This is a genomic window from Phenylobacterium haematophilum (assembly GCF_014196295.1).
In the GTDB taxonomy this organism is placed as follows: Bacteria; Pseudomonadota; Alphaproteobacteria; order Caulobacterales; family Caulobacteraceae; genus Phenylobacterium; species Phenylobacterium haematophilum.
Genome location: NZ_JACIDK010000002.1, coordinates 928928 through 983907, shown reverse-complemented (window position 1 = coordinate 983907; position 54980 = coordinate 928928). Strand labels below are relative to the sequence as shown.

General features: G+C 66.5%; 58 protein-coding genes, 1 tRNA gene and 4 pseudogenes (2 of these 63 running past the window's edge). 30 read left to right on the top strand and 33 right to left on the bottom strand.

The window, feature by feature from the left end; translation table 11 throughout:
- From GGQ61_RS10885 to GGQ61_RS10840, 10 genes are all read right to left on the bottom strand, one after another.
- Window positions 1-117, bottom strand: the 5' portion of a protein-coding gene (locus GGQ61_RS10885) for a TolC family protein (protein ID WP_183772344.1). 1140 nt of this gene lie to the left of the window's left edge; the window shows 117 of its 1257 coding nt (coding positions 1-117); the start codon lies at window positions 115-117; its stop codon lies off the left edge, out of view.
- A 51-nt stretch (window positions 118-168) separates the two neighbouring features.
- Window positions 169-522 (bottom strand): hypothetical protein, encoded by a 354-nt coding sequence (locus GGQ61_RS10880; protein WP_183772342.1) that lies wholly within the window; start codon window positions 520-522, stop codon window positions 169-171.
- 296 nt (window positions 523-818) lie between these two features.
- Complete coding sequence (locus tag GGQ61_RS10875; protein ID WP_343056118.1) at window positions 819-1517, bottom strand: M23 family metallopeptidase; 699 nt, start codon at window positions 1515-1517, stop codon at window positions 819-821.
- A gap of 138 nt (window positions 1518-1655) precedes the next feature.
- On the bottom strand, window positions 1656-2006 hold the full coding sequence (locus tag GGQ61_RS10870) for a DUF190 domain-containing protein (RefSeq protein ID WP_183772340.1): 351 nt from the start codon (window positions 2004-2006) through the stop codon (window positions 1656-1658).
- 12 nt (window positions 2007-2018) lie between these two features.
- Window positions 2019-2477, bottom strand: a complete 459-nt coding sequence (locus GGQ61_RS10865) for a DUF411 domain-containing protein (protein WP_183772337.1) — start codon at window positions 2475-2477, stop codon at window positions 2019-2021.
- Window positions 2474-2812 carry a hypothetical protein gene (locus GGQ61_RS10860; RefSeq protein WP_183772335.1) on the bottom strand — a complete coding sequence of 113 codons (339 nt, stop codon included), beginning with the start codon at window positions 2810-2812 and terminating at the stop codon, window positions 2474-2476. The genes GGQ61_RS10865 and GGQ61_RS10860 overlap by 4 nt, the downstream gene beginning before the upstream one ends.
- Window positions 2813-2906: 94 nt before the next feature.
- On the bottom strand, window positions 2907-4205 hold the full coding sequence (locus GGQ61_RS10855; protein ID WP_343056117.1) for a sodium:proton exchanger: 1299 nt from the start codon (window positions 4203-4205) through the stop codon (window positions 2907-2909).
- Window positions 4206-4273: 68 nt separating this feature from the next.
- Window positions 4274-7516: an efflux RND transporter permease subunit gene (locus tag GGQ61_RS10850; RefSeq protein WP_183772333.1), complete on the bottom strand. Its 3243-nt coding sequence runs from the start codon at window positions 7514-7516 to the stop codon at window positions 4274-4276.
- A 30-nt stretch (window positions 7517-7546) separates the two neighbouring features.
- Window positions 7547-8719, bottom strand: a complete 1173-nt coding sequence (locus GGQ61_RS10845) for an efflux RND transporter periplasmic adaptor subunit (protein ID WP_183772331.1) — start codon at window positions 8717-8719, stop codon at window positions 7547-7549.
- Window positions 8719-9975, bottom strand: coding sequence for a TolC family protein (locus GGQ61_RS10840; protein WP_183772329.1), 1257 nt, complete (start codon window positions 9973-9975; stop codon window positions 8719-8721). The genes GGQ61_RS10845 and GGQ61_RS10840 overlap by 1 nt, the downstream gene beginning before the upstream one ends.
- Window positions 9976-12361: 2386 nt before the next feature.
- Here GGQ61_RS10840 and GGQ61_RS10835 point away from each other — a divergent pair.
- The gene (locus tag GGQ61_RS10835) at window positions 12362-12808 is read left to right on the top strand and encodes a MerR family transcriptional regulator (RefSeq protein ID WP_183772327.1); all 447 of its coding nucleotides are present in this window, start codon (window positions 12362-12364) and stop codon (window positions 12806-12808) included.
- Window positions 12805-13272 (top strand): transcriptional repressor, encoded by a 468-nt coding sequence (locus tag GGQ61_RS10830; RefSeq protein WP_183772325.1) that lies wholly within the window; start codon window positions 12805-12807, stop codon window positions 13270-13272. Before GGQ61_RS10835 ends, GGQ61_RS10830 begins: the two co-directional genes overlap by 4 nt.
- A gap of 10 nt (window positions 13273-13282) precedes the next feature.
- Here the strand turns inward: GGQ61_RS10830 and GGQ61_RS10825 are convergent, their stop codons facing one another.
- From GGQ61_RS10825 to GGQ61_RS10815, 3 genes are all read right to left on the bottom strand, one after another.
- Entirely contained in the window at window positions 13283-15400 is a 2118-nt protein-coding gene (locus GGQ61_RS10825) for a heavy metal translocating P-type ATPase (protein WP_183772324.1), read from the bottom strand.
- A gap of 10 nt (window positions 15401-15410) precedes the next feature.
- Entirely contained in the window at window positions 15411-15632 is a 222-nt protein-coding gene (locus GGQ61_RS10820) for a heavy-metal-associated domain-containing protein (RefSeq protein ID WP_183772322.1), read from the bottom strand.
- 84 nt (window positions 15633-15716) lie between these two features.
- Complete coding sequence (locus tag GGQ61_RS10815; RefSeq protein ID WP_183772320.1) at window positions 15717-16058, bottom strand: DUF3703 domain-containing protein; 342 nt, start codon at window positions 16056-16058, stop codon at window positions 15717-15719.
- A 420-nt stretch (window positions 16059-16478) separates the two neighbouring features.
- On the opposite strand from GGQ61_RS10815, the gene GGQ61_RS10810 reads away from it, so the two are divergent.
- From GGQ61_RS10810 to GGQ61_RS10800, 3 genes are read left to right on the top strand one after another with little or no spacing between them, the layout of a single operon-like run.
- On the top strand, window positions 16479-17396 hold the full coding sequence (locus GGQ61_RS10810; RefSeq protein WP_183772318.1) for a HEPN domain-containing protein: 918 nt from the start codon (window positions 16479-16481) through the stop codon (window positions 17394-17396).
- Between the two features lie 3 nt (window positions 17397-17399).
- On the top strand, window positions 17400-17813 hold the full coding sequence (locus GGQ61_RS10805) for a hypothetical protein (protein ID WP_183772316.1): 414 nt from the start codon (window positions 17400-17402) through the stop codon (window positions 17811-17813).
- Window positions 17814-17820: 7 nt separating this feature from the next.
- Window positions 17821-18813 (top strand): DUF2971 domain-containing protein, encoded by a 993-nt coding sequence (locus GGQ61_RS10800; protein WP_183772314.1) that lies wholly within the window; start codon window positions 17821-17823, stop codon window positions 18811-18813.
- Between the two features lie 75 nt (window positions 18814-18888).
- On the opposite strand, the gene GGQ61_RS10795 is transcribed toward GGQ61_RS10800, so the two are convergent.
- The 6 genes and pseudogenes from GGQ61_RS10795 to GGQ61_RS22180 all read right to left on the bottom strand — a co-directional run.
- The gene (locus GGQ61_RS10795; protein WP_183772312.1) at window positions 18889-19500 is read right to left on the bottom strand and encodes a hypothetical protein; all 612 of its coding nucleotides are present in this window, start codon (window positions 19498-19500) and stop codon (window positions 18889-18891) included.
- Window positions 19501-19517: 17 nt separating this feature from the next.
- A complete protein-coding gene (locus tag GGQ61_RS10790) occupies window positions 19518-20585 on the bottom strand; it encodes an IS3 family transposase (protein WP_246370764.1) in 1068 nt (355 codons plus the stop codon).
- Window positions 20552-20704: pseudogene (locus GGQ61_RS22190) on the bottom strand (transposase); the annotation flags it as partial. The gene GGQ61_RS10790 and the pseudogene GGQ61_RS22190, both read right to left, overlap by 34 nt.
- 161 nt (window positions 20705-20865) lie before the next feature.
- Window positions 20866-21807, bottom strand: a complete 942-nt coding sequence (locus GGQ61_RS10785; RefSeq protein WP_183772308.1) for a hypothetical protein — start codon at window positions 21805-21807, stop codon at window positions 20866-20868.
- 252 nt (window positions 21808-22059) lie between these two features.
- Window positions 22060-22290 carry a cold-shock protein gene (locus GGQ61_RS22620; protein ID WP_409418342.1) on the bottom strand — a complete coding sequence of 77 codons (231 nt, stop codon included), beginning with the start codon at window positions 22288-22290 and terminating at the stop codon, window positions 22060-22062.
- 96 nt (window positions 22291-22386) lie between these two features.
- Window positions 22387-22572, bottom strand: a pseudogene (locus GGQ61_RS22180) (cold-shock protein); the annotation flags it as partial.
- Window positions 22573-23046: 474 nt separating this feature from the next.
- Between GGQ61_RS22180 and GGQ61_RS10775 the strand changes: the two are divergent.
- The 6 genes from GGQ61_RS10775 (at window position 23047) to GGQ61_RS10750 (ending at window position 28815) form a co-directional block, all read left to right on the top strand.
- The gene (locus GGQ61_RS10775) at window positions 23047-23259 is read left to right on the top strand and encodes a hypothetical protein (RefSeq protein WP_183772304.1); all 213 of its coding nucleotides are present in this window, start codon (window positions 23047-23049) and stop codon (window positions 23257-23259) included.
- Window positions 23259-23564: a hypothetical protein gene (locus GGQ61_RS10770; protein ID WP_183772302.1), complete on the top strand. Its 306-nt coding sequence runs from the start codon at window positions 23259-23261 to the stop codon at window positions 23562-23564. Before GGQ61_RS10775 ends, GGQ61_RS10770 begins: the two co-directional genes overlap by 1 nt.
- Window positions 23565-23877: 313 nt before the next feature.
- Complete coding sequence (locus GGQ61_RS10765) at window positions 23878-24408, top strand: RNA polymerase sigma factor (protein ID WP_183772300.1); 531 nt, start codon at window positions 23878-23880, stop codon at window positions 24406-24408.
- Between the two features lie 5 nt (window positions 24409-24413).
- Complete coding sequence (locus GGQ61_RS10760; protein WP_183772298.1) at window positions 24414-25373, top strand: FecR family protein; 960 nt, start codon at window positions 24414-24416, stop codon at window positions 25371-25373.
- 126 nt (window positions 25374-25499) lie between these two features.
- Window positions 25500-28157 carry a type IV secretory system conjugative DNA transfer family protein gene (locus GGQ61_RS10755; protein ID WP_183772296.1) on the top strand — a complete coding sequence of 886 codons (2658 nt, stop codon included), beginning with the start codon at window positions 25500-25502 and terminating at the stop codon, window positions 28155-28157.
- The gene (locus GGQ61_RS10750) at window positions 28150-28815 is read left to right on the top strand and encodes an LPD7 domain-containing protein (protein WP_183772294.1); all 666 of its coding nucleotides are present in this window, start codon (window positions 28150-28152) and stop codon (window positions 28813-28815) included. The genes GGQ61_RS10755 and GGQ61_RS10750 overlap by 8 nt, the downstream gene beginning before the upstream one ends.
- A 278-nt stretch (window positions 28816-29093) precedes the next feature.
- On the opposite strand, the gene GGQ61_RS10745 is transcribed toward GGQ61_RS10750, so the two are convergent.
- Both GGQ61_RS10745 and GGQ61_RS22615 read right to left on the bottom strand, forming a co-directional pair.
- Entirely contained in the window at window positions 29094-29882 is a 789-nt protein-coding gene (locus GGQ61_RS10745) for a relaxase/mobilization nuclease domain-containing protein (protein ID WP_246370607.1), read from the bottom strand.
- A gap of 218 nt (window positions 29883-30100) precedes the next feature.
- The gene (locus GGQ61_RS22615; protein ID WP_183772292.1) at window positions 30101-30619 is read right to left on the bottom strand and encodes a plasmid mobilization protein; all 519 of its coding nucleotides are present in this window, start codon (window positions 30617-30619) and stop codon (window positions 30101-30103) included.
- Between the two features lie 252 nt (window positions 30620-30871).
- Between GGQ61_RS22615 and GGQ61_RS10735 the strand changes: the two genes are divergently transcribed.
- Entirely contained in the window at window positions 30872-31513 is a 642-nt protein-coding gene (locus GGQ61_RS10735; RefSeq protein WP_183772290.1) for a hypothetical protein, read from the top strand.
- A 43-nt stretch (window positions 31514-31556) separates the two neighbouring features.
- On the opposite strand, the gene GGQ61_RS10730 is transcribed toward GGQ61_RS10735, so the two are convergent.
- The 3 genes from GGQ61_RS10730 to GGQ61_RS10720 all read right to left on the bottom strand — a co-directional run bounded on the left by GGQ61_RS10730 (window position 31557) and on the right by GGQ61_RS10720 (window position 35275).
- Window positions 31557-32459 carry an ArdC family protein gene (locus GGQ61_RS10730; protein WP_183772288.1) on the bottom strand — a complete coding sequence of 301 codons (903 nt, stop codon included), beginning with the start codon at window positions 32457-32459 and terminating at the stop codon, window positions 31557-31559.
- Between the two features lie 64 nt (window positions 32460-32523).
- Window positions 32524-32835, bottom strand: coding sequence for a DUF736 domain-containing protein (locus GGQ61_RS10725; RefSeq protein WP_183772286.1), 312 nt, complete (start codon window positions 32833-32835; stop codon window positions 32524-32526).
- A gap of 493 nt (window positions 32836-33328) precedes the next feature.
- Window positions 33329-35275 carry a ParB/RepB/Spo0J family partition protein gene (locus GGQ61_RS10720; RefSeq protein ID WP_183772284.1) on the bottom strand — a complete coding sequence of 649 codons (1947 nt, stop codon included), beginning with the start codon at window positions 35273-35275 and terminating at the stop codon, window positions 33329-33331.
- Window positions 35276-35597: 322 nt separating this feature from the next.
- On the opposite strand from GGQ61_RS10720, the pseudogene GGQ61_RS10715 reads away from it, so the two are divergent.
- Window positions 35598-36484: pseudogene (locus GGQ61_RS10715) on the top strand (transposase).
- Between the two features lie 265 nt (window positions 36485-36749).
- On the opposite strand, the gene GGQ61_RS10710 reads toward GGQ61_RS10715, so the two are convergent.
- Complete coding sequence (locus GGQ61_RS10710; RefSeq protein ID WP_183772282.1) at window positions 36750-36974, bottom strand: GDCCVxC domain-containing (seleno)protein; 225 nt, start codon at window positions 36972-36974, stop codon at window positions 36750-36752.
- Entirely contained in the window at window positions 36974-37384 is a 411-nt protein-coding gene (locus tag GGQ61_RS10705; protein WP_183772280.1) for an MFS transporter permease, read from the bottom strand. The genes GGQ61_RS10710 and GGQ61_RS10705 overlap by 1 nt, the downstream gene beginning before the upstream one ends.
- An 82-nt stretch (window positions 37385-37466) precedes the next feature.
- Between GGQ61_RS10705 and GGQ61_RS10700 the strand changes: the two genes are divergently transcribed.
- Window positions 37467-37910: a MerR family transcriptional regulator gene (locus GGQ61_RS10700; protein ID WP_183772278.1), complete on the top strand. Its 444-nt coding sequence runs from the start codon at window positions 37467-37469 to the stop codon at window positions 37908-37910.
- Window positions 37911-38171: 261 nt separating this feature from the next.
- On the opposite strand, the gene GGQ61_RS10695 is transcribed toward GGQ61_RS10700, so the two are convergent.
- Window positions 38172-38256, bottom strand: a tRNA-Leu gene (locus GGQ61_RS10695).
- Window positions 38257-38814: 558 nt separating this feature from the next.
- On the opposite strand from GGQ61_RS10695, the gene GGQ61_RS10690 reads away from it, so the two are divergent.
- Window positions 38815-39093, top strand: a complete 279-nt coding sequence (locus GGQ61_RS10690) for an EF-Tu C-terminal domain-related protein (protein ID WP_183772504.1) — start codon at window positions 38815-38817, stop codon at window positions 39091-39093.
- A 104-nt stretch (window positions 39094-39197) separates the two neighbouring features.
- On the opposite strand, the gene GGQ61_RS10685 is transcribed toward GGQ61_RS10690, so the two are convergent.
- Window positions 39198-39776 carry a hypothetical protein gene (locus GGQ61_RS10685; RefSeq protein ID WP_183772276.1) on the bottom strand — a complete coding sequence of 193 codons (579 nt, stop codon included), beginning with the start codon at window positions 39774-39776 and terminating at the stop codon, window positions 39198-39200.
- 36 nt (window positions 39777-39812) lie between these two features.
- On the opposite strand from GGQ61_RS10685, the gene GGQ61_RS10680 reads away from it, so the two are divergent.
- The 6 genes from GGQ61_RS10680 to GGQ61_RS10655 all read left to right on the top strand — a co-directional run bounded on the left by GGQ61_RS10680 (window position 39813) and on the right by GGQ61_RS10655 (window position 44555).
- Entirely contained in the window at window positions 39813-40073 is a 261-nt protein-coding gene (locus GGQ61_RS10680; protein ID WP_246370606.1) for a hypothetical protein, read from the top strand.
- A 28-nt stretch (window positions 40074-40101) separates the two neighbouring features.
- Complete coding sequence (locus GGQ61_RS10675) at window positions 40102-41211, top strand: DNA cytosine methyltransferase (RefSeq protein WP_246370605.1); 1110 nt, start codon at window positions 40102-40104, stop codon at window positions 41209-41211.
- The gene (locus GGQ61_RS10670) at window positions 41208-42068 is read left to right on the top strand and encodes a hypothetical protein (protein ID WP_183772272.1); all 861 of its coding nucleotides are present in this window, start codon (window positions 41208-41210) and stop codon (window positions 42066-42068) included. The genes GGQ61_RS10675 and GGQ61_RS10670 overlap by 4 nt, the downstream gene beginning before the upstream one ends.
- A gap of 124 nt (window positions 42069-42192) precedes the next feature.
- The gene (locus GGQ61_RS10665) at window positions 42193-42798 is read left to right on the top strand and encodes a GIY-YIG nuclease family protein (protein WP_246370604.1); all 606 of its coding nucleotides are present in this window, start codon (window positions 42193-42195) and stop codon (window positions 42796-42798) included.
- Complete coding sequence (locus tag GGQ61_RS10660) at window positions 42798-43283, top strand: hypothetical protein (RefSeq protein ID WP_183772268.1); 486 nt, start codon at window positions 42798-42800, stop codon at window positions 43281-43283. Before GGQ61_RS10665 ends, GGQ61_RS10660 begins: the two co-directional genes overlap by 1 nt.
- A gap of 198 nt (window positions 43284-43481) precedes the next feature.
- Entirely contained in the window at window positions 43482-44555 is a 1074-nt protein-coding gene (locus GGQ61_RS10655) for a topoisomerase II (protein ID WP_246370603.1), read from the top strand.
- Between the two features lie 90 nt (window positions 44556-44645).
- Here GGQ61_RS10655 and GGQ61_RS10650 read toward each other — a convergent pair whose 3' ends face one another.
- Window positions 44646-45977, bottom strand: a complete 1332-nt coding sequence (locus tag GGQ61_RS10650) for a tyrosine-type recombinase/integrase (protein WP_221220936.1) — start codon at window positions 45975-45977, stop codon at window positions 44646-44648.
- A gap of 525 nt (window positions 45978-46502) precedes the next feature.
- Between GGQ61_RS10650 and GGQ61_RS10645 the strand changes: the two genes are divergently transcribed.
- The 3 genes from GGQ61_RS10645 (at window position 46503) to GGQ61_RS10635 (ending at window position 49098) form a co-directional block, all read left to right on the top strand.
- The gene (locus GGQ61_RS10645; RefSeq protein WP_183772266.1) at window positions 46503-46829 is read left to right on the top strand and encodes a FeoA family protein; all 327 of its coding nucleotides are present in this window, start codon (window positions 46503-46505) and stop codon (window positions 46827-46829) included.
- Window positions 46826-48697: a ferrous iron transporter B gene (gene feoB / locus GGQ61_RS10640; protein WP_183772264.1), complete on the top strand. Its 1872-nt coding sequence runs from the start codon at window positions 46826-46828 to the stop codon at window positions 48695-48697. Before GGQ61_RS10645 ends, feoB begins: the two co-directional genes overlap by 4 nt.
- 92 nt (window positions 48698-48789) lie before the next feature.
- A complete protein-coding gene (locus GGQ61_RS10635) occupies window positions 48790-49098 on the top strand; it encodes a hypothetical protein (protein WP_183772262.1) in 309 nt (102 codons plus the stop codon).
- A 1-nt stretch (window position 49099) separates the two neighbouring features.
- Here the strand turns inward: GGQ61_RS10635 and GGQ61_RS10630 are convergent, their stop codons facing one another.
- Genes GGQ61_RS10630 through GGQ61_RS10615 form a run of 4 tightly spaced genes read right to left on the bottom strand, consistent with a single transcriptional unit; the run spans window position 49100 to window position 51957 of the window.
- Complete coding sequence (locus GGQ61_RS10630; protein WP_183772260.1) at window positions 49100-49621, bottom strand: MarR family winged helix-turn-helix transcriptional regulator; 522 nt, start codon at window positions 49619-49621, stop codon at window positions 49100-49102.
- Complete coding sequence (locus tag GGQ61_RS10625; RefSeq protein ID WP_183772258.1) at window positions 49618-50625, bottom strand: fumarylacetoacetate hydrolase family protein; 1008 nt, start codon at window positions 50623-50625, stop codon at window positions 49618-49620. The genes GGQ61_RS10630 and GGQ61_RS10625 overlap by 4 nt, the downstream gene beginning before the upstream one ends.
- Window positions 50626-50901, bottom strand: coding sequence for a hypothetical protein (locus GGQ61_RS10620; RefSeq protein WP_183772256.1), 276 nt, complete (start codon window positions 50899-50901; stop codon window positions 50626-50628). It lies immediately after the preceding gene.
- Window positions 50902-50910: 9 nt separating this feature from the next.
- A complete protein-coding gene (locus tag GGQ61_RS10615) occupies window positions 50911-51957 on the bottom strand; it encodes an isoaspartyl peptidase/L-asparaginase family protein (RefSeq protein WP_183772254.1) in 1047 nt (348 codons plus the stop codon).
- Window positions 51958-52092: 135 nt separating this feature from the next.
- On the opposite strand from GGQ61_RS10615, the gene GGQ61_RS10610 reads away from it, so the two are divergent.
- The 6 genes and pseudogenes from GGQ61_RS10610 to GGQ61_RS10585 form a co-directional block, all read left to right on the top strand.
- The gene (locus tag GGQ61_RS10610; protein ID WP_183772252.1) at window positions 52093-52671 is read left to right on the top strand and encodes a YqaA family protein; all 579 of its coding nucleotides are present in this window, start codon (window positions 52093-52095) and stop codon (window positions 52669-52671) included.
- 40 nt (window positions 52672-52711) lie between these two features.
- Window positions 52712-53230, top strand: coding sequence for a disulfide bond formation protein B (locus GGQ61_RS10605; RefSeq protein WP_183772250.1), 519 nt, complete (start codon window positions 52712-52714; stop codon window positions 53228-53230).
- Complete coding sequence (locus tag GGQ61_RS10600) at window positions 53227-53790, top strand: demethoxyubiquinone hydroxylase family protein (RefSeq protein ID WP_183772248.1); 564 nt, start codon at window positions 53227-53229, stop codon at window positions 53788-53790. The genes GGQ61_RS10605 and GGQ61_RS10600 overlap by 4 nt, the downstream gene beginning before the upstream one ends.
- Entirely contained in the window at window positions 53787-54431 is a 645-nt protein-coding gene (locus GGQ61_RS10595; RefSeq protein WP_183772246.1) for a GNAT family N-acetyltransferase, read from the top strand. Before GGQ61_RS10600 ends, GGQ61_RS10595 begins: the two co-directional genes overlap by 4 nt.
- Window positions 54428-54706, top strand: a complete 279-nt coding sequence (locus GGQ61_RS10590) for a DUF1294 domain-containing protein (RefSeq protein ID WP_343056115.1) — start codon at window positions 54428-54430, stop codon at window positions 54704-54706. The genes GGQ61_RS10595 and GGQ61_RS10590 overlap by 4 nt, the downstream gene beginning before the upstream one ends.
- Before the next feature lie 117 nt (window positions 54707-54823).
- Window positions 54824-54980, top strand: a pseudogene (locus GGQ61_RS10585) (TonB-dependent receptor) (its annotated part continues 2399 nt past the right edge of the window); the annotation flags it as partial.

Here is a 54980-nt window from a genome sequence, read left to right as displayed (position 1 = left end):
TTGCGCCACGAGTTCGGCGAACGGCGGAACAGGCTCAGCGGCGGGCGCGCCGACAAAGAGCCCCAGGGCCGCCAGCCCTGACGCGGCCGCAAGCAGCGGCCCTCGATGATAAGACACGATAATCCTTCTCGATTGTGATGACGGAAGGCGCGGGGAGGCGCCGGGTCATCACGCGCGAGGCGGACGTTCTAGGCTGGAAGGGTCGAAGTCGGGATGCAGGCGTGCGAGCGCCCAGCTGTGCGGCTCCGAAGAGCGGCGCGCACTGACGTCCTGGCCCTGGGCGAAGCCCAGCCCTAGGTGGTGGCAATGGCCGTGGGCGCAGGTTTCGACTGCGCTGTGGATCGGATCGGGTTCGGAGTCGTCAGCGACGAGGACATAGTGCAGATCGCCAGCTACGCCGACCGGGCTGCCTTCGTCCTGGCAGGCGACGGCGTCGATCGCCGACCCCGCCACAAACGCCATGGCGAAGGCGACGACCATCAGGCCGCCGAGTGTCCGCCACCATGTGCGTAGAAGCGCCATTGGTCGCCCTATAGACGCGGGCCTGCGCCGTGGGAATGCGTTATAAGATCACGTTGAGGCACAGTTTGAATGTGCTCCCGCTCGGTACGTGGCAGGGGTGTGGACGATGATCTGCCAAGCTAGGCGAAGATGCGGGACGGTGACCAAGCCGCCCTCGTGCGGCCTTCGCGAGCCGACTGCTCCCGACTAGTTGAAGGCCAGCCAGGCCATGCTCGCGGTGAATGTCATCGATACGATGAACAGAAGCACCGCCCACAACGACGGGCGTCTGTCACGGCCATCCCTCCTTTCACTCGTCACAACACTACGCCCCTTGCCGTAGCGCTGCTTCGTTCACCCGTCATGCTCGGCAGGATCACCAGAGGATTCAGCCGTCCGCCGCTGCGTCCAGTGAGTTCCAAGTGGACATGATTGGTCATGCCTGCGCCGTAGCGCACGGCAAGATCTTGCGCCCGGCCGATCAGGTCGCCCGCGGCGACCGTTGTCCCCGGTGTGACTTGGGAGCCGACATAGAGGACACGCGCTACGTAGCGTGTCGCAGGGTTGGCGATCTCAACATATGTCAGTGCGGCGCTGTCGCTGTAGGCCGCGCCAACGCGGGTCACCCGGCCGGAAATGGGTGCGCGGACCGGCGTCCCGGGAGCGGCCACCAAATCCACGCCACGATGCTGACGGCGGCCGCCATCGCGGGCCGCGCCGAACGCCCCAGAGCCAAACGCATCGGTTCCGCGTAGATTGCTGTCCACGGGAGCCGCCACGTCCAAGCGGCCATCGGCGTCGAGGTCGAGCCCACCCGTCGCGGACATAGGTGGAAGAGCCGCAACGACAGGAAATGTCGACCGCGATGGCGTCGTCACTGCGCCTGCGTTCCGTCCAATGGCCAGGCCAAGCGCGAGTCCGACGACGATGATTGCCCAAGGCGTCGCACGACGGAGCCGCTCCAAGCGGCGCTCCAACCGCCGCAAGGCTTCCGCATGATCGAACGTGGTGGTCACGCTGAATTCTCCTTCGTCCAAGGCAAGTTGGGTAAAAACGACGCCCCCTCGGCGTCACGATCGAGGCCGCATCCCAGGCCATGCCTGCAAGCAGCGCCGGGGAACGAGCCCTAGCGCTTCAGGGATGGCGTCCCTCCTTCAGGTCCGCGGCTCAGCGCGGTGGCCGCCATAGCGCAGCACCTCGACCTTCTCGAAGGTCACGAGCCCGATGTCAGTGAGGTCAGCGAGGGTGGCGAGGAACGACCGCAGTCGGAACTCCTCATCGACGATCTCGACCACCACAGGCAGGTTGTCGCTGAGGTCAAAGGGGCGGACCTCGTGGAGCCGCGCGGATTCGCCAAAGCCCATCCGGCCACGGAGCACCGTGGCGCCCGCAAGGCGAGCCGCCCGCGCACGTTTGACGATGACGCTGATGAGCGATTCCGCGCCGCTGAGCGCGTTCTCGTCAGTGTAGATGCGGAGCAGGACCGCTTGACCAGGAATCTGCATTAGGGGTCTCCTCTAGTGTTGGGCGAAGGTGCGGGTCCGGCCAGCAGGCAGGATCACGAGCGTGGCGTACGCCTCGCGGTCGTCGTTGGGCGTTTCCATTCCAGGAGAGCCGAGGGGCATCACTGGCACGGCCAACCCGACGGCTCTGGTCGGTCGCCTCGCGAGCAGGCTGTTGACGTCGCTCGGCGGCACGTGGCCTTCAATGGCGAAGCCGGAGAATATGGCCGTCTGACAAGCGTCCAGCGCATCTGGCGCCCCGAGGCTTCGGCGGACGGCAACGAGGTCATCGGAAACGACGCTTTCCAGGCGATACCCGGCCCGAGCCATGTGGTCGATCCAAGCCCCGCAGCAGGTGCAGGAGGGGGAACGAAACACCTGTCCGCTTGCCGCTGCGGCTGGGAACGCCAACCCAGCGCCGGTAACGCCGAGCGCCAAGACGGCCAGCGCGCTGCGTCTGGAGAAGCCGGTCATCGCCGAGAGACTCCAAGAGGCGGCTGAGCGTCCGCGGGATGCACATTCAGCTGGAAGTCGTGTCGATGGTCGGCCTCCACGATGCTCAAGCGATCGCCGTCGGCGGGCGCCCCTGCGATATCGCGCGAGCGCCAGTTCAGTCCGATGGGCTCGAAGTGAGCGCGAACGCCGTCCGTAGCCGACAGAGTGATCGCATTGGCGGGCGGTGGAGCGACGGGTTCGCCCCCCGCGCCCAGGAAGGCAATCGTCAGGCGGCCGTCTGTCTCCTGGCGGATCTCGATGGCGAGGCCGCGTGCGTCCGCGCGCCATGTTCGGCCGGCGACCTGTTCGAGCACGAGGGTCGTAGGCGGCGCCGCGACGCTTGGGCAGCCGGCCAGCCAAAAACCGAGGACCAGGACTAGCGCGGCGGTCCAGCGCCCCTGAAGGCGGTCAGTGCGTCGCATCGGACGACCTCCTGGCTGGGGGGGCGGTGATCGCCGGGTCGTCGGCCGTGTTCAGCGACGCAGCCGTCCGAACGAGTTTCAGGATTGAGCGACCGTTGAGCGCCATGGCTCCGGCGGCCAGAGCCAGGTAGCCCCACGCGACCAGGGTGAGCGCAGCGATGTCGCGGGATGCGTCGCCCCGCAGAGTGAAGGCGACTGCCAGTTGCGCCACGAACAGGACAAGCAGCGCGACAGCGCCCGGCAGGGAGAGCCGCCCCCGGAGCAGCAAGGCGAGCCCGAAGAGGGATTGCGCGGCCGTGAGGAAGAACTCCTCGTGCTGGCGCGCGTCCAGCGGCATCGCCATCAGCCTGCCGGCGCCAAGGCTCATGGCCAGTGGCAGCATGCCCACCAGCAGGGTCCACTGATTGATCTTGTCGCTGATCATCGCGACCAGGCCTGCGGCCGCGCGGCCTGCGAGGACGAACAGCACTGCGATTACGACAGCGGGAGCCTCGCTGGTGATCGGAGCAAGCCATTGGATGAGTAGGAACTGATCGATCCCGAGCGCGCGCCCGCCATCAATCATCGACTCTGCGAATGGTTCGGCGACGGCGAGGATGACTCCTGCAGCAATGGCGGTCATGCCGATCATCACTGGCCAGCGCAGAGCCGGCCGCATCTGAGCGATCACGGCGCCAGGGCCCGGCTCGTCCTCCTCGTCCTCATCCGCCGCCTTGGGGACGCGGCTGACACGCCAGAGGTAGGCTCCGAACACGCCGATCAGCACGAGCGAGTCCCACGCGCTGATCGTGTTCTTCCAAACAATCAGGAAGGCATAGGCGCTGGAGACCGCCAGCGCGATGATCTCCACGGCGTTGGCACGCGCCAGCTGAATGCTCTGCTGGCGACTCCGCCACCAGTGCAGGAGCACCATGGCCGGCCATGCGAGGCCGATCAGCAATCGGTTGGCGCCGGTCATATTGGCCGCGGCGAAGGCGACATATCCCTCGTCCGGCGCCCGCCCCGCCTGAAAGGCGTAGTAGATGTCGACTGCGTACTCCGGCAAGACCGTGACAAGGGCGACCGCGGCCAGGATCAGGCCCTGTGAGATGTATTTCTCGGCCGCCTCCGCGCCCCAAGACAGCAGGAAGCCCGCCGCTAGGATCGCCGCGCCAAACACCGCCATGTCGAGCACAGCGTTTGGTCGCCAGCCCTCAATGCGGAGCGCCACGGCCGGGAGCATTGCGGCCACGGCGATGGCTACTGGAATCCACAATTGGCGAGGCTGAACTTTGGAACGGGTCACGCGAACTCCTTCCGATGATCGGGCCTGGTTGGCGCCGGCGCGGAGGTGGGCCACGCCGGCGCCCCCAGTCACGGCGCTATGGGGGTGAGCGCCGCCGGGCTCTCCGCGGGGTCGGCTCGGCGTCGGCCCAGGCGGAGGATCAGTTGAGAGATGGCGGGAAGCACCACCAGGGTGACCGCGGTGGCGGTGATCAGGCCGCCGATGACCACCATGGCCAGGGGCTTCTGCACCTCAGCGCCGGTCCCGGTAGCGAGCGCCATCGGGATGAAGCCGATGGCCGGCACCAAGCCGGTCATTAGGACAGGCCGAAAGCGCTCAGCGGCGCCCTCATAAATCGCCTCGGAGACCGGCATGCCCTCGTCGAGCCGCTGCCGGATCGACGACATCACCACCAGGCCGTTCAGCACCGCGACCCCAGCTAGGACGATGAAGCCCACAGCCGCCGAAATCGAAAAGGTGATCCCGGTGAGCGCCAGGGCGAACACCCCGCCCGACAATCCGAGCGGAATAGCCGCAAAGACCGACGCGGCTGGCGCCAGGCCGCCCAGGGCCATGTAGAGGATCACGAAGATCATGATGAAGCAGATCGGGACGACAAGCCCGAGACGAGCCGTCGCGGCCTTGAGGTTCTCGAATTGGCCGCCCCACGTGATCCAAGAGCCGGGAGGCAGGGCCACGGCCTCGACCTTGGTTCGAGCTTCGTTGACAAAGGAACCGATATCGCGGTCGCGGACGTTGACTTGGATCACGACACGCCGCTTGCCGTCTTCGCGGCTGACTTGGTTCAGACCGTCGGCGAACCGGAACTGCACCAACTCACGCAGCGGCACCGAACGCTGCATGCCGCCATTGGCGGACGGCAGCATCACAGGCAGCGCACCAATCGCTTCCAGGTCGTTGCGGTTCGCCATTGGCACACGGACAGTGATGTCGAAGCGCTTGTCGCCTTCGAAGACGTCCCCCGCCTGGCGACCGCCTAGGGCGGCGGCCACGGTCTCGGCGACCTCTTCGACAGTCAGGCCAAACCTGGCGATCGCGGGCCGGTCGAACCGAACATCCAGGGTGGGCGCGCCGGCGGTTTGCTCGATGCGAACTCCGTCGGCCCCCTGGATGCTCTCCAGCGCGGCGCCAATCTTCGCCGCCGCGAGGCCCATCTTGTCGAGGTCGTCTCCATAGAGCTTGATGGCGACGTCGCCCCGAACCCCCGCGATGAGCTCGTTGAAGCGCATCTGGATCGGCTGACTGACCTCGTAGCTGTTGCCCAGCAGAGGCGCGACCTTGGCCTCGATCCGCTCGACAACTTGCGCCTTCGTCTTGACGCCTTCAGGCCACTCCTTCTGCGGCTTGAGGATGATGAAACCGTCCGACTGGTTTGGCGGCATCGGGTCGGTAGCGACCTCGGCGGTGCCAGTCTTGGAGAACATCATCTCCACCTCCGGCAAGGAGGTGACGGCGCGTTCCACCAGCTGTTGCATGCTCTTGGATTGCTCAAGGGATGTGGACGGGATCTTCAACGACCCCATCGCGAGGTTCTTCTCGTCGAGCTGCGGAATGAACTCCTGGCCGAGCGTGGTGTAGACGCCGCCCGCGACCAGGAAGAGGGCCACGCCGGCGCCGATGAAGGGCCATGGCCGAGCGATCGCGCGCTTGAGCACCGGATCGTAGTGGCGCTTGGAGTAGGCGATGATCCTCACCTCCTTCTCCGAGACCTTGCCTCGCATAAGGATGGCGACCATCGCCGGGACGAAGGTCAGGGACAGAATGAACGCCGCGCCGAGGGCCAGCATGATCGTGATGGCCATGGGGGAGAACGTCTTGCCCTCGACTCCCGTGAAGGTGAGCAGCGGCGCGAACACCAGGAAGATGATCGCCTGGCCGTAGACCGTCGGCCGGATCATCTCCTGGGAGGCGTGCAAAACCGTCTCGAGGCGTTCGGGGAGTAGTAGCAGCCGGCCTTCCCGATGCTGGCGCTCGGCCAGCCTCAAAAGGCAGTTCTCAATGATGATCACGGTGCCATCTACGATGAGGCCGAAGTCGAGCGCGCCAAGGCTCATCAGGTTGCCCGGCACGTTCAGCTTGTTCATGCCGATCGCCATCATCAGGAATGACAGCGGGATGATCAGCACTGCGATGAGCGCCGCTCGCACGTTGCCGAGCAGGAGGAAAAGGGTCGCCGCAACGAGGATCGCCCCCTCGGTCAGGTTACGCTCCACGGTGGCGATGGTCGCGTTGACCAGCACCGAGCGATCGAGAGTCGTGTTGACCACGACGCCAGGCGGCAGCGACTTGCGGACATCGTCGAGCTTCTCGCCAACGGCCTTGGCCACCGAACGACTGTTCTCGCCAATCAACATCAAGGCCGTGCCGACGACGACTTCCTCACCCTTCTTGGTGGCCGCTCCGGTGCGCAGATCACCGCCCACGCGGACCGTGGCGACGTCCTTGACGGCGACCGGGACCGTGCCGCGGGTCGCGATCACCGCGTTCTGGATTTCGTCGAGGGTGCGGACCCGGGCGTCGGCGCGCACGAGGTAAGCCTCACCGGCTCGCTGGATGAAATTGGCGCCCACCGAGAGGTTAGAGGCCTCCAGCGCCTTGGCGAGCTCGGTGTAGGAGACGCCATAGGCTGCGAGTTTCGATGGGTCGGGCTCGACCACGTACTGCTTCTCGAACCCACCGATGGAGTCGATACCGGCGACGCCCTTGACGCTGCGCAGCTGCGGTCTGATCACCCAGTCCTGCACGGTCCGAAGATAGGCGGCTCGCGCGACGCTGTCGGTCAGCCGCTCGCCTTCGGCGGTCAGGTAGGAGCCGTCGCTTTGCCAGCCTGGGCTGCCGTCGCGAACCTTGGCGCCCTTCCCGTCAGGATTGGCGAACTCCACGGAATACATGAAGACCTCGCCGAGCCCGGTCGTGACCGGCCCGATCTGCGGCTGCACGGACGCCGGCAGGGTGTCGCGAGCCTGGGTCAAACGCTCGGCGACTTGCTGGCGGGCGAAATAGAGGTCCGTGCTCTCCGAGAAGATCGCCGTGACTTGGCTGAAGCCGTTGCGGGAGATGGAGCGAGTGGTCTCCAGACCCGGGATGCCCGCGAGCGCCGTTTCAACGGGGAAGGTGACGCGCTTTTCGATTTCTACCGGCGAGAGCGCACCGGCGACCGTATTGATTTGAACCTGCTTGTTCGTGATGTCGGGCACGGCGTCGATGGGCAGCTTGGTGAGCTGCCAACCGCCGTAGATGGCGATGATGAGAGTCAGGAAGAGCACGTACCAACGCCCCCTCACCGACATGGATAGAATTCGACCGATCATTTCGGCGTGTCTCCAGATGCGGCTTTGGGGTCAGTCTTCTTCCGCGCTCTTTCCGAGCTCGGCCTTGAGGAGGAAGGCGTTCTTGACGGCGAGCGTCTCCCCGCCTTTCAGCCCCTGAAGGATGACCGCGCGCCCGCCGCTGCGCTGGCTGACGCTTACTGGCTGCACACGGAAACCGGTCGTGGTCCGCACGAACACCGCATCGCGGCCCTCGATGACCTGGACAGCGTCTTCAGGCACCACGATCCCCGCCGAGGTCGACTGCCGCGACGTAATCCGCGCCCGCACCAGCTGACCCAGCTGCAAGGCGCCCGGGCCATCTGTGAGGGTCAGGACAACAGTCGCCGACCGCGTCTCCTCGCTTACCCCAGGCGTCACCGCCCGAACGACAGCGGCCCGGGTTTCACCGCCGCTGGTTTCGACGATGGCCCGATCGCCAGGCGCGATCCGGCGCGCGTCGTTGGCCGTCACCGCCGCATCCACCTGGATGCGGGCCGGGTCGGAGACCCGGAAGAGTTCGGTCTCAGGTTGGACATAGGCGCCGAGGCTGGCCGCCATCGCGGTGACGCGGCCGTTGATCGGACTGGTTACCGCCACGTAGCGCCCATCGTTCGACACGGCCGCGGCGCCGGCGGCGGTAGACGCCCGGCGCGCCTCGGCCTCGGCGGTCGCCAGCTCCGCCATCGCCGCTTCGTAGTCCTGTCGCGGACTGACCTTCTGTTCGTAGAGCCGCTTCTCCCGGGCCATCATGCGGCGAGCAAGATCGACCTTCGCGCTAGCGACACTGCGGTCGGCCGAAATCTGCGCGGCCTCGCGGCTCGACACCAGGGCCAGGGTTTCCCCCGCCCGTACGGGATCCCCAAGGCGCTTGGTGATCTGAGCGACCGCACCTGCAGCGCGCGCGGTCAGGACCGCCTGGCCGGTCGGCTCGGCTTCCACCGTGGCCTGGGCGACCACTTCCGACGCCAAGCCGCCCGCCACCACGGTCTCCAAACCGACGCCAGAGGCCTGGATGCGCTCAGGCCCCATCGTCAGTGTATCGGCGTCGTGAGCCGCCGCCGGCGCCTCGGCGGCGGCCTCGGTCGGCGTGGGCTTGGGCGTGGTCAGCTTAGCTATGCCGAAGCCAACGCCTGTTGCGACGACGAGGGCAGCGCCGCCGAGCAGCCATTGCCGCTGGGAATTGGAGGAAGAGGTGCGGGGCATCAGAGGTCTCCGAGGGGTCGGCCTTGCAGGCGCGCCAGGCCAGCTTCGGCGCGCAGACGCGCCAGCTGGGCTTCGATGGTCTGGGTGCGCGCTTCGGCCAGGGACCTGCGCGCATTGATGAGCTCAAGGAGGGGCGCCTTTCCGGCCTCGTAGGCGACCCGTGTGAGCTGGTAGGCCTCTTGGGCGGTCTGTTCGGTCTCAACCGCGGCGCTGACCCGAGTCTGGGCCGCATCGACCTGAAACAGCGCCGTGCGCAATTCGGCCTGGGCGTCCAGGCGCGCACGGGCAAGCCTAGCCTCGGCGGAGAGCAGTTCGCCTTGCGCCGCGGTGATGTTGCCGCGGTTCTGGTCGAACACAGGGATGGGCACGGATATCCCGGCGACGACGGCTGTCGAGTCATCCGCGCTGAACCGGCGGACACCGGCCGACAAGGTCACGTCGGGCACCGCCCGCGTGCGTTCGACCCGCACGCGGCGAGCGGCGGCCTCCCGTTCAGCTTCCGCGGCGATCACTGCGGGCGTGGTCAGAAGATCGACATTGCGCGCCGCAGCCGCAGCCTTGGTGAGCAAGCTCTCACCCAGGCTCGTGAAGGGCGCCGGAGATCCGGCAAGGGCGGTAAGCCGGGCGAAGGCGCCGGCCCGCGCCGCCTGAGCCGCCTCCAGGGCCGCGCGGGCGCCGGTGACGGCGCTGCGCGCCTGCAGGCTGCGGAGCTCCGCCTCCCGGCCGGCGTCCACCAGCGCTTGGGAAATCCGAAGCACCTCCTCGGTGAGGGAAAGGCCCTCTTGGGCGAGAGTGACTTGCCGCTCGGCCGCCTCGGCCTCGGCATAGGCTTCCGCAAGAGCGAAGGCGTAGTCGGCTCGCGCCAGACTGAATTGCGCGCGCGCCGCCTCGAGGCCCGCGCGACCGGCGGCCACCCTGGCGCTACGCTTGCCGCCGAGTTCCAGCGCCTGTCCGAACGAGAGCGTGCTCTCGGCCTCGGAGCTGCCCTTATAGGGGCCGCTGCCGCTGAAGTTCTCCACATCCAACCCAAGGGTCGGATTGGGGCGGGCGCGGGCTTGCTGGGCAAGACCTTCGGCCTGACGAACCTCGCCTGCCGCCTCTGCCAGTTGGGGTGCCGCAGTTTGGGCCTGAGTCAGTAGCTCGCGAAAAGAAGGCGCGGGATCGGCGGCCGCGCTGGACCCGGAGGCCAAGGCGGTAAGGATCGCCACGGTGCTGGCGGCCGCAAAACGCAGCCCGCCACGCATGGAGAGTGACATGGAATTGGGTATCCCTGAGTTTCTATGCAGTCCTGCGCGCCGATCGCCGGCGCCGCTGACGCATCAAACTCGGGGTGGTCGCTCCAGCAGGGCGGGTCGCGTGACCTGAGCGACCAAGTCGTTGGTCGCCCACCAACTCGCGCGCAGGAAATAGAGGACGAACACCGCCGGCGAACTCGCCGGCAAGGTCAGGATATGGGCCGTGCAGTGGCCCGTGCAGAGCCCGAGAACCCGACTCTTGACCGGGGCATCAGGTGTGTCCGGCGACTTCGCCGCAACTTCAGTTGCACACTGAAGAGCAGGCGCGTCGTTGTCGAAACTGAGGTGCGCAGCGGATGTCGAAAACATCGCGCCGAGCAGAACGGCCAACGCCACCATCAAACTGACGACCAGGTGCGCCCCGCTAGAGACACCCACGCGTGCGCGTATCGCCTTGTTCGCGACGCGCTTCTTTGCGTGCTGAGGGAATGTCCCCATCCCAGTCATGAGCGACCTATACGTGCCCCCGGAAGCCTTGGGAACACGTTACAAAATCACGATTCCGGCTCGCCGCCGCGGCACGCGCGACCGCCTGGACGCCGAGGCGGCCTTGCAGTTGCTTTGCTCCGAAGAGCGAATTGCGGAGGCGGATCATGTAGCGAGGCTACATGCTCCAGCCAGTGGAGGAGCAAGATGTTTTTTGCACTTCTCACACACCGTCTGCCCCTTACCCGCTCTCCGCTCGATGGGCTCGCACCATCGCTGTAACGCCGGGATGATCGCCTGATCGATTGCGACGCCCCCCCGAGAGCGTCACTCTGTCGAGGCAGAGATTGAACAGTCGCGCGCGCGCCCGGGGCGGCAGCGCTATCAGGTAAGGCAAAAGGTCGTCGGAGGCGGCTGGCAGTCGCCGTCGCCAGATCGCATGCCGCCGATCGACTTCGCTCGAGGGGCGAGCCGCCTCGGGCCGATCCCCGTCGAAGAACACCGTGACCACGAAGGCGTGGAGCGTGGCGACTAAGGCAGTCTCCGGATCCTGCGCGAACACCGCCTGAAGCATGGCCGAGGGCGATGCGGCGAGCCCGGCCGCGACCGACGGCTCCTGAGCGCGGACCTCCAAGCTCGCTAGGACACCAGGCTCGCCAACGCGGCCCGTGTCGTCGGGCGTCTCCAACTGACAATGGACGGGATGGGACGTTTTGATCCGCCCATGGAACGCTAGGCGTCGAAGGGCAAGGCGGATCTCCTCCCCCTCCTCAACCCACCAAAACCCCGTACCGTGGCCTTCCGCGTCGCGCTCCGGCGAAACCCCTAGCCGCGGATAGCACCGTGTTCCGACAATCTCCGAGCTCAGACGAGCGAGTGTACGCTCATCCACCTTAGGCGTGCTCAACGCCCGAGGCGCCGGCTTCAGACGGTTCAGCGGGACTGTCAGACACTGCTGCTGAAGATTGGTCGGCGGACGTCCCTGCCTCATGGCGCCCACCGCCATGCGCCGCGGTCGGCGTCCTGAGCGTTCGTCGTGGGCGCGTCGGGCCCGACCGCCCGCTTGGCGACGACGCCAGGGACGGGTGATCTTGGGCCAGCGATCAGGAACAGCAAGATCAGGCCTAGCACCAGCGCAAGAGCCAGATGCACCAAGCGCCACATCGTGGCGCGGCGAGAACGGCGCCGTCGGTGGCGCCTTTGGAAAGTCCGCATGCAGCGGTTCCTCGAATTCGAGCAGAACTAGAGAGGCCACGCCAAGGCGCTGACGCGTCTGGTCGACACGCCGATAAGCCGAACGTGGGATGACGAGCGCGCCTGATCGAGCGACGCGCTACCGGGTCCGCCTTCAGGCCGTGTCGCGCAGCGAACGCCCTACACTCGGGCGTTTGGGCGCTATTGGCGGGCGGCTAACCGTCAGGCCCGGGGAGGGCGTTCCAGGCCGAACTGGCGGTTTGTGGAAGCCACGCGGCTTCGATCCAAGGCGCGTCTATCCCCCGCCGGGATCAGTGCGACGGAGACCGAGGCTAAGGCTAGGTTGGAAACTCCGCCGTGGTCGCAATGCGCATGGACAGCGGCGCCAGGGTCGATGTCCCCGGTCGGCGTCTGATCAGTGGACGTATCGCTAAACTGATGGGCGGCGCTGGCCGAAGCGGCGCCATCCGAGCAGACTAGGTTCTGGAGACCCGGACCAAGGGTGAAGAGCAACAGGAAGCCGGAAAGCAACGCAATCCCGAGTCCGCGCCAGCCTGGCCATGCCCTAAACATCCCGACCGCTATAGCCGCCGTCCTCAGGTTGGGGAACGCGTTACAAAATACACTCTCGCCATCCGATGGTCCCCGCCCCGAACACGCGGCGTGAGCTCTAGGCTCTAGAGGATCGCCACACTATGTTCGTCAGATACTCGGGAGCGAACTTCCAATGTCGCATCTGTCCATCGGCGCGCTGGCCAAGGCCACGGACGTCAAGGTCACAACCATTCGGTTCTACGAGCAGATTGGCCTGCTGCCCGAGCCTGTTCGCGCGCCAAACGATCGGCGCGTGTACGATGACCAGACGCTGCAGAGGCTCGCTTTTATCAAGCACGCTCGCCAGCTGGGGTTCTCCGTCGACGCCATCCGCACGCTGTTGAAGCTCGCCGACGACCCCGAACAGCCTTGCGACCAAGCCAACGCCTTGGCCGCAGAGCAGCTTGCGGCCGTGGAGAGCAAGCTCGCCCGGCTGGAAGCGCTGCGTGGGGAGTTGCAGCGGGTCGTCGCCGCCGCCTGCCATGGGCATGTTTCCGACTGCCGGGTCATCGAAGTGCTCAGCAACCACGAGCTTTGCGAAAGCGATCACTCCGAACCTGAGGCCGCCACCGTCGCGTGAGCCCGCCCTGCCCTCACAGCCACCGCGCTCCTACCGACCCGGCGCTCCTGGAACAGGCGCTGGTCGAAGCCCGCGCGAGATGTGAAGCTGCTGGCGAGAGTTGGACCGAGCCGCGCCGCCGGACATACGAACTACTGGTGGGCGCGGGACAGCCCGTGAAGGCCTACGACCTGATCCAGCGATTTGGTGAAGGCGGGTGCCCGACCAAGCCGCCGACAGTGTATCGGAGCCTCGACCTACTCATGGCTATTGGCCTGGTTCAGAAGGTCATCACCCTCGGCGCCTATATGGCGTGTCCCGACAGTTCCGGGACGAGTGCAGCGGGCTTGCTGGTCTGCACCTGCTGCGGCGCCGTCGAACGCTTGCCCGATCCAAGCCTAGCTGCGACCTGCGCTGCGCCGGCCGGCTTTCTCGTCGAGCGGGTCATGCTCGAAGCCAGCGGCCTGTGCCCTCGCTGCCATTGAGAGCGCCTGTCTAGGCAGGGCGCCAACGGAGCAGCCGGATCGCATTCAACGTGACGAGCACGGTGGCGCCGGTATCGGCAAGGATGGCGGGCCATAGACCGGTCACGCCGATCACAGTCGTCACCAGGAACACCACCTTCAGACCCAGCGCGACGGTGATGTTCTGATAGATGTTGCGCATGGTCGCCTTCGAGAGCGCGATCATGTCGGCGACGTCCGAAACACGTGCATGCAGCGCGGCTGCATCCGCCGTCTCGAGCGCCACATCCGTACCGCCGCCCATGGCGATGCCGATATCCGCAGCCGCAAGGGCCGGGGCGTCATTGATCCCGTCGCCGACCTTCGCCACCGTCAGACCTTCAGCCTGGAGCGCTCGGACGATGGCGAGCTTGTCCTGGGGCATCAACTCAGCGCGCGCTTCCACTCCCAGTTCGCCGCCAACTGCTGCGGCGGTCCGAGCATTGTCTCCGGTCAGCATCACCGTCCGGATGCCTCGCTCGGCGAGGGTCGCGAGAGCTCTGCGCGCGTCAGCACGCGGCTCGTCACGTAGGGCGATCAGTCCGATGGCCTGGCCATTCACCACCAGGACCGACACGGTCTTGCCTTCGGCGTTTAGAGCCTCAATACGCGCGGCATGGAGACGATCGATGGGCGCCCGTTCGACCGCTGCCTTCGGCGAGCCGAAAAACGCCGGTTCCCCGGCGACATTGCCGGATATGCCCTCGCCGGCAATCGCCTGCGCCATAAACGCTGGGGGGATCGAAACGCCCTGCGCCTTCGCCCGGTCGAGAATGGCCATGGCAAGCGGATGGCTCGAACCGCGCTCTAGGGCCGCCGTCATCGCCAACACGGTCTCTTCGCCACGCTCGAAGGCCACGACATCCGTCACCACGGGCCTGCCTTGTGTCAGGGTTCCGGTCTTGTCGAAGGCGACAGCCGTCACATGACGTAGCCCTTCGAGCACCGCGCCCCCCTTCAGCAGCAGGCCGCGCCTCGCGCCGGCCGACAGGCTGGCGGCGATCGCTGCGGGGGTCGAGATCACCAGAGCGCAGGGGCAGCCAATCAGCAGAACGGCAAGACCACGATAGATCCACATCTGCCAATCCGCGCCGCCCACGAGCGGCGGGACGATAGCGACGAGTATCGCGATCAGGACGACGAACGGCGTGTAGGCTTTCGAGAACCGATCGATGAACCGCTCAGTCGGCGCCTTACTCTCTTGTGCTTCCTCCACAAGACGCACGACACGGGCGATGGTGTTGTCGGCCGCCGCCGCTGTCACGCGAACCCGCAGTACGCCGGTCGTGTTGATCGTCCCAGCGAATACCCCATCGCCGGCGGCCTTCAGCTTCGGAACGCTTTCACCGGTGACCGGCGCTTCATCAATGTCGCCCGAACCTTCGACAATTTCACCGTCGGCGGCGATCCGTTCTCCGGGCCTGACGAGAAGGATCTCGCCGACTTCTAAGAGCTCAGCCTGGACGACCCGCGTGTCTCCGGCCTCCTCGACCAAAGCGGTCTTGGGAACGAGGTCGGCCAGATCGGAAATGCTCCGACGCGCGCGGCTGGCCGCCAGCCCTTCGAGCATTTCGCCGACCAAGAAGAAGAGAACGACGGCAGCGGCCTCTTCCGTGGCGCCGATGATGACGGCGCCGACCGCGGCCACCGTCATCAGCATTTCGATGGAGAATGGACTGCCCATGCGGGCCGCAGCGAAGGCCCGCCGCGCCACTGGGACAAGGCCGACCAGCAGAGCCGCAATGAAGGCGTAGCGCTCGGCTTCGGGAGCCAACCGTCCGACACCATAGGCGATCGCAAGCGCCAGGCCGCACAGGAGCGTCGCTCTCGTCTTGGCTGATCGCCACCACGATGCCTGCGCCGACCGCGCCTCCTGCCCGGCGCCTGACGCCAGCGCAGTAGCTCCGAACCCGAGTTTGCTCAGTGTTTTGGCGACGGCGGCGTCATCGACTCGATCATCGTGCGCGATCGAGAGCACGCCAGATTGGAAGCTGACCACGACCTCGGAGACACCCGGCACTCGTCGAAGTGCAGTGTCGATCTTCGCAGCGCATGCGCCGCAATCCATGCCCGTGACGCGGTAGCGCGCCTGCGTAACGCCTTCGCCCATCGCTCGCGCCCTAGGCCGCCGCGACTTCGAAGCCCAGCGAGGTCACGGCATCCCGGAGGATCTCCGGCGTGACCGCAGCGCCATGGAGGACGCCCACCGTCGTATCGGGATAATGAAGCGAAACGTCTTGCACGCCTTCGAGACCGCGCAGAGCGGTGTCGACTTTGCTCGCACAGCCCGAACAGGTCATGCCCGTAACCGTGAGCGTGGTGGCCTTCAGTGCTTCGTCCATGTGCGGCTCCTCTATTCTGAGAAGCAGCGTACTTCCTCCAGCCAATCGAGGATCAAGCGATAAATCCGCTGTTAGGCCCCGCAGTCAGCGGCAGAGATCAGCGAGATCATCGGGCAGCGGCATCGGCTGTTCGGCAGGCACATTCGCGCCACCCGTGTTGCCTGCGGGCAGCCGCCCCATCCAGGACAACAGTCCGCCAGCCGCCAAGCGAACCAGTTGACCGCTCACCTCGCGAGCATCCCTCCTGCGCCATCCGATTTTGAGCATCTCAAAATGCGCCCAGCTATGGGGCCCTGCCCAGGGCTGACCCAAGATGTGGGCCCTCTCAAGCAGGCGAAACGCTTCATCGAGGTCGCCGACGGCCAAGGCGCGCTTTGCGGCCGCAGCCTCGCGTTCGAAAGCCTGGCGACGCATCTGAGTTTTCATCAAACCTGCCCCATTCGTGGCGCCGCGTCAGCGACCTCCGCTTGAATGCACATAGGATCGGCCGGGTAACTTGAGAAGCGTCTCCACGAGCACGGTGATCCGCAGGGCCTGAAGGCCCGAGCAGACGCCGGCCGAGGGACGCCCACCGCGCGGTGGGCGCCGGGTAGCTCGCCGCCGATGGCGTGCTATGGCTGAGATCGGCCGGGTGGCCGGCGCGGATGTCCAAGCCGAAAGGCCAAAGGCGTCGGCGCGTGTCTCAAGCACGTTCTCAACACCCGGCTCTCCAAAAACCGGCCTGCCCGGGAGAACACGAAGCGCCCGCTGTCTGCCGTCTCCCTCGCGGTCGAACCACCCGACAGCGCTATTCTACCTGCAATAGGGCTTGCCAACACTGCCCCGCTTTGGCGAGACTCGAACGGAATGAGAACTGACCCCGATCACCTCCCCGCTCTGCAACAGCGCGAACTTGAGCGCGTGGCCCAGACACTGCTCACCGAGTTCGACGCAGCAGTGGCGGGCGGCACGCAGCCGTTCCGCAAGCAGGGCAAGGTGCTGAAGATCATCCTGTTCGGCAGCTACGCCCGCAACGACTGGGTCGACGAACCGGAGAACGGCTACCAGTCTGACTACGATCTGCTGGTCATCGTCAGCCACGAGAAGCTGACCGACATCGCCGACTACTGGTACGTCGCCGAAGACAAGATCCTGCGCGACCCGGAGGTCGGCCGCACGGTCAACATCATCGTCCACACTCGGCAGGAGGTGAACGACGCCCTCTCCAAAGGTCAGTACTTCTTCACAGACATCGCCCGCGACGGCGTCGTCCTCTACGAGCTGCCCGGCCACCCGCTCGCCATGCCTGCTCCGCCGACGCCGCGGGACGCCTACGACCTGGCGAAGGGGTACTTTGAGAGGCAGCAGACCTCGATCGCGTCGTGGCTCGAGTTGGCGGAGCACGCCCGCTCAAAAGGCCAAGTCGGCGATTGGCCTAACAAGGCAGCGTTCAATCTCCACCAGGCCGTCGAAACCGCCTACGCCTGCTTCCTGCTAGTGCGGACGCTCTACTTCCCGCGCTCCCACAACATCAAGTTCCTCCGGTCCCTCGCCGAACAGAACGAGCCGCGCCTGATCGCCGTCTGGCCGCGCGAACATCGCGCCGACCGCAGCCGCTTCGAAACCCTCAAGCGCGCCTACGTCGAGGCCCGCTACTCCACCAGCTACGATATCACTGCGGAGGATCTGCAAGCGCTCGCCGCCCAAGCCACCCGCCTGCGCGAGATCGTGGAGGAGGTTTCGCAGGAGCGGCTTGAGGCGCTCAAGAGAGAGGCTGGAGCCTAGTCAATGACCAGTTTGACCGAGGCCTCAACGAAACCAATCAGACGCCTTGCCTATCTGTTGCTGCTGATAGTCGGCGGGGTCGGATTGGTTACTCATGCATGGTGGTTTGAAGCGACCCGGGACGTCGTTGTCCTGCAGCGAGCTGGGTCATGGCTGACGGTATGGGGCATCGCTGTCACCGCGCGGCCCATCTTGACCGACGGCGTCGCCAGCACGGTGCAGCGCCAAATGCCTCGTGTGCATGCCTTCTTTCCGATGTCCGATCTGGCCGATCGCCTTAAACGCGCGGAAGCACGGCGCCCCGAAGTTCGACGCTCCGTGATAGCCGAACGCGTGGCTGGCGTCGTGATGATCGTCTGCGGCACACTCCTTAACGGGTATGGCGACATGTTCGGTCGATGGCTCCTGGCGCTGTAGGCCTGCGTTGACCGAGCGCACGATTCGATTGGGCGACGTCCAGTACATTGGCAATCGCCCCTATCGCACCGGGTTCCTACGGGCCCAATTCTGGCCAGTGGAACGGCATGACGAAGCTGCGATGAAACGCGTGGCTCGCCGCGAGAACATCCTCGTGTGGGGACCGCCGCTCTACCACTACACCAGCCTCAGCGGCTTCAAGGGCATCATCGAATCCAGGGGATTTTGGGCGAGCGATAGCCGCTTCCTGAACGATGCGCACGAGATGCGTCATGGCGCCGAACTCGCGGCCGAGGTGCTGTCACAGATTGTTCGTCGCTCTCGCGTGCCCGCCTTCCGCCCCATCGCCAAGGCGGTTCGCGACAACATTCTGCGCCCCCCGAAGGTCGGACACCTGATTGCGTGCTTTTCCACTTTGCGCGACAGCCTGGAACAGTGGCGCGGCTACGGCGGCAGTGGCGGCGTGTGCATCGGCGTTGGCGTGAACCACCAGAAACAACGAGCTCCGATGTTCTACGGATCATCGATGCTGCCGCATCGTGTCTTCTATTCCGCCCGAGCCAAGCAGGCGCTCGTGCTGTCGCTCCTACGCCGCTTCGAAATCGAGTACCGCACGGACATGGAGGCGATGCGCGGTCATTGGCCCGACGATCATGACCAGCACTATGTCGAGCGCCTTACCTCCACGCTGTCCGGAGCCATCGTCGGCTTTAAGAATCTGGCCTTCGGCCATGAAGCAGAAGTCAGGGTCGTTCTCTCGCACGCCGAAGCAGACGACTTTGGAGGGTTGAAGTTCCGCCCCAGTCCGCTGGGCTTGGTACCCTACCTATGCACGGGAGATCGCCTGGAGAACGCGGTCAGCATTGAGAACGTGATGGTCGGCCCATCGCCACACCAAGAGCTGATCGCCAGCTCCGTCCGAACCTTTCTCGACCACCACGGATACACGGATATCCCGGTCGATTTGTCTACGATCCCGTATCGCGGCCCGGGCTTCTAGGGCTACCTAACCGGACTTCGCAAAGGCCAATTCGCGAGGCCAGCGCGGATGTCGTTAGCCAAAAGTGCCCAGCGCTTAATCGTCCTGTAAGGTGGGCGGATCATGCCCCGTCCACACTGTCCAGGTTCCATCCTCAGCGGTTCTGATCGTCATCACAGTCGGAAACTCTGCCGCGACAAGGCGCATCAGGTTGGTGAGGTCCGGCAGCTCAACTTCGTAGAGTCCGTGCCTCACGGTACGGTCCGATGCGACCAAGACTCCCTGACAACGCCCGCGGGGTCCGAGGACTTCGACGAACACTGCACTGTGGATCAACACGTTCAGCAAGCGACGACGCGTCAGCGATCGCGCTTGCGGCTGCTCCATTGCAAAGAAGCGCTCAAAGTCCGGATGGCGGATCGGTGAGTAGCCACTCCGGATCACCGGATAGTGCTTCACAGTGATTGGCTCATCGAGGAACGCTGACGACAGTCTGAAAGACTCATCGAGCTTCCGAATGGCATAGGCCCCGACAAAGACATTCCGCTCAATGAGGAGCGAACGCTTGGCCGAGGGGCGCTTAGCTGCGGACGCATCGATCTCTGCGGCGTCTTTCGCGAGTTGAGCTTTCCAAGGGACGCTGTCGAAAATCATCGCGGCCGAAGCTAAACAAGCTGGGCTGGGCGAAGCAACTAGGGCAAGCACCATGACCTGCCCCTGATCTTTCATCCAGCGCGGACCAGAGTCTCCGGGTTGGTTACGCCGTTCGGCGCGGTGGGAGCAACAGGCCGGCGCGCGGAGCTGTCAGGTTGCGCAGCGGGTCGGCCTGTTGCGGTCAGGTGCGCGGCATAGGCCGCAGGGGTCTGGTAGCCGATGGCGGAGTGCGGCCGGCTGGTGTTGTAGTCGGTGGCCCAGGCGGTCAGCTTCTGGCGGGCGTGGTCGAGGCTGAAGAACAGGCTCTCGTTGAGCAGTTCGTCCCGCATCCGGCCGTTGAAGCTTTCCACGAAGCCGTTCTGGGTCGGCTTGCCCGGCGCGATGTAATGCCAGGCGACGCGGTGATCCTCGGCCCAGGCCAGGATGGCGGTCGAGGTGAACTCCGTGCCGTTGTCGCTGACGATCATGCCGGGACGACCGCGACGCGCGATCAGCGCCGTCAGTTCCCGCGCCACCCGCCGTCCCGAGATCGAGGTATCGGGGATCGCGGCCAGGCACTCGCGGGTCACATCGTCGACCACGTTGAGGATGCGGAACCGCCGCCCGCCGGCGAGTTGATCGTGTACGAAGTCCAATGACCAGCGGGCGTTGACCTTCGCCTCGACCAGGATCGGCGCCCGCGTGCCGATGGCGCGGCGGCGGGAGCGACGCTTGCGCACCGTCAGGCCCTCCTCACGGTAGAGCCGGTAGATGCGGTTCTTGCCCGAGGTCTCGCCCTCGCGCCGCAGCAGCACGAACAGCCGACGATAGCCGAACCGTCGCCGCTCGGCCGCCAACGCGTGCAGACGCTCGCGCAAGGCCGTCTCCGGCGGCCGGCACGATCGATAGCGGACCATCTTGCGATCCGCCTGGACGATGGAGCAGGCCCGCCGCTCGCTGATCTCGAACACCGTCCGCAGATGAGCGACGCCCTGGCGCACGGCGGCGGGCCCTACCATTTTTTTGAGAGAAGCTCGTTCAGCGCGGCCTTGTCCAACATGGCGTCGGCCAGCAGCGACTTGAGCCGCCGGTTCTCGTCTTCCAGCGCCTTCAACCGCTGGGCCTCCGACACGCTCATCCCGCCGAACTTGGCCTTCCAGGCGTAGATCGTGCCTTCCGACACGCCGTGCTTGCGGGCCAGCTCCCCCGCCTTCGCTCCGGCCTCGTTCTCCCGAAGGATCCCGATGATCTGCTCTTCCGTGAATCTCGCTCGCTTCATGTCCGTCCTCTCAAGGGCCGGACTCTAGCTCCGCGTGGAGGAAAAACTCAGGGGCAGGTCAACCACCCGGAAGTTCGCAGCGCAAATTTGAAGGACTGCCTTGCGTAGCAAGGGATTACTGCCACGAGGGGTTGCGCAGATGCGTGCGGACGTCCGCGACCCTATTCTGGAGGATCGCCCGGCGAGCTATCGTGACCTCGGCCATAGAAACGGACCGGACCAATGATGTCCGCATCGGTGATCGTAAGCATTTGATGCTTGAGACCGGCCGTCTCGCGCACTTTGTTTGCGAGCGCGACTAGGGCGTGGAGAGTACCGTGCGCATAGGTCAAGGCGTCGCCGCTTGTGTCGACGAAGCCGCGATACTCCTCGAGCCGCTCCTTGAGGATCGCTTCTTGCTCAAAATCAACCGGCGACGGGCGTGGCCTCAGTCCGCCCTCGGCTGTTGTCAGAGGATAGTGGACGATTGGCGCCGAGCCGCCTCGTAGCGGCCGCAACCGTACTTGCGTCGAGTGTAGCTCGTGCGAATTTGCGAGCGGCGCGACATGGGTAATGGCGTTGCGAAGGTCCGTCAGGGCCCTGAGCCAGCCGCCGTCGGCGCCCGCGGCATGGATTTCAGTCAGCAGCGGAGCCGCATTTGAGCGCGAACGGGTTCGACGGAGCAATGAAGCCAGTGTCGTGACGTCTTGCGAGGCCTCCTTTAGCACGAGACGCCAAATGGCTTCCGCGATCAGATCGCGCAGCCCTGCGGCATCGGCGAGAAATGCATGGATCGCCGCCTCCATGTGGACGAGGTAGCCATTCGCGAAGAGCGTTCGGTCTTGCGGTCGTTTGTATGAACCATCCAAGTCAATGAGCTTCGACCGGAGGCAATTTCGATAGGCATCGCTGAGTTCGCGGACCCGTAGGTTGAGCAGGCGAAGATAGGTCGCAAATCGCCCCGCTATGTCGACGATCTCCGGCCCTCGTTGCTCTGGCACGTGGCGCACCTGCGACCACGCTCGCTCGCACGCCATTTCCGCGAAACCGGCCTGGGGCCAAAAGACCTGGAAGTCTGGAGGTTCGCCAGCGACCAGCGCACTTCTATGACTGATGAAGTCCACCCCGAGTATCTCAAGCCCAATGTCCTGTAGGACAGCGTAGGTCCGCGCATAGGGCTGTGTCGGGAACTGCAGGAGATGCAAGCCGTAGTCGGGCCCAACCCGAACGTCGGCATCGCCAATGTCGAACGCGCGAAGCCCCCCCGAGAGATGGATAATGCGGAGGGACGGCCGAGGTGGGGCCACTGGAGTGCTCATGGTGAGGGCCCTGCCTTGCAAGGGGCCGCCACCGTGATGCCTTGCTGAGGCAGCGCCCTACTCCACCCTCAGGTTCGTCGCCGCCAGCTTACCGCTACGCCGGTCCTGCTCCAGGTCGAAGCTGACCTGCTGACCATCATCAAGGCCACGCAGGCCTGCACGCTCGACGGCGGAGATGTGCACAAAGATGTCGGTGCCGCCGTCGTTCGGCTGAATGAAGCCAAAGCCCTTCGCCGGGTTGAACCACTTCACGACACCAGCGCCCGAACCGAGGGTCTCGCGGCTCACCCCCCGCGGCGGCGGCGACGCAGAGCGGCCGGAACCGCCGCCGCGGCCACGACCACCTCCCGCCGGCGCATAGGCCAGAACTGAGAGCGCCACGGCCGATGACTTGCCAGAGCGCCGATCACGCTCGACCTCGAAGCTCACTTCGTCGCCTTCGTTCAAGCCTTCGATGCCGCTGTCGTGCAGGGCGGAGATATGCACGAAAATATCAGGCGTCCCGTCAGACGGACTGATGAAACCAAAGCCCTTCGCGGCATTGAAGAATTTGACGACGCCTTGCGACATGGCGGCCCCTTCCGTTGTGAAGCCACGGATTTAGCCCGGCTGCGCGCCGCCTGGCTACGGGATTGCAGCCAGATGTTCTCGCGCTGAGCGGGAGTGGGGCGCCGCCGCCACAGCCGGAACGGAGTCGCCAAGCGCCAAATGTTCTGCTTTTGTTCGCGCGGGAGCGCAGACATGGCAGACGGATCAACTCTTCAAGAAGAACGCACGAAGCTGGCGGCCAGCCAGGCTCTCGGCGATGCGCTGGCGCGAGATCGACACATCGTCGCTTTGTGCTTGTCGCCGCCGTGCCGGCGTAGCGCCGTTTGCGACCCGAGCCCTTGGCTGCACCAGCACCTGGAGCAGCTCCCGCTGACAGCCCTCGCATCCCGCGTTCGGTGCATCTGCGGCTCCAGAGCCGCACGGCTAGAAATCCGGGCAGGACCGGCGAAGGCCGCCTCAAGCCCTGCCCTCTTCATTTTTCGCTAGGAGCCCATTTTGACCAAGATCCGATATCTCGGCGTCACCGATCCGAAGGCCGCCTTCGAGACCTTGCGCCCATATCATCGCGCATTGATCGCCCTGCAGACTAAGTGCCGACCGTTCGGGACCGACTACCTCATCCTGGCCGCGGCACAGAAGGCGCTTGAAACCGCCGCCTACCATTTCACGCGAGACACGGCCTTCTATTCTGGAAAGCCGCACGGCTGATGCTTTTGCCGATCGCCCATGCTCGCGACGCCCGGCTGGAGGAGGCGCAGAAGTATCCCGGCTGCCGGCTGATGCTGGCCTGCGGTCGGTGCGGCTGGTCCAAAGGCTATGACGTGGCGCGGGTCATCGATCGGCTATACGCGCGCGGCGACGGTGGCTTCACGACGCCTGTCGCCCGCGTCGCGAGCCAGGTGAAGCACGCCTGTCCGAAGTGCTGCGACCATCAGTGGAGCACCCGCCTCGCCTATCCGGACGACCTTGACGAGCGCGAGCTCCGAAGACTGCGCAACCGCCTCAGGAATTAGGCCCCCCTCGCGCCCCGCGAAGCTGAGCCTTAGAATGCGGCTCCGCACCGAATGCGTCGCAGCAGGACGGGGCGCCTCGGACGTTTTAGATTCTTGCGTTCGGTGAACCTCGCGACTTAGACTCAGGGTTGCGCCGCGGCCGCGGCGCCGAGGCGTGAGAACCTCGCTTGAGAAGTCCACGACGCCCTCTGTCCGGCGTGGCCGACGCGCATGTCCAGGTCGCCAGCGGCGGCTAAAGGCGTCGGCGCATGGTCAAGCATGTTCTCAACACCCGGACATCCGGGCGTGCGCCTCGCAGCATCAAGGCGAGGCCATGGCCCACCAACCCACCTCGGGCGAAGTCCTGACGCCAAACGGCGTGGACACCGACCAACGCAACGTCGAGAGCCTGTCGGTCCTCTATCGACGCTATTCAGGCTGGCTGAAGGCGATGCTTCGCCGACGCTACGGCATCGATGGCGAAGACGTTGTCCAAGAGACATATATTCGCGTGGCCCCCTTTCATGCCGCCCAGGAAGTACGCCATCCTCAGGCGTTGCTGTTGCGGGTGGCCACCAATCTCGCCCGCAATCAGATCCGCGCCGAGGCGACCCGCAGGCGGCTGGCCGAGACGCTCGAACGGGAGACGGTGGATGGCGTCGATGCGCCCAGTCAGCTTGAATCCCTTGTCTTCAAGCAGGCCGTTCTATCCCTCCCCGTCATCTTCAGGGATGTGATGATCCTCAGCCGCTTCACCGGAATGACCAACGCCGAGATCGCCGAGCGCCTGGGTCTCTCGATCAAGACTGTCGAGTGGCGCCTCGCCAAGGCGCTGGTTCTCTGCGCCCAACAGCTCGCGGACTAATCGTCATGGCCGCCAACTCACACGAACAGGTGCTGGAAGACGCCGCGACCTGGTTCTCCAGGCTGCGCACCCATTCCGTCAGCGCCGAAACCCTCGACGCCTTCTTCGCATGGCGCAGCGACCCCGCAAACGAAGCGGCCTACATTGAGGTCGAGGCGTTGTGGCGCAGTGGCGACGCCCTGCACTCAGATCCGGACATCCGGGCCGCCGCTAACGAGGCGCTCAATCGGACGACGACTCGGCGGCCTGAACCATCACGCCGCCTCTTCGCGCTCGCCGCGGCGACCGTCCTCGCGCTCTCAGGCGCCCTGACCGCCGGATGGTTGCTGCACGCCCCAGTCTATCAAACCGAGATCGGAGAGCAGCGCGCCGTCCGCCTTGCCGACGGTTCGACCTTGACGCTCGACACCAACAGCAGAGCGATCGTGAGGATGAGAGGCGACGAACGGCGGGTCGAGCTCGCTCGCGGCCAAGCGATGTTCGCGGTTGCTCGCGATGCGAAGCGTCCGTTCGTCGTGTCGGTCGACAAGGTCGAAGTTCGAGCCCTCGGCACACAGTTCGACGTTCGACGCGACGCGGACAAGGTCCGGGTGACCTTGCTCGAGGGCAAGGTTCGCGTGAACGACAGCTCGTCCCGAGCCTGGACGTTGAGGCCAGGAGAGCAGATCACCACCGGCCAGGACGGGCCGCGCGTGCTGGCCGACACCAGCGCCGTCACTAGCTGGACGAGCGGCCGCCTTGTCTTTCGGGACCTGCCGCTCTCGGCGGCCGTCGAGGAAGCCAACCGCTACAGCCGTCGCAAGATCCGGCTCGCCGCGTCGAACGACATCGCCGCTGCCCATGTGAACGGCGTCTTCCACACGGGAGATATCGACGCCCTGGCCGAGGCCGTCGCGCACCTCTATGCGCTGGACCTCAGCACCGAGCAGGACGGTGATCTGCTGCTTCGCGCCCGAATGGAGTGAAGCCATAGTTTTCTTTGCGGTGGTCGTCAGGGTTTGCCTGGGGCCCGCGTGTCTATCCCTCACAACGCATCGCGATCAGGCCGGCTCGCCGTCTGACAACGCGCTGCACAAGTGGTGAGGGAATGAATGTCGTTCAGTAAGTCGTACGCCCCCCAGGCGTTTCTGCTCGCGTTGTGCGCCAGTGCAGCCCCCGCGGCTGCGCTCGCCGCGCCGGCCCAAATTACCTTCGATATCGGCGCCGGACCGCTCGACCAAGCCCTGGTCAGCTATTCGCACCAGAGCGGACGCCAGCTTCTCTATTCGGCGTCGCTGGTCAGCGGCCGAAATGCGCCAGCGGTAAAGGGGCGGCTGACGGCCGATGAGGCCCTCAAGCGCCTGATCGCCGGAAGCGACCTCGTGATCGATCGAACCACGCGCGGCTCCATCGTCTTGCGCGCAAAGGCGGCTCCCTACCCCGCCGGCCGGCTGACGCCACTGTCGTCGGTCGAGCCACAAGGGGCGGTCCAGTCAGCGGAGGCCATCATCCCCGCGCACCGCGCTTCCGAGGAAATCGCCGAGGTCGTCGTTACTGGTAGCCACCTGCGTGGCGTCAAAGATGGCCCCTCGCAAGTCGTGGTGCTCGACAGCGAGGCCATCGCCAAGCGCGGATTCGCCACCCTCGACGAAACGGTCACCAGCCTTCCGCAGAATTTCGGCGGCGGTGGCGGCTCACCGACCACCTTGCTGACCGGCGCAGATCCTCTCGGCACCAATAGCTTCGCCTCCACCGGCGTGAACCTCCGCGGCCTCGGAACCGACGCTACATTGGTGCTCGTGAACGGCAGGCGGATGGCCGGCACAGGCTCGAAGGGCGACTTCGCCGACCTTTCCGCCATCCCCGTGGTGGCTGTGCAACGCGTCGAGGTGCTGGTGGACGGCGCATCGGCCCTCTACGGTTCTGACGCCGTAGGGCCGCTCCAGCTTGTCGCGCTGGCGAGCGCATCAAGCCTGATCGGCGTTTGGCTAGGGTGCCTCGTCACCCTCGCGGGCCTGGGCGGCCTCAGCAGCTCGACCGACGTGTGGGCCTCGGGGCTATGGATCTGGGACAACCGGAGCGCCCCGCAGGTGCGGGCTTGGTTGATGATCGGCGCGGCAAGCGGCGCTGGCGCGGCGTTCGTCCTGGCAGGCGCCATGTTGAAGCGACCGCGGCCGCCGTTGCACGGCTCAGCCCGCCTTGCGACGGAAGCCGATATCCGGCGCGAAGGCTTCAGGAACACCTATGGCGTGATCGTGGGGAAGAAGAACGGACGCCTGCTGGTTTTCGGGGGACCTGAACACGTGCTGCTCTACGCCCCGACACGGTCGGGCAAGGGCGTCGGCGTCGTGATACCGAACCTGCTGAGCTGGTCCGGCAGCCTCGTCGTCCTCGACATCAAGCGGGAAAACTGGGCGGCGTCGGCAGGATTCCGTGCGGCCCACGGCCAGCAGGTCACCTGCTTCGATCCGCTGGATCCGGAAGGCCGGACCGCCCGCTACAATCCGCTTGGCCACATCGACAGGGACGATCCGATCGCGGTGCTCGACGAGCTGCAGCGTATCGCGGTGATGCTCTTCCCCTCCCCCGACCGCACAGACCCGTTCTGGGCGGAGGCCGCGCGCACAGGCTTCATCGGCGTCGGCGCGCTGATAGCGGCCACCCCGGCCACACCCTTCACGTTCGGGGAAATCTATCGCCTCATGACGGCGGCCGACCTTCGCAACCGCCTCTCGGAATGCCTGAGGCGGCGTCGCGCCGAAACGCCCGGCCTATCAATCGGCGCCGCCGCGGCGCTGACCGATTTCTGCTCGGCGTCCGAAAACACCTTCGCGGGGATCAAACAAACCATCACCGCGCGGTTGAACCTCTGGCTCAATCCCCGGGTCGTGGCGGCCACCGAAACCAGCGATTTCGACCTGAGGCAAATCCGCGACCGACAGATGGCCGTCTACCTCTGCACCTCGCCCGACAACCTCGATCGCGTCGCCCCGCTCTACGGGCTGCTCTTTCAGCAGCTGATCGACCTCAACACCCGATCGCTACCTTCCAGCGGCCGCCATCAGGTTCCGGTCCTGGTCCTGCTCGACGAATTCGCGCGCCTGGGTCAGGCCAGCGTCCTCGCTCACGCCTTTTCGTACGTCGCCGGCTACGGCCTTCGCCTCCTCCCGGTCCTGCAAAGCCCTGCCCAACTGAGGTTCGTCTATGGCGCCGAGCTCGCCGAAGACATCATGGCCAATTGCGGCGCCGAGATCGTCTTCGCACCCAAGGAGCTCAAGGTGGCCCGTGAGCTGTCGCAACGGCTGGGGACCTACACCTTCGAGGGGCGGGCCCGCAGCCGTCCCGTCGGGCTTTCGCCCGGCGCTCGCTCCATGACCGTGACGGATCAGCCGCGCCCCCTGATGCTGCCTCAGGAACTCCTGCAAATGCCGCGTGATCGCCTCCTCGTGTTTCGCGCCGGCATGGCGCCGATCAGCGGGCACAAGCTCCGATACTTCCGTGAAAGCGCCTTCCGTCGGCGGGTCAGTCCGCCGCCAACCGTCGTCTCGTTGTCGGCCCGCGACAGCGTTCTCGTCGAGCCCGCCCAGCGATCGCCGGACGACCCAGTTGTCCCTTCTGTCGCCGCGCCCGATCCCCTGACTATCGGCATGCCCCCCCTCAGGGCCGAGGCGAGTGAAGAAGAACTTGTCGCTTGGGTGGAGATGGTGATCGACGCCGGCGTCATCCCTGCAGAGCGCGTGGAACGGTCCAGGAGCCCGAAAAATGGCTGATGACCAACCCTCCCCGGACGTCGTTCTGCGACCAGTTAGTCGGGGCGGCTCTCGAACCGCAGGCGATGTTCCCGACGCTCTCCGTCGCCGCTACCTGACCGAACCGGAACGGGGCGGGATCGCCTTCTACGTCGACCGTCTCGTCAAACAGCCCGCGTTCAGGGACCGAGGCGGCCGCCTCATCGCCGCTCGCGCCGATCCGGCCGCCCTGCGCCATATGGCGGAGATCGCGCAGCACCGCGGCTGGGAGACTGTCGTCATTTCAGGTGATCCCTCCTTTCGGCGCGAGGCGTGGCTGGCGATGCGGACCGCCGGCCTGGAGGCGAAGGGCTACCGTCCGAGCGCACGGGAGATCCAGGCTCTCGAACGCCGGCTGGAAGCCAAGGCGGGCCGTGCGACGGCGACCAAGGACAAGGAAAAGTTCAAGGCTCCCGCGCAGCAGGCGGATCCCGACGGCCGCTTGCGCCTGGCGATGATCGAGACGGTCGTTCGCAGCCGGGTCGCCGACCCGCTAGTCCAGAAGCGCGCGCTCGACGCGGCCAAGGCTCGGATCGCCTATTGGCTCGAACGCGGCGCCCGGTTCCAGCCGGCGCCGACCAAGGTTGGACGCGATCAGGGCGAGCGCCCAGTCGGCAAGGAGCGCAGTCGAAACCGCTAACGGATGACCTGCAACGCCCCACCGATCCGCAAGGCGATTGTGGCCGAGCGGGCGCGCGCACTATCCTCCCTGCGGGAGGGGCACGATGGCGGAGCACAATCGTCGGCGCGAGTTCGACGACATCATCACCCTTCCCACGAGACCGCCAGAATCTCCATCCGCTTAGTGCGGCCAGACGCCCCGCCCTCAAGGCCAAGGCGACCAAGACCCCACGCGACGCGTCCTTGGGGGCAGAGCGTCCGCCAGAGCTTCAGCCGGAGAGCCGCGTAGCAGCCTAGCTACCGGTCGCGCCCCTTCTCCTGAGGCTGCGGCTCCAAGCGACCGCTGAGATCCCTTAACGCACGCGCCAGAGCCAACCGCCGGCTATCGGGCGCCGGCATCTCCTTCACGAACGCCCGCACGAGCGCGGCGAGCTCGCGATCACCGGCGTCCGGCGAGCGATCGAGCAAGGCGGCCTGCTGGAGATAGAGGCTACGCACACGAGCCTGCTGGCGCCCGATCATCTTCTCCCAGGGGCGCAAGGCGGCGTCAGCGCCGAACGCGGCGGCGGCGGCCTCCTTCATCGCCTCGCGGTGCGCGCGGCTCGGGCCAGCGGCCGCGGCGCGCGAACGATCTGCCATCTGTCGCAACGCCTGGCGTTCAGCCCGCCGCGTCACGCCGCGCGCGCGGCGCGGTGTCGCCTCGGCTTCGACGCCACGCTCGCGCAGCACCTCGGCGAAGACCTGGCGCCAGAGCTCCAGGTCGGGCTTCTTCGGATTGAGCCGCTCGCCGTGCACACCGGAGCTGCGGACGCTCAGGTGCACGTGCGGATGATCGGCGTCCGTGTGGAGCGCGAAGACATACTCGAAGCGGTCCTCAAAAATCTCCCTGGCGAAAGCTCGCGCCGCCAGACGCAAGGCTTGAGGGTCAGTGCCGGCCGGCATCGAGAGGATGATCGAATGGCTCATCGGAGAGTTGGACCGGCGGGTCCGATCCAGTTCGGCCTGAGCGGCCCAATCCCGCGCGAGATCGGCGACGTCATCGCGCCCCTGAAGCCGCGCTCCCTGGTCGTCCTCCAGGTCCAGCATTCCGTTGCGCGAGATGTAGTCCAGGTGCGCCTTAAGGTGCGGACCGCTTCGGGTTCGGCCGGTGACCTTGACCATGACTTCGGGCGCGCGTCGCGCGATGCGCGACAGCCGCGCGCGCGCATCGTCGCGACCTGGCCGCAGCACCCGAGCGGGGGTCCGTCGGGGCTGGGCCACCGGCCGCCATACGTCTTCAAACCCCTCGACCGTCCGAAAATCGCTCACCACGCCGCCTCCCAGTAATCGAGGTTGCCGGCCAGCGCGGCGCGGAGGTCGGAAAGCCGCCCCCGCAGCTCGTCGCGGAAAGCTCTGACCTCGGTGAGTTGCAGGTCCAGCACCCGCCCCTCCATCACCTCGGTGTTCAGGGCTCTGGCCATCTGGTTGAGGTTCACGCCGATCCGGCGCAGCTCGGTCTGGATGGCCATCAGCCCGCGCTCGCCCTCTCGGCTGAAAGCTGGACGATTCGAGAGCCGCCGGCGGATCAGGGCGGCGGCCCAGGCATTCGGCGTAAGGCCAAGTTCCGCCGCTGCGGCGGTAAGCGCCGCCAGGTCGGGATCGGCCAGGCGCACCGTCAGCTTGGCCGGACGACCGCGTTCGAGCAATTGGACCCCGGCCTGCGAAGCCCCGGCGGCCTCATGGATCAGGCGGCGCAGCACCACCGAGCGACCGCCGTGCGAGGCGGCCGCCTCGTCGAACCGATCAGCGAGATCGTCTGGCAGTCGGACGTTGAAGATCGCCACGTTGCGCCTCGCGTAAGACACCGCCGCCGGCAAGGCTATCCTGCCCTCGACCACGGCTCTTACCCTGCCCCCTCCCCTCGGCAGGCGCGACGCGTAAGCCTACGCATCGCACCTCCCCCCCCCCGCCCGCCCAACCGGGCGCCCCAGCCGGGTGCAGAGGGTTCGCCCCAATTCACGGAGTCTTCGCGACAGGCGGAGCAAGCCGCCCGAACGCCGCAACCGCACGCGGCTCTTCAGGAGAGGACTCCCACCATGACCATCGCCGTCGATCATCACGCAGCTCACTCAGCGCCCACGACGCCCGCCGTCCGCCAGCGCTGGCGTCGTCCGGCGCCTGGCAAGCCAGCCCAACGCCAAGCGCTCGCCGTCGCGTGCGAGGTCGAGCAGATGGCGGTCGAGGCGGCTCAAATTCTCCGGACCCGTCGCTGGCTGCACGAAGGCGCAGATTGCGACGTCGAACTCGTGGCGGCTCTCGACGCGCTCGAAGCTGGCCCGTCGGCGGACGAGCTGCATCAAGCCTTGATCGAGCGGCAGCGGGGCCTGGAAGAGACCGCCGGCCATCGCCGCGCGACCTCGATCAAGGGCGCGCTCTTCCAGCTCTACCTCGCGGCCAGCCGCAGCCAGTACCCGCAAGGCCATCTGTTGACCAAGCTGACGCCGCATGAGGATCGCATCCTGGCCGCCAACGACCGAAACGTCGGCCGATTGCACCAGAGCGCCGTTGGGTTCCTGGAGACCCTCGCCTGGGATGACGACCTGGCCCAGCTGCGCGCCTGGTACTGCGCGAAGACCTCCGATCTTGGCGCGGCCTGCGACCTCGCCATGACCGACCGCGAACGCCTGCTCGCCGAGGCCAGGGCGCAAGCGGCGGCCGAGACGGCCGCACGCGGTTAGGCGGTGCGGAGCGTGCGGAGGGGTCCGCACGCTCCGACCGTCGCTAGTCTGCTCGCGGCTGCAGCCCGTGCAGGAAGTCGCAGGCCTTCTGGGCATGGGCGGCGGCGGTGAAGATGAAGCGCTTGTCGCCCTTCAGCACGTCCAGCCAGCTGGCGAGATAGGCGGCATGGTCCTCGCGAGCTGAAAGCTCGAGGCCAAGGTCGGCGCAGAGGAACGCCGCGCCGAGTTCGGCGACGAGCTCTTCGCGGGCATAGCCGTCATCGCCCCAGCGCTTGCGCCCGAAGTCGCGGTCGAGCCGGGTCGGATGCCGCGTCCAGTGGGTGCACTCGTGCGCCAGGGTCGCATAGTAGCTCTCCGGGTCTTCGAAGCACTCGAACGGCGGGACCTGCACATGGTCTGGTCCCATCGCGTAGTAGGCTTGGTCGCCACCGTGACGAACGACGGCGCCAGTCGCTGCAAAGAAGGCGTCGGCGTGAGCGATCCGCTGGGCAGGGTCCAGAACCGGCGCAGCCAGAGCACGGTAGTGCGCGGGCAGTCCCTCGATCTGTTCGACGTTGAAGACGGTGTAGGCCTTCAGGAACGGGAATTGACGTTCGACGTCCTCGCCGCCATCGCCAGCTTCGGTGCGGGTGATGCGGTTGGCGTAGACCACCGTTGCGCCGCTCTCGCCTTTGCGGACGTGGGCGCCCAATTCTAGGGCCTGGCGAAACGTCATCCAGATCGGAGCCGAAAAGCCGCTGGCCGTCGCCTCGGCCCAGAGCAGCAGGACGTTGATGCCGCTATAAGGCTGGCCGTTGTGGCGCAGCGGGCGGCTGATCTTGCCGGCGAGATGTTCGGCGGACCAGGGCTTGGTCCAGGGTCGGACCCCGTGTTCGAGGTCAGCGATGATCTTGGCTGTGACCCGGGCGTAGAGGTCCGGGCGAGCGGTCTCGTTGGGGCGCGCCATGGCGGCCTCCTCAAGATTGTCTTGTTGGGGAGCGGCGCCCCGCCGAAGCGGGGCGCTGGCGGGGTCAGTCGGCGGCGCGGCTGCGCGACCAGATCAGGCTGTAGCCCTCGTCGGCGTCGACCAGACTGGCGTAGATCGGGGCGGCGAAGCTCGGATCGTCCAACTTGACCGAGAGGTACTCGCGGTTCTCGCGGGAAACCTTCTTCCAGGCGGCGCCGAACTCGGTCTGGCCTGCGAAGATGCGGAAGTCGGGGGCCTTGTCGTTTTCCTTCTCCGCCGGTCGGAACTGCGCCGCCTTGACGTTGAGGGTGAGGGTCTTGATGGCGCCGCTGATCGAGCCGTCTTCGTGCTGGGTGAAGGTGCCGATGGTGGCCATGGGGAAGTCTCCTGTCTGCTTCTCTCGGGCCGCGCCCATCGCGACCTCGATGGCGATCGGCAGGTCCGGAGGCGGACGGCCGCGCAGCCCGCAGGGCCCGCAGCGCGAGCGGAGGACGGCGCTGGCGAGATTTTCTTGTCTCGCGAGGAATGGCGGCGAAGCCGGCAGGGGAAGAAAACTCGCCAGCGCCGTTGCGCCAGGACGGCCGGCGGCGCAGCCGCATTTCCTCCGGCCAGATCGGGCCATCGCAGGCCGCGCTGGGCGCGCGCGGAGGGGAACGTGGAGATAGCCCTTGAGCACCGAGGCCCTGGCCCGGCTCACGGCGGCTTGGTTGCAGCGCGTTGAGCCTCACCCCATCGACATGCGGCGCGGATCGGCGGGAAAACCGGCAAGGCGCGAACGCCCGCTCCTGAGCGACAGTCCGGCGCCGCCTGGAAGAAGGAGGGCCGCGCAGCGGCGGGGAATGCGCGGCCCAAGCAAGACGATCCGGACTCTAGGCCGCTATCGCAGCCTCCTGGTCTGGCCCGTCGTGGGCGGCGGCGTCCTCGGTGCGCAAGTGGCGAGGCAGCCAACCGGTCCCTGCCAGCAAGCCTTCGGCCGCCTCCACCATCTGCGCCTTCTTGAGGCCCGCAAGGCGCTCAGCGGCTTCGGCGCCCACGGCCTCTGCCACGGCGTCGAGTATCCGCGCCTTGGTCACGCGCCCGAGATAGCTGCGGGCGTCGGCCTGCCAGTCGCCGCGCATGTCGAGCGCCAGCCGTCCCGCCAGAGCATCCGCATGGGCCAGCGCCAAGCTACGGCGCTGCCAACCCTGCACGGCGTCGAGGGAGAGGCCCACGCAGTGGGCCAGGAGCGCCATGCGGCTGTCGGTGTCGAGGTCGGTCACGAAGGCCCAGACGAGGGCTGGCTGATCGGGAACCTGCCGCGCCCAGGCGTCATGCCGCTCGCTGATACGGCGTCCGGCGGGGCTGTCCTCGACGCCCTGCACCTCGCTGGCCAGCGCGCGGGACGCACTTCGGATGTCGAGGCAGCTGGCCGTACCTGCGCCGCAGAAGGTGTGCAGCACCAGGGCGTGCACCACGCAGAGCAAGGCCGTCTCGGGGCTTTCGGCCAAGGCGTCGCGCAGGCTGGCGCTCCGATAGGCCGTCAGCTCGGCGACCAGCCGGTCGGAGAGCGGAGCGCCGCCGTCCTCATCGTCCTCCGCCTGGGCGCCGCCGTCGCCCTCGCGCTCTGGCGACACGGCGTCCTCCCCAGCCTCGACTTCGGGCTCGGGGGCCATGTCCTCGGGACGGATGAAGCCGCGCTCGATCCGGACCGATCCATCCCAGGCCAGTACGACGAACACCCCGCCGCGCGCCACGTCGCCCGGGAGGTAGGCATAGCCATCACCGAAGGCGTCCAGCTCGGCGTCGATCTCGGCGAGCCGCGCCTCGACCTCCTGCGGCAGGTCCTCCACCGCCGCCCACTGCTCGGTGAGCGCGTCGTACTCAGCGCTAATCGCGGCGATCTTCTCGGTATCGTCGGCGCCGCGCTCGATCTGAACCGGATAGACACGCGCGAGGCCGTGGCCGGAAGGGTAGTCGAGATGCGCCTCGGCCCATTTCCAACCTTCCGCATCCCGTAGCGCCTGGGCCTGCGCGGCCAGCTTCTCGGCCACCAGCCGGTCGAGCAGCGCCACGTCCTCCAGCCAGCCGCCGCCGTCCTCGGTGAAGAGGTCGCGGAGCACCATGCCGCCTGCCTCGGCATAGGCCTCGACGCCGACAAAGACCGCGCGCCGGTCCTCGGCCCGCACCTTGGCTTCCGTCATCGCCTGCCGGATGAAGCTGGCCGAACGGTTGTAGGATAGAGCCTCATAGACCTGTTCCTGGCGCTCGTGATCTTCGCTCACGGCGAACGCCATGAGCTGATCGAGGGTCAGGCCGCCTTCGCGATAGACGCCCATCAGCCTGGGACTGACTGTGGCGAGCCGCAGGCGTTGGCGAACAACGTGGGCCGACACCCCGAACCGCCCCCCGATCTCCTCGGCGCCCCAGCCGAGCCGTTCGTTTAGATCGCGGAACGCGTCGAACTGGTCGGCTGGATGCATGGCCGAGCGTGTGACGTTTTCGTCTAGGCTGATCTCTTGCGGATCGAACTCCGTATCGATCACGCACGGGACCAAATGCGCCTTCTTGATTTGACCCCGCGCGGCCAGCATCCGCAGCGCCAGCCGCCGCCCCTCCCCGATGGTCACGAGCCAGAACCCGGTGAGGCCACCGGCGTCGTCGCGTTCGGGCTCCACCACCGGCTTCTGAAGGAGCTTCTTGGCGCCGATGCTCGCCGCCAGCGCTTCGATGGCTGCGTCGCTGTGCGGAACCTTGCGCGCGTTGCGCGGCGACTTCTTGAGCTTGTTGAGGGGGATTTCGATCTCGGTCCCAGTGACGATCTCGCCGTTCGTGGTCATGACGACCTCCTTTTGGGGTTGGGCTGCGAGGCGCAGGGCGCGCCTCGCAGCCCTGCCCGTCGGCGAGACCGGGTGTGCAAGCGGAGCGGGCGCCTTCGCGGGGACCCGGCTGCAGGGGCATGCCGATGCAGCCGCCGGTCTTGGCCAGCGCGAACCGAAGCTGGGCGGAAGGCGCCCCGCAGCGCGCCGAGGGCGGAGCCCTAAGCACGGCGGCGAGCTGGCTCGCCGCGAACAAGGAAGATCCCATGGGGCGGGTAGTGCGCTCCGCTCTGGCTCCAGCAGAGTGAGGTCGCCGAACCCTCACCCCTTTGGAGCCCGACCCATGCACGATCACTCCCCGCCCGAGCACAGCGCCATCCGCACCGATCTCGGCGCGATCTTCGTATCTCTCGAACTCAGCCGATCGACCTGGCTGATCACGTCCCTGTCGCCGGGCGCTGGGGAGAAGCTGTCCAAGCACGTCGTGCCGGCCGGCGACCTCGCGGGACTGCTGGGGCGGTTCGCCCAGCTCAACGAGAAGGCCAGCGCGCGGCTGGGCCGCAGCTTTCCGATCATCGCCATCCAGGAGGCCGGGCTGGACGGCTTCTGGATCCACCGCGTGCTGGAGGACGAAGGGATCGAGAGCCACGTGGTCGATGCCGCCTCGATCCTGACCTCCCGCCGGCGGCGGCGGGCCAAGACCGACCGGATCGACGGCGAGACGTTGGTCCGAACGCTGACCGGCTCGAGATCTTGCTGGCCCAGCTGAAGGCGGTGGAGGCGGAGCGCGACGCGCTCGTCGAGCCAGCGAGTTCAGAGGCGCCGACGCCGGCGACAATGCTTGCCCGGTTGAAGGGCATCGGGCCGGAGTTCGCCGCCGTACTCTGGTCGGAGGCGCTGTATCGGCGCTTCGACAACAGAAGGCAGCTCGCAGCTTACGCAGGGCTAGCCCCAACCCCTTGGAAGAGCGGGTCGATCGACCACGAACAGGGTGTATCGAAAGCGGGCAATCCCCGACTGCGGACCACGATGATCCAGGTCGCCTGGCTGTGGCCGCGGCACCAGCCAGGCTCGGCGCTAAGCGTCTGGTTCCTAGACCGCGTTCAGCGCAACGGCGGGCGCATGCGCAAGTCCGCGATCGTGGCGCTGGCGCGCAAGCTTCTGGTGGCGTTCTGGAAGTACGTGACGCAGGGCGTCGTCATCGAGGGAGCTGTCGTGCAACAGGCCTAGAGACGACGCTCTCGACGAAATCCGCAGGGCTAGTCGACCCTGACGGATCCAGGCGGACGAACCGATTGCAGCCATGGCCTAATCAGCCGGAATGAAGAATGGTCTCGTCCTCTGAGCCCGACACCTGCGAATGCGGGATATGGGTGCAGCCGCGGTGACGTGGCGACCGAATGTGAGGTTGATCTGGCGCGGTAGCGGCCAGGTCGTGGACCGGGCTTGGACTTGGATTCCAAATGTCGATGCCAAACTAGCGCCGCGGCGCCTGTCAGCCACAGCATGCCTTGCCGCCGTCCTCCTGGATCGGCGGACATGGCACGTCGCCGTAGGAACAGTAGACGCAGCAGTCGCCTGCCTTGGGCTTGAGGACGGCGCCGCAGCCCTGGCAGTCGTAGAAATATTGGCAGGCATCGGTCGGCATGGTCTCTGTCGCCTTATGGCCGCAGTGCGGACAGGTGAGCGTGGAGCGCGCCAGGATCTGCACGGCGTCCATCACCGGGCGCTCCTGATCAGCGTCAGAGCCCAGGGCTCGATGATTGGCTGCCAGATCAAGGCGAGGAGCACCAGCACGGTGGCCGCGCCGAGCAGGCCGATCCCGAGCCGCGACGGCGCAGCGCAGGCGCTGTCGACCCGGCACCGCCGAGCCCGCCGCCAGGTAAGGGTCCAGCCCACGCCGATCACCGCCAACGCGGCGAAGGTGATCCAACTGCGCTGCTCCGCGATCAGGCTCATGCCCCCCAGGCCTAGCCCCGCCAGCGCGAGCGACATCGGCAGGACGCAACATGCAGCCCAGGCGAAGACTGCGCCGGCCCCGGCGGCGACCGCCGTCCAGCTCAGAGCCGTCTCGGCGGGCGTCCGACCCTGTCCATCTCGTCGGGCTTGAATCCCGCTGCTCGCCGTCATGGGATCGTCTCCTGGTCCAACAGGAACCATCATGCCATCTGTAGTGACTACAGACTCAAGCCCTAATCGAAAGCTGCGCTCCATGGCTGAACAGGCGATTCAGATCGGCGAACTCTCACGCCGCACGGGCTGCAACATCGAGACGATCCGCTACTACGAGCGGATCGGCCTGATGCCGCCCCCACCGCGACGCGGCCGCTACCGCAGCTATGACGGTGAACACGTTGGCCGGCTGGGCTTCGTCCGGCGAGCCCGTGAGCTAGGCTTTACGCTGGATGAGGTTCGCGCCCTGCTGGGCTTGGCCGGTGGTGGGCAAGCCTCCTGCGCCGAGGTGAGAACCCTCGCCGCATCGCACCTGACGGATGTCCGAGCGCGGATCGCCGACCTTAGGCGTATGGAGCGGGTTCTGGCTGACTCCGTGCGGGCCTGCGACGCTGGGCAGGACCCCGGCTGTCCGCTGATCCAATCCCTCTATGCGGAACATGGGCCGTCGCGGGACTGCCTTGACACTAAAATCCCCATGTGAGGCTGCAAGGAGCCGCGCATGCGCGGCGGGACGCGCCGTCGAGCGGCCCGCGGCGGCCAAAGCCGCGCGAAACGGCGCGCCCGTAGGAGCAGCGTAGCTGCGGGACCGAGCGCGACCGCCGGCCGCTCTCCGAACTTCTCTGGGGCGTTGCGGGACTCCCCCGCTCGAAGGGGCAGGCCGAGACATCTTTGGCTCGGGCGCAGGGGAAGGCCTTCCCCTAACCAATAGAGCATCACGATGCTCTGAATGCTTATGAGAAGGTGGTGCGGGCGGTCGGGCTCGAACCGACACTCCTTGCGGAACTGGATTTTGAATCCAGCGCGTCTACCAGTTTCACCACGCCCGCGGGTGAGGGCGACCCATTTATCAAGCCTCCCCCCCGAACGCCAGAGGGCGAAGCGCCCATGACAGGGGAAAGCCAGAACGGCGACATCCCAGGAAGGGACCTGGCGGTTTCCGAGGCCGCTGCCGCACGTTCTGGGCGGTCGCACAGAGTGTCGCCGACGGGTCCGTTGATCAGGCGAGACAAGCGCCGGTCGATCGTGCGCGACGACGCCTATGTGGCGAGCGTCGCCTGGTGCGTCAACGTCCAGGCACGGGACGTTCGCCACAGCTTAGATAGCTTCGCTGGTCGGCTCGGCTCGTCGAGACCCGTCCCAGCAACGATCGGAGAAATGAACCGGAATATCGCCTAGGCGACGCCAAGCACCGAGGTTCATGGCAGCGAGACATAGTCCGATGCCATTTTGGGATTAAATGCGATGTGGCTGTTTTGGTGAGCGTTTTAAGAGCCGCACGAACCGAATTCGGTTAGCGCTTTTATGCCGAATTCGGTGGGCAATTCGATTTGCGATTAAATGGCGATCCCTTACGCAACAACGGTTCGGCGTAATTTCGTTCGCGAATTCGGCTTAGCGCTTTAAAGGCGCTACGCCCAAAACGGCAGGTAGCGCGCATAGCGACGAGACTCGCCGGCGGTTTCGTCAGCCCGCAGCTGTTCTTCGGCGTGAGCGACGTGACCGGCGTCATTCAGATCGCCGGCGACGCGAGCGTCCAGCCGGGCGACCGCGCCGAGATCGCCTTCGAGCTGATGAAGCCCGTGGGCATCGAAGCCGGCGTCCGCTTCGCCATCCGCGAAGGGGGCCGGACGGTCGGCGCGGGCCTCGTCACCGAGGTCGGCTGAAACCGTAGGCTGGTGCTGTCCCGATCACCGCCCCGTCGGGGATCGGGAAAGTCATCGCGCAAGAGCTGGGATGCGCGATAGGATCGCGGCCAGAAGGTCTGCGCCTACACGGCTTCGAGGCCGCCCACTTCCAACGTCAGTTCAGCAAATCGCAGCAGTTCGCGATAGGATCCGCCGTAGATTTGGGCCCTGCCCGAGTCATCGACGATCAGGCCGGCTTGCGCCGCCGTCGCTAACTCATGAACGCGGGCCGCGATCCCGGTGGGCATGTAAAAGGCCACAAGCGGATAGGCTTCGTTGTGCTGGCCGCCCAGGACCCCGCCATTGCAGCTTGCAACTGGGGTGGCCCCAAGCGCCGACAGGGCGATCGTGGCCGAAGCCACGCCCGGGTCGAGACCCCAAAGCGCGTCGGCCCCAAACTCCGCATCCAGCTCCTCGATGACCGCTTCTTCCTCCTCATCGAGATCCGGAGCGCGCTCCAGACGGTCTAGAATCCGGCGTTCGATCTCAAGCGTCTCGGAGAGGTTGGCCCAGCTCATGCCGCCCAGGTCTACGAAGGCCTGGTTGCCGTCGAGGTAGCGATCCTCATGCGCGGCCTCGATCTCCGCGGCGTCAGGCGGCGCGGCAAGGTCATCGAGGCTCAGTTCACGCTTGATCGTAATGCTGATTGCGCGGCTCGCCATTGGCTCCCAGTTTGAAGATTAGGCCCCAAGAACAAAATGGAAACTCTTCTCGACGGGGCGCCGTTGTGGCGCCACCCTGGCGCCATGCTTCCCGATTCGAAACCCACCAATGTCCGCTCACTCGATCGCATCAATCTGCGGCTCAGCGCTGATACCTTCGAGGCGATCGACGCCGCCCGCGCTGCGCGGCCTGGCGCGATCTCGCGCAACACCTGGATAACCGAAGCCATCGAAGAAAAGCTGGCGAGGATGCCGGCGGAAGACAACGCCGCGGAGGGCCTTAGGTCACATGCCTAAGTTCTACGAGTTCTTCGCCGGCGGCGGCATGGCGCGCGCGGGGCTTGGCCAAGGTTGGACCTGCCTGTTCGCCAACGACTTCGACCACAAGAAAGGCCTGACCTACCAAGCCAATTGGGACTGTACAGGCGAGCTTAAGATCGGCGACGTCCGGGAGGTCGCTCTGGACGATCTCCCCGGCGTTGCCGACCTCGCCTGGGGATCCTTCCCTTGCCAGGACCTGTCCCTGGCAGGCGGCGGCGCCGGCCTCAAGGGAGAGCGCTCGGGAACCTTCTACCCGTTCTGGGACGTGATGAAGTCGCTGATGGCGGATGGCCGCGCGCCGAAGATCATCGCGCTCGAGAATGTCTGTGGCACGCTGACGTCGCATGGCGGCCGGGACTTTGAAGCGATCTGCAAGACATTCGCCGACGCCGGCTACCGTTATGGCGCCCTGGTCATCAACGCCGCGCTCTTCGTTCCACAGTCGCGCCCGCGGCTCTTCATCATCGGCGTGCATGAGGACGTGGTCGTAGACGACGCGCTGCTGTCGCCGGGGCCGATCGCGCCCTTCCATACACCAGGCCTCTGCCGGGCGATCGAGGGGGTCAGCAAGACGGCGCGACGCAGGATGGTGTGGTGGAACATCCCCTCACCTCCCCGGCGCAATTCCACCTTCGCCGACGTCATCGAGGAGGCGCCGACCAGCGTCGAGTGGCACTCGCCGGCCGAAACTCGGCAGGTGCTGGGCATGATGTCGCCGATCAACCTGGCGAAGGTCGAAGCCGCCAAGCGCGCCGGCCGCCGGATGGTGGGCGGCATCTATCGCCGGACGCGCCAGGATGAGGCGGGTGCCAAGGTGCAGCGCACCGAGGTCCGGTTCGATGACGTCGCCGGCTGCCTCCGTACGCCGGCCGGCGGCTCCAGCCGTCAGGTCATCATCGTCGTCGACGGCCCCAAGGTTCGGACCCGCCTGATCTCCGCACGTGAAACCGCCCGGCTGATGGGGTTGCCCGACGAGTACAAACTGCCGCGCAACTACAACGAGGCCTATCATCTGACAGGCGACGGCGTGGCGGTCGATGTTGTGCGGCACCTGGCCGAGCACATTTTTGAGCCCTTGCTCGGGCTCGGCGAGACGGCGCGGCGGGCAGCGTGAACGTCATCCCCTGCGAGCAGGACCCTCAGCTCCGAGCCGAGATCGAACGGTTCGCCGAGGTCCTCAAGACACAGGCTCACCTGCTGGGCGACCATGGCCTGGGGGAGAAGGACTTCTATCGCTCGCCCATTTTTCGCGGCGCCATCGAGAAGGTGCGCGGCGAATTCTCGGCGACCATGAGGGGGAAGCGGGAGTTTGTTCAGCACGTCCTCAACCACATGGAGGACGGCGGCCATATCCAGGGCTGGGATCGGACCAAGGCTGGCGCCCGCAACGACTACTATGTGCGACTGAAGAGCGGACGCACCGCGGTGATCGACCTCAAGGGCTGCCTGGACGGCGCCAACACGACCATTTTCGAGCGACCGCCCGAAGCCGACGAGTTCATCACTTGGAGCCTCTGCACCAATGTCGGCGCAGATCCGCGGCGGAACGCCTGGTCGGGCCTGCACACGCGTCTGGGCGCCGAGATGATCGCCCGCAACCAGCGCGTCGATGGTCTCGTCATCTGGGACATGATTTGCGGTACGATCGGCCGCCCCTGTCCGAAGCTCAAAAGCCTTCCGGAAGCCACACGACTGACGCGCCTTGGCCCCTTCGAGACCCCGCCGCCCTGTCTCTACGTTCTCCCCGCTGACATCCCGACGCACGAGAAGCCCCTCGCGACGGCCCAATCGCTCGACGGCGTCGAACTGCTCGCGGCGTTTCATGCCGCGTTCGGCGGCCTCGACGAGGAGGTCCATTACGTCGACTTCGAGCTATCCGGCTCTGACGAAGAGCGCTTCCGCCGCACGACCATCCGTCGCGCAGGCGTCGTGCAGCACGCGTCCGACATGACCGCGATGCGCCGTGTCTGACCCCCGCGAGCTCTTTCCCCGGGATCCGGATGCGACCAATGTCCCGCCGTTCGAAACCGACGACCTTCGCACCCAGCTAGCCCGCTTTCTCGACTCGCCCTTCGCCGATCCGAGCGGAGGTTCCATGAAGGTTGGCGACTACCAGTGGGGCGTTTACGCCTTCTTTGACTACGATGGGGAGCCGATCTACGTCGGCCAGACCCGGGAGCGGGTTCGTGTGCGCATCCGCCGGCACCTGACCAATCAGCGCACCGACGCGGTGGCGATGTCGGTCTTGGATCCCTTCGAGGTCCTTGACATAGAGGTCTGGCCGCTCCCCGAGCTCGAGGGCGTGAACAAGAAGGACGCCGCGGCCAAGGCCAAGCTGAACGCCCTCGAGCGGCTCATCACCGAGGAGGCCGTCGAACGCTCACGCTTCAAGGCGATCTTGAACGAGAAGGACCCGCCTGTCGGCGCGGTGACGGTGACCGCGCCGCCCTCGTTTCGCGCCCGCGTGGTGTCCGATCGGGTCTTCGAGCTTCGGCGGCACCCCGACTTTCGGCTGGCGCGCCGGGCCCTGATCATTTCGCGCCTCGCCCAGGTGATCTCGGAGCGAGAGGTCCAAGGGGGATTGCGGCGTGTGCTGCTGACCCAGGCCAAACGCATGCAGTGGCTCTCGGAGCGGCGATACCAGGCGCTCGGCGGCGCCGCCTCCGTCGCAACCGAGGGCGACGAGGACGCGGAGAGCTGATGGCCGCCGCTCCCCAGCAGGTCCCTTCCGACGCGGAGGTTGAGCAAGCTGTCCGTAATTTTCGCGCCGCCATCGACGCCGCAGGGCCAAAGCCCTGGGCGGAGAAATTCATCCCCTTTCCGCGCGGGGCCTGTGGGCACGCCACTGAACTCCTGGGACGCTATCTAATCGACCATCTTAGCATCAGGCCTGACTACGTGAGCCAGGACGCTAACGAGGACATCGGAGGATGGCAGGCCTCCCACGCTTGGCTGGAGTGGAACGGGCTGACCATCGACATCACCGGTGACCAGTTCGGCTGGGCGCCGGTGATCGTCACCCGCCACCCCGTGAATCATGGGCGGGGCGTCCAAAGAGCCAGGCATCCGGTCTGCCTCAGGCATCAGCAGGATTGGTGGGCGCGCGAGTGCGGCCCGCTCTGGCTCGCCATCGCGCCGCACCTAACGCCAATTCTGCCGGCGCGGCCTCGACAGCATTCGCGATGAGCATCTGGCACGGTCCGCTCCTACGATCTGACGGCGACCTTCGGCCTTAGGGTTGGGCTGCCGACGGCGGAGCGCTACGGGCCCGGACCTCAACGACGAGGACCAGGGGCGACCTTCGCGCAGCAGGCCGCCCGTGAGCGCCAAGGGAATCGCGGTAATCTTGAGGGCTTTGGGGCCTGACCAAAGGGGCGGCTGGGTATGGATGCTGCCACTCGCGCGCGCGCAAACCTGATCGGAAAGATGGACGCTGACCTGGCAGCGATGCTGCCTCAGGTTCTCGAAGAGACAGAGATCGCGTCCCAGGCTTCCCTGAACGCGACAATCGGTGGCAAGGCGGCTCAGTTCATTGATCTCCACCACGAGGTGATCCTTTCGCCCGAGCAGTACGTCATGCTTTATATGCGTGGCTTCAAGCGGGCGATGTCGCCAGTCGATGCGCCTCGCCCGGATGCGAACCGCCGCAACTTCGAGAAGTTTCGGGCCTCGAAGGCGGCTCAAGCCTACTTCCTGTTGTTCCTGAAGCGCTCCTATCTGAAGCATTTCGCTGAGTTGAGCCGGAAGCGGCCGCCCCTTGAGGAATCGGAGGTCTGGATCGGTCAGAACCGCGCCCACTACGGGCTGTTGGTCACGCCGATTTGGCGTGAAGACCGGTTGGAGTGGTGCAACGACCGAAGCGAGATCCGCCACTTCCCGAAACTCTACTGGACGATCGGCCACGTCCTGCGGACCGGCCTGGTCGTGCCTGGCGACCCGGATAGGATCACGTTTCGGCAAGTCGACGACTACCTCACGTTCTTCAAGAACGTCCTTGTGCGCGCCTCGTTCTCGCCGCACGAGCGTGGGATTGCCGAGCGCTATGTCGCATACGTTCGCGCGGCGGCCGTGCCCGAGAGCGTCCCGCTTTTGATCCCGGAGTTCCGATATGGCGGCACTGCAGCTGCGCACCGCTACCGCCTGGACTTCTGCATCGTAGACCCGTTCACGATGCGCAAGGTCGGGTTTGAGCTCTCTCCATGGTCGACGCATGGACGCCTCACCGGCATCGCCGCCCTGACACAGGCAGAAGTGAACGATATCGCGCGAGGCAATTTTGAACGCGAGATGGCGAAACATAAGGCCTTCTTCCGAGAGCACGGCGTCTACGCCCTGATCTACACCGATGCCGACCTCCTGGATCTCGACAGGGTCTTCGACGGCATGAAGCAGTATCTCGCTCCCGTCGACGCGATCGCGCCGCTTGATCATCACCTGCTGGATGGCTTTTTTGCCTAGCCCACCAGCTTGGTCAGCACCCGCGGGCGTTCTGGGCGTCTCTGACGAAACACGTCAGACATCGTCAGCGTCGCGTTCGCATCCTGGCGCTTAGGCGTTCGCCAGCGCCCTGGCCGCGGAAGGTCCCTTCCGCGGTTTGGGTTTCTTCCGCACATTGATCGCCGCTGCATCAAGGGTGTTCTTGATGTGGGTTGCGTAGAACTTCTCGATCATCTCCACGCTCGTCCGGCAGTTCTTGGCGATCTGGTAGATGTCGGCGCCCTCCATCAGCCGCAGGCAGATGTAGGTGTGGCGCAGACTGTAGGCCGTGCGCGGATTGCCGTCGCGATCGGTCTTCAGGGCGAGCTCGTGAAGGACGGCGTTCAGTAGCTCGCGCTGCACCTTCCCGAACACTAGGTCGGTCGGCTTGCCGTCTTTGCGCTTCTTCACCCGCTGGAACGGCAGCACCGCGCCCGGCATGCTCTTGCAGAAACCGACGCCGCGCTTGCCGCGCACCTCGATCTCGAGGATGCGCTCGCCGGTGTTGTCATCCACCACGACCTGGACGTCGCGAAACTCCAGGCGGCAGGCCTCATCGGGCCGCAGCCCGGTGTTGACCATGAAAAGCACGTAGTCGTGGAATTGCTCGCACTCGCCGCGCCAGCGCTCGTTCTTCGGGTTCCTGGCGCGTTCGCGCGTCGCCTCGTAGAGACGTTTGTACTCCTCGGGCGAAAACCAGGCGCGGTGCGAGACCTTGCCTGAGGCCTTGTAGGGCGCCGACATGTCCGGCAGGGCCGAGATCCAGCCCTTTCGATTGGCGCTCTTCAGCACCTGGCGAAGCGTCACCAGTTCCTTGTGCAGGGTGCTGCGCGCCGGCCTCTTGAAGACGCGCTTACGGCCCTTGGGCGCGCGAGCGCGCCCCTCAGGGCCGGCTGGCGGCTTGAGGCGATGGACCCTGTATTCCTGGATGCGGCCGGCGGTCACCTCGTCCAGGCCGCAATCGCCGAAGAACGGAAGCAGGTAGAGGTCCAGGTGCCTGGACTTCGAGGCAACGTGCTCGGCGTTCCGCTCGCCGAGCGTCATGATCTCGTATTCCGAAACGAAGGCGCTGGCCGCCTCTCGGAAGGTCCGAACACCAGCGCGCCGACGCACATGGGCGGTCCGGCGATCGGGTTCGGCAAGCGCAGGCGCCGCGTCAGCAGCCTCCACGACCTGCCCGCCGCGCCGTCGGACGCGATCCTCAGCGAACCGATCGAGCGACCAGTCCCGTGCGAACTCCAGCGCGAGCACAATGTTGTCTTGCCGGGTCGTGACGCGATGATTGCGGCCGCCCAGGAACACCGAGCACTGCCAGTAGCGGGTGTTGGGCCGCCGATAGACGTGCACGCGCCCGTCCATGATCGTGTGGCTCTCGGCCGCGGCCGATGGGGTCCGCGTCGTCATCGACCTGCCCTCCGACGAACGAACAGGTCTACCGCGGCTCGATCGAGAGGCCGGGCGCGTAAGCCTACGGCTCGGCGCCCGGCCGAACGGCCATGTGCAACAAACTGTGCAAGCGCTCGCTCAAGCCAGCCTGTTTCCTGCCAAGCACTTATGCGTCGAAAAGTCCGATACGAGAGACGCAGCGGCGGATTATCGGACTTCTGCGCCCGCTTATCGGACCTTGAGCCGATCAGGCCGCGAAAAGCGGCAACATGTGCAAGACATGTGAAATGCCAAATTCCGCATAAATGTTTGATTTTAAAGCATTTTCCTGAAGACATCGCCTTTTGAGTCCGGCGCGTCTACCAGTTTCACCACGCCCGCATGCGTGAGGGCGATCCGTTTATCAAGCGCCGGCCGCGAAGGCTAGCCGCGCGACGCCGGCGCAACGCATACGCCGATCCTGCCCACAGCAGTCGGTTAAGCTCTCGACGCGGCCACGCCAAAATGATAATCATTCTCAAGAGTGCGCGTAGGGATTTCTGGATGAACACTATCTCGACCCGGCCGGGGGCCGCTGGAGCCGCCACGGAGGGCGTCGTCGTGCGCCTGAGCGAGGCGTCAGTGGGGGATGCGGGCGTGATCCTGGAAGTCCGCGCCGAGCACAGCTCGACCGCGCACGGCGTCGGCGTCGAGGAACTGCAGCGGCGTCTGCTCGAGTTCGGCTTTGTCGAAGGCGCGAACATCGAAGTCATCCACGAAGGCGCCATCGGCCGCGATCCGATCGCCGTGCGTCTCGACGACATGCGCGTGGCGCTGCGCCGCCGCGACGCCGAGGACGTCTATGTGCTGCTGGGCAAGCCCGCGCCATGAGCGAGACCCTGTCCCCCGCCCGCATCGCCCTGGTCGGCAATCCGAACTCCGGCAAGACCGCCCTCTTCAACGCCCTGACCGGCGCCCGCCAGAAGGTCGCCAACTACGCGGGCGTCACGGTCGAACGTAAGCAGGGCGTGGTCACCTCGCCCGCCGGCCGCCAGCTGATGGTGCTGGACCTGCCCGGCACCTACTCGCTGCGCGCGCGCAGCCCGGATGAAGCGGTGACCCGCGACGCGGTGCTCGGCCGCCTGGCAGGCGAAGTGCCGCCCGAGATCGTCGTCTGCGTCGCCGACGCCACCAACCTGCGTCTGGTGCTGCGCCTGGCGATGGAGCTGAAGCAGGTCGGGCGTCCGATGGTGCTGGCGCTCAACATGTACGACATCGCCCAGCGCCAGGGCCTGCGCATCGACCTCGAAGGGCTGTCGCGCGAGATCGGCGCCCCGATCGTCACCACCGTCGCCACCCGCAAGCGCGGCATCGAGGACTTGCTGAACGAAGTCGACGCCCTGGTTGCGGCCGGCCATCTGGGCGGCGAGAACGTCTGGCGCGAGCCCAACGCCGCCGAGATCCGCAAGGCCCACGCCGAAGCCCAGCGCATCGTGCGGACCTATGTCCGCCCGCCCGAGCATCCCGACACCTGGACCGGCCGCATCGACTCCGTGCTGCTGCACCCGGTCGCCGGCCTGGCGATCCTGTTCGGCCTGCTGTTCCTGATGTTCCAGGCCGTGTTCACCTGGGCCGGTCCGGCCATGGACGGCATCGAGGCGCTGTTCGGATGGCTGGGCGCGGCGGTCGCACAATACATTCCCAACGAATTGCTCCAAAGCCTGGTGGCCGACGGGCTGATCGCCGGCGTCGGCAGCGTGCTGGTCTTCCTGCCGCAGATCCTGATCCTGTTCTTCTTCATCATCCTGCTGGAAGACCTGGGCTACATGGCCCGGGCCGCGTTCCTGATGGACAAGATCATGGGCGGGGCGGGCCTGCACGGCCGCGCCTTCATCCCGCTGCTGTCCTCGTTCGCCTGCGCGATCCCGGGGATCATGTCGACGCGGGTGATCGACTCCAAGCCGGACCGGATCACCACCATCCTGGTGGCCCCGCTGATGACGTGCTCGGCGCGCATCCCGGTCTATACCTTGATCATTGGCGCGTTCATCCCGAACACTCAGGTCTGGGGCCTTTTCAGCCTGCAGGGGCTGGTGATGTTCGGCCTCTACGCCACCGGCATCGTCAGCGCTCTGCTGGTGTCCTTCGTGACCCGCCGGTTCTTCTGGCGCAGCACGGTCGAGCCGTTCCTGATGGAGCTGCCGACCTACAAGCTGCCGGAGCCGAAGAGCGTGCTGCGCAACCTGCTGGTCCGCGCGCAGATCTTCATCAACCGCGCAGGTCGCATCATCCTGCCGATGATGATCCTGATCTGGGTGCTGTCGACCTTCCCCTATCCGCCGGAAGGGGCGACGGAGCCGGCTATCGATTACAGCTTCGCCGGCATCATCGGGAACTTCATCCAGCCGCTGCTGGCCCCGATCGGGTTCAACTGGCAGATGTCGATCGCCCTGATCCCCGGCATGGCCGCGCGCGAGGTGGCGGTCGCCACGCTCGGCACCGTCTACGCCGTCGGCGACGCCGAGAACAATATCGGCGCCCTGGCCACCACGCTGTCGCACCACTGGTCGCTGGCCACCGGCCTGTCGTTCCTGGCCTGGTACGTCTTTGCGCCGCAATGCGCCCCGACGCTGGGCGTGGTGAAGCGCGAGACCAACAGCTGGGTCTGGCCGACCGTGATGTTCGTCTACATGGTGACGCTGGCCTACACCGCCTCGTTCATCGTCTACCGCACGGCCGTGGCGCTCGGGGGCGGCTGACGCCGCCGCAACCTGAAGGCGATATTAATCACGCCCATTAACCCTCCGATAAACCGGCGGTTCTAGCGTTCCATCATTGGGTGGGGACTAGAATGGACCAAACTCTCAAGCAACCGCGGCGCAAGGCCGCCAAACGCCCGACGAGCGAACATCTCGTCGAGCGCATCCGCGAGACCCTTCTGTACTTCGGTGGCGAAGCCCACCGTCGCGACGTGATCGCCAACGTCGCGCGCGAGGTTGGGGTCGATGTGAAGAACATCCCGGAAGACTTCGAAAGCGCCGTGATCGTCTCCTTCGAGGAGATCTGGCGCGACGAGGCGCGCCGCGCGCTCTACGGCTTCCACCTTCGCTTCGGCGAGGGGTCGCACCGCTGGGGCCTGAAGGCCGCCACCGCGCACTAGGTCAACGAACGCCCAACCCGGGATCGGCCAGCGGCGGCGCGCCGCCTGCCAGGGTTCCGGCCGCGTGCTGCAGGCGCGCCAGCAGGCGCTTGAGCTGGGCGACCTCGGCCGGCGCGAGCCCGCAGATCAACGCCGCCTCATAGGCCAGCGCCAGCGGCGCGATCTCAGCGTGCAGCCGCCGCCCCCCGTCGGTCAGCGTCAGGACGTGCGAGCGGCCGTCGGACTCGTTTTCCGAACGCGCGATCAGCCGCCGGCCGGCAAGGCCGCGCGCCGCGCGGCTGACCGTCACCTTGTCCATGACCGTGCGGGCGACGATCTCGCGCTGGGTCAGGCCGCCGTCCTCGGCCAGCACGCACATCAGCCGCCATTGCGGCACGCTGAGCGCGAAGCGGTCCTCGTAGGCCCGGGCGATCAGGCCGCTGACCGCGTTCGAGGCCACCGATAGGCGGTAGGGCAGATAGGAGTCGAGCTGCAGGGACGTCGCCGCCTGGTCGTCCTCGACGATATGGGATGGTCCGATCATGACGCCGCCACGCGCTGTTCGATCGCTCCGAAGATGGAATGCCGACGCGCGTCGCGCATCTCAATGCGCACCTCGTCGCCAGCCTTCAGGAACGGCGTCTTGGGCTCGCCTTGGGCGAGGGTTTCGACGGTGCGCAACTCGGCGAGGCAGGAGTAGCCGACTCCGCCTTCGGCGATCGTTTTTCCTGGACCGCCGTCCGGCCCGCGATTCGACACGGTGCCCGATCCGATGATCGTGCCCGCTCCCAGGGCGCGGGTCCTGGCCGCGTGGGCGATCAGCGTCCCGAAATCGAAAGTCATGTCGACGCCGGCGTCCGCGGCGCCCAGCGGCGCGCCGTTCAGCTCGACCTCCAGCGCGCCATGCAGCTTGCCGTCCTTCCAGGCCTCGCCCAACGCGTCGGGCGTCACCGCCACCGGCGAGAAGGCCGAGGCCGGCTTGGACTGGAAGAACCCGAAGCCCTTGCCGATCTCGCCCGGGATCAGATTACGCAGCGAGACGTCGTTGCAGAGCATCACCAGCCGGATCGCCGCGAGCGCCTGCTCGCGGCTGGCGCCTAGCGGCACGTCGCCGGTCACGACCGCGATCTCCCCCTCCATGTCGCAACCCCAGGCCTCGTCCGCCAGTGGGATCGGGTCGCGCGGGCCCAGGAACCCGTCGGAGCCGCCCTGGTACATCAGGGGGTCGGTCCAGAAGCTGTCGGGCATGTCGGCGGCGCGGGCTTTTCGCACCAGCGCAACGTGGTTCACGTAGGCCGAGCCGTCGGCCCACTGATACGCCCGCGGCAGGGGACTGGCGGCCTCGTGCTCGTGGAACCTTTCACGCGGGATCGAGCCGTGCTCCAGGCTCTCGGCCAGGCCGCGCAGCAGCGGCTCGGCGGTCTCCCAGTCATCGAGGGCGGCCTGCAAGGTCGGGGCGATGGCGCTCGCATCGGCGCACCAGGCGAGATCCTGCGAGACGACGACCAGACGGCCGTCACGTCCCCCCTTCAGAGAGGCGAGCTTCATTCATTCCTCCCGGCCCACCGTACGTGTCACGCGCACGCCGCTTTCGTAGGCTTCGGGGAAGTAGACCACGACCTCGACGCAGATGTCTCCGCCCGGCTCGCCGACCCACAAATAATTGCGCTCGAAGCACACATCCCGACCGGCCGGAGTGTAACCCTCGTAGGTGTCGCCCCAGGGCGTGCAGGCGGCCATGTCGCGCCGGCCCAGCGAGCAGGCGCGCTCCATTTCCTCTTCGGCGGCTTCGGTCAGGTCGAGTTGCGGATCGATATGGGCCATGCCCCTAACTTAGGGCTCGTCCTTGTAGATGCCCACCGTCAGCGCGCGGCCTTCGGCGGCGCTGGCCCGATACATGCCCGAGGTGTTGTAGCTCCAGGCGATCTGGCCGTCGGGCGCCACGGCGATGACGCCGCCGTCGCCGCCGAGGGCGGTGAGCTGCTTCTGGATCACCTCGTCGGCGGCGGCCTGCAGGCTCATGCCCTTCAGCTCGACCAGGGCGCAGACGTCGCGGGCCACGGTGAGGCGGATGAAGTACTCGCCGGTCCCCGTCGCCGAGACCGCGCACGACTGGTTCGAGGCGTAGGTGCCCGCGCCGATGATCGGCGCATCGCCCACCCGGCCCAAGCGCTTGCCCGTCGTGCCGCCGGTGGAGGTGCCGGCCGCGACGTTGCCATGGCTGTCCAATGCGACGACGCCCACCGTGCCCTTCTTGCCCTCGTCGTGGGCCAGGCCCTGGGCCGGATCGGGCGCGCCGCCGACCGGCTTGCGCGGGATCGGCAGACTATTGGCCTTCAGGAAGCTCTCCAGGCTCTTCCACCGGCGCTCGGTGAAGAAGTAGCTCGGGTCGACCTGCTCCAGGCCCTGGGCCTTGGAGAAGGCGTCGGCGCCGGACCCGATCATCATCACGTGCGGCGACTTATCCATCACCGCGCGAGCCAGCGAAATCGGATGGCGGGTGCGGGTGACGCCGGCGACGGCGCCGGCCCGCAGGGTCTGGCCGTCCATCATCGCAGCGTCCAGTTCGTTGCGGCCCTCGGCGGTGAACACCGCCCCGCGGCCGGCGTTGAACAGCGGGTCGTCCTCCAGCAGGTGGATGGTCGCCTCGATGGCGTCCATGGCGCTGCCGCCGTCCTTCAGCACCTTGGCGCCGACCTGCGTCACCTTGGTCATGGCCGCTCGGTAGGCCTTCTCCTGCTCGGGCGTCAGCTGGCTGCGCTCGATCACCCCGGCCCCGCCATGCACGACGATCGCCCACTTGGGCGCAGGTTGCGGGGCGGCGTGGGCCTGGCTGGTCATCAGGGCTGTGATTGCTGCGGCGATAGCGAGGACGCGCATGGTCCCTCCTTGGCGGGCGTGGAAAGACATATTGCGGCGGAGGCCATGTCAGGAGGAGGAATTGCCCGAGCGTGCGGGCCGAGACAAGCGCCCATCGGCCTGCTAGCTAGACGGCGAACGTCGGGCCGGATCAGCATGTTTCGCAAATTGTACGACTGGGTCATGGGCTTGGCCGGTTCCCGCCACGCCCCTGCGAGCCTGGCGGTCGTCTCCTTCGCCGAAAGCTCGTTCTTCCCGATCCCGCCGGACGTGATGTTGGCGCCGATGGTGCTGGCGCGGCCCGATCGGGCCTTCGTCTATGCCGGAATCTGCACCGCCGCCTCGGTGGTGGGCGGGCTGCTCGGCTACGCCATCGGCTTCTATCTAGAGCCGGTCGGCATGTGGCTGCTGAGCCTGATGGGCCACCCGGACGGCAAGGCGGCATTCGAGAAGTGGTTCGCTGACTGGGGCCTGTGGGTGATCCTGATCAAGGGCGCGACCCCGATCCCCTACAAGCTGGTGACCATCACCGCCGGCCTGGCGCAGTTCTCGCTGGTCACCTTCATCTGGGCGTCGATCCTGACCCGCGGCCTGCGGTTCTTCGCGGTCGCCGCGATCCTGAAGTACTTCGGCCCGGCCATGCTCGCCGAGTTCGAAAAGCGCATCGCCCTCTACGGCACGCTCGGCCTGATCGCGCTGGTCGGCTTGATCGTCGTGCTCAAGGTGCTCATCTGATCGCTTGGGGCGGTGAAGCTTTTGAGGTCTTATCCCGCCGATGAGCGCGTTGCTTAAACCCTTCCTCGAACGCTGGCGGCTGACCGCGCTGGTCGCCTCGCTGGCGATGCTGGCGACCGCCCACGCGTTCGAGACCTTCGGCGGCCTGGCGCCTTGCGCCCTCTGCCTGCGGGCGCGGGAGGTCTATTGGGTCGCGGCTGGATTGGCCCTGGCCGGCATGCTGGTCACCCGGATGCGGGCCGGCGCCCGTTGGCGCTGGGTGTTCGACGCCGCCCTGGCGGCGGTGTTCGCCTTCGGCGTCGGCCTGGCGGTCTACCATTCGGGCGTCGAGTGGAAGTGGTGGCCCGGCCCGACCGCCTGTTCGGGCGGCGGCGGAAGCGTCAGCGCCGGCCAGATGGCCGACCTGCTGGGCGGCGCCAAGATCGCGCCGCCGGCCTGCGACAAGGCCGCCTGGGTGTTTCTGGGCCTGTCGATGGCCGGCTGGAACGCCCTGGCCTCGCTGGGCCTGACCGTGCTCAGCTTGCTGGCCGTGCGTCACGAAAGAAGGAAGCTGTCATGAGCGACAAGCCGATCCCCCCGCGTCCCGGCGCCGGCGCAATGAGCGGCCGGCTGGCCGAGATCCTGCGCGTTGACCACGCCGGCGAACTGGGCGCCGTGCACATCTATCGCGGCCAGCTGGCCGTGCTGCGCGCCGGCAAGGGCCGCGAGCGGATCTCCGGCCAGCTCGCCGAGATGGAAAAGGACGAGATCGACCACCTCCAGCGCTTCGACAAGCTGCTGAACGAGCACAAGGTGCGGCCGACGGCCATGGCGCCGCTCTGGCGGGTGGCCGGCTTCGCGCTGGGCGCCGGCACCGCGCTGCTCGGCGAGAAGGCCGCCCACGCCTGCACCGAGGCGGTCGAGGACGTGATCGAGCGCCACTACGCCTCGCAGATCGCCGAGCTAGAGAATCGCGAACCCGAACTCGCCGCCGAACTGGCCAAGTTCCGCGACGAGGAGATCGCGCACCGCGACCACGCCCTGGAAGAAGGCGCCCGCGAGGCGCCCGGCTATCCGCTACTGGCGGCCGTGATCCGCGCCGGCTGCCGCACGGCCATCAAGATCAGCGAGAAGCTATGACCGAAGCGGAGATCCTGGAACTGCGCAGGGGGGCCGAGGCCCCGGTCGCCGCCGTCATGGGCGACATCGGCGCCGTCGCCCAGGATCTTTCCGCCGCCTTCTCCACCGATCCGGTCTTCAATTGGTTTCTGCGCGCCGACGCCAGGCACGACTCCGCACGTCTGAAGCTCTTCCAAGTGCTGATCGCCATGGGCTTGACCGACGGCGAAGTGTTCCGCCCGGCCTCCGGCGGCGCGGCCTCGATCTGGCTGCCGTCCGAGAGCCTCGGTCCGACGCCGTTCCTGCAGGAGCTGCGCGCCCTGCCCCGGATCATCGGTGCGACCGGCATCGCCCGTCTCTCGCGGATGTCGGCCATGCGGCGGATGATGGACGCCCACCACCCGAAGACCCCGCCCCACGCCTATCTCTGGTTCCTCGGCGTTCGGCCGGAGGCCCAGGGCCTGGGGGTCGGCTCGCGGATGCTGGCGGCGGGCCTCGCCCGCGTCGACGCCAAGGGCCTGCCGGCCTATCTCGAAAGCTCCAGCCCGGCCAACGTCCCGCTCTACCGCCGTCACGGATTCGAAGTGGTCGAGGTGCTGAAGGCCCGGCCAGACGCGCCCGAAATGTGGGCGATGTGGCGCGAGGCCCGCCCCGCCGAGTGAGCCTGCTGCTCGCCTATCTGGGCCTGGCCAACCTCGCCGCGTTCGCGGCGATGGGCTGGGACAAGTCCTGCGCCGAGCGTGGCGAGCGCCGAATCGCCGAACGAACCTTGCTCGCTTTCGCGGCCGCCGGCGGCGGTCCGGGCGCGGTGCTGGCCCAGCAGGTGTTCCGCCACAAGACCCGCAAACAGCCCTTCGCCAGCGTCCTATACGCGATCCTCATAGCCCAGCTCGCCCTGACCGTGTTCCTGCTGCGCCAGGCTCCCCCGGTTTCGTAATCCGTTCATCGACCTGTCACCGCGCCGTCGTCCGGCCTCCCTACTGCTCCGCCCGTTTTTCAGTTTTGGGGGGTGCAGATGCCTTTCGTTCCGCGTGTTTCCGGTTGCCTTGCCTTGCTTCTCGCCGGCACGGCGCTCTCGACGCCGGCCTTCGCCAACGACGACGCGGCCGCGGTGGAGGAGATCGTCGTCACCGGCCAGCGTGAGGCCCAGCGCGCCGCCATCGAGGTGAAGCGCGAGTCCTTCGTGGTCGCCGACGTCGTCTCGGCCGACG

Coding starts and splice junctions, on each gene's coding strand:
- GGQ61_RS10880 (WP_183772342.1), bottom strand. CDS start 522: ATGGCGCTTCTACGCACATGGTGGCGGACACTCGGCGGCCTGATGGTC.
- GGQ61_RS10870 (WP_183772340.1), bottom strand. CDS start 2,006: ATGCAGATTCCTGGTCAAGCGGTCCTGCTCCGCATCTACACTGACGAG.
- GGQ61_RS10865 (WP_183772337.1), bottom strand. CDS start 2,477: ATGACCGGCTTCTCCAGACGCAGCGCGCTGGCCGTCTTGGCGCTCGGC.
- GGQ61_RS10850 (WP_183772333.1), bottom strand. CDS start 7,516: ATGATCGGTCGAATTCTATCCATGTCGGTGAGGGGGCGTTGGTACGTG.
- GGQ61_RS10845 (WP_183772331.1), bottom strand. CDS start 8,719: ATGCCCCGCACCTCTTCCTCCAATTCCCAGCGGCAATGGCTGCTCGGC.
- GGQ61_RS10840 (WP_183772329.1), bottom strand. CDS start 9,975: ATGTCACTCTCCATGCGTGGCGGGCTGCGTTTTGCGGCCGCCAGCACC.
- GGQ61_RS10835 (WP_183772327.1), top strand. CDS start 12,362: ATGTCGCATCTGTCCATCGGCGCGCTGGCCAAGGCCACGGACGTCAAG.
- GGQ61_RS10825 (WP_183772324.1), bottom strand. CDS start 15,400: ATGGGCGAAGGCGTTACGCAGGCGCGCTACCGCGTCACGGGCATGGAT.
- GGQ61_RS10820 (WP_183772322.1), bottom strand. CDS start 15,632: ATGGACGAAGCACTGAAGGCCACCACGCTCACGGTTACGGGCATGACC.
- GGQ61_RS10815 (WP_183772320.1), bottom strand. CDS start 16,058: ATGAAAACTCAGATGCGTCGCCAGGCTTTCGAACGCGAGGCTGCGGCC.
- GGQ61_RS10810 (WP_183772318.1), top strand. CDS start 16,479: ATGAGAACTGACCCCGATCACCTCCCCGCTCTGCAACAGCGCGAACTT.
- GGQ61_RS10805 (WP_183772316.1), top strand. CDS start 17,400: ATGACCAGTTTGACCGAGGCCTCAACGAAACCAATCAGACGCCTTGCC.
- GGQ61_RS10795 (WP_183772312.1), bottom strand. CDS start 19,500: ATGGTGCTTGCCCTAGTTGCTTCGCCCAGCCCAGCTTGTTTAGCTTCG.
- GGQ61_RS10770 (WP_183772302.1), top strand. CDS start 23,259: ATGCTTTTGCCGATCGCCCATGCTCGCGACGCCCGGCTGGAGGAGGCG.
- GGQ61_RS10765 (WP_183772300.1), top strand. CDS start 23,878: ATGGCCCACCAACCCACCTCGGGCGAAGTCCTGACGCCAAACGGCGTG.
- GGQ61_RS10760 (WP_183772298.1), top strand. CDS start 24,414: ATGGCCGCCAACTCACACGAACAGGTGCTGGAAGACGCCGCGACCTGG.
- GGQ61_RS10755 (WP_183772296.1), top strand. CDS start 25,500: ATGTCGTTCAGTAAGTCGTACGCCCCCCAGGCGTTTCTGCTCGCGTTG.
- GGQ61_RS10750 (WP_183772294.1), top strand. CDS start 28,150: ATGGCTGATGACCAACCCTCCCCGGACGTCGTTCTGCGACCAGTTAGT.
- GGQ61_RS10745 (WP_246370607.1), bottom strand. CDS start 29,882: ATGCTGGACCTGGAGGACGACCAGGGAGCGCGGCTTCAGGGGCGCGAT.
- GGQ61_RS10735 (WP_183772290.1), top strand. CDS start 30,872: ATGACCATCGCCGTCGATCATCACGCAGCTCACTCAGCGCCCACGACG.
- GGQ61_RS10730 (WP_183772288.1), bottom strand. CDS start 32,459: ATGGCGCGCCCCAACGAGACCGCTCGCCCGGACCTCTACGCCCGGGTC.
- GGQ61_RS10725 (WP_183772286.1), bottom strand. CDS start 32,835: ATGGCCACCATCGGCACCTTCACCCAGCACGAAGACGGCTCGATCAGC.
- GGQ61_RS10720 (WP_183772284.1), bottom strand. CDS start 35,275: ATGACCACGAACGGCGAGATCGTCACTGGGACCGAGATCGAAATCCCC.
- GGQ61_RS10710 (WP_183772282.1), bottom strand. CDS start 36,974: ATGGACGCCGTGCAGATCCTGGCGCGCTCCACGCTCACCTGTCCGCAC.
- GGQ61_RS10705 (WP_183772280.1), bottom strand. CDS start 37,384: ATGACGGCGAGCAGCGGGATTCAAGCCCGACGAGATGGACAGGGTCGG.
- GGQ61_RS10700 (WP_183772278.1), top strand. CDS start 37,467: ATGGCTGAACAGGCGATTCAGATCGGCGAACTCTCACGCCGCACGGGC.
- GGQ61_RS10685 (WP_183772276.1), bottom strand. CDS start 39,776: ATGGCGAGCCGCGCAATCAGCATTACGATCAAGCGTGAACTGAGCCTC.
- GGQ61_RS10680 (WP_246370606.1), top strand. CDS start 39,813: ATGGAAACTCTTCTCGACGGGGCGCCGTTGTGGCGCCACCCTGGCGCC.
- GGQ61_RS10675 (WP_246370605.1), top strand. CDS start 40,102: ATGGCGCGCGCGGGGCTTGGCCAAGGTTGGACCTGCCTGTTCGCCAAC.
- GGQ61_RS10665 (WP_246370604.1), top strand. CDS start 42,193: ATGAAGGTTGGCGACTACCAGTGGGGCGTTTACGCCTTCTTTGACTAC.
- GGQ61_RS10660 (WP_183772268.1), top strand. CDS start 42,798: ATGGCCGCCGCTCCCCAGCAGGTCCCTTCCGACGCGGAGGTTGAGCAA.
- GGQ61_RS10655 (WP_246370603.1), top strand. CDS start 43,482: ATGGATGCTGCCACTCGCGCGCGCGCAAACCTGATCGGAAAGATGGAC.
- GGQ61_RS10650 (WP_221220936.1), bottom strand. CDS start 45,977: ATGACGACGCGGACCCCATCGGCCGCGGCCGAGAGCCACACGATCATG.
- GGQ61_RS10645 (WP_183772266.1), top strand. CDS start 46,503: ATGAACACTATCTCGACCCGGCCGGGGGCCGCTGGAGCCGCCACGGAG.
- feoB (WP_183772264.1), top strand. CDS start 46,826: ATGAGCGAGACCCTGTCCCCCGCCCGCATCGCCCTGGTCGGCAATCCG.
- GGQ61_RS10635 (WP_183772262.1), top strand. CDS start 48,790: ATGGACCAAACTCTCAAGCAACCGCGGCGCAAGGCCGCCAAACGCCCG.
- GGQ61_RS10630 (WP_183772260.1), bottom strand. CDS start 49,621: ATGATCGGACCATCCCATATCGTCGAGGACGACCAGGCGGCGACGTCC.
- GGQ61_RS10625 (WP_183772258.1), bottom strand. CDS start 50,625: ATGAAGCTCGCCTCTCTGAAGGGGGGACGTGACGGCCGTCTGGTCGTC.
- GGQ61_RS10620 (WP_183772256.1), bottom strand. CDS start 50,901: ATGGCCCATATCGATCCGCAACTCGACCTGACCGAAGCCGCCGAAGAG.
- GGQ61_RS10615 (WP_183772254.1), bottom strand. CDS start 51,957: ATGCGCGTCCTCGCTATCGCCGCAGCAATCACAGCCCTGATGACCAGC.
- GGQ61_RS10610 (WP_183772252.1), top strand. CDS start 52,093: ATGTTTCGCAAATTGTACGACTGGGTCATGGGCTTGGCCGGTTCCCGC.
- GGQ61_RS10605 (WP_183772250.1), top strand. CDS start 52,712: ATGAGCGCGTTGCTTAAACCCTTCCTCGAACGCTGGCGGCTGACCGCG.
- GGQ61_RS10600 (WP_183772248.1), top strand. CDS start 53,227: ATGAGCGACAAGCCGATCCCCCCGCGTCCCGGCGCCGGCGCAATGAGC.
- GGQ61_RS10595 (WP_183772246.1), top strand. CDS start 53,787: ATGACCGAAGCGGAGATCCTGGAACTGCGCAGGGGGGCCGAGGCCCCG.